The sequence below is a fragment of the Sphingomonas sp. 10B4 genome (assembly GCF_035019905.1).
GTDB classification, from domain to species: Bacteria; Pseudomonadota; Alphaproteobacteria; order Sphingomonadales; family Sphingomonadaceae; genus Sphingomonas; species Sphingomonas glacialis.
In genome coordinates, this window is record NZ_JASJVC010000002.1 from 56,985 (window position 1) to 113,855 (window position 56,871).

A 56,871-nucleotide genomic window follows, 5' to 3' on the forward strand; every position below is an offset into this window, starting at 1 on the left:
AAAGGCCGGGGAGCGATCCCCGGCCTTTTTTTGTGTCTAAGCCCCTCCCCTGAAGGGGAGGGGCTTTGCGCGCTCAGCCGATCTTCGACGCCACCAGCGCCTTCAAATCGACCTGCGCACGCGCGCCGTAATGCGAGATGATCTCGGCGGCGCAGACCGCGCCCATCTTGAGCGAGTCGGCGATGCTCTTGCCCTGTGCCTGGCCGCGCAGGAACCCCGCGGCGAACAGGTCGCCCGCGCCGGTCGTATCGACGACGCGCTCGATCGGCTCGGCAGCGACGCTGACTGTCTCCCCGCCCGACACGGCGATCGCACCCTTCTCGCTGCGCGTGACCACCAGCATCGGCACCTGCGTCGCCGCCTCGGCCACCGCCGCGTCGAAATCTTCGGTCGCCATCAGCGCGGTGATCTCGGCCTCGTTGGCGAACATGATGTCGATCAGGCCATCGGCCATCAGCTGGCGGAAATCGCCGCCGTGGCGCGAGATGCAGAACACGTCGCTGAGCGTGAAGGCGACCTTGCGGCCGGCCGCCCGCGCGACGTCGATCGCGGCGCGCATCGCCTGGCGTGGTTCCTCGGGATCCCACAGATAGCCCTCGAGATAGAGGATCGCAGCGTTGGCGATCAGGTCACGGTCGAGTGCTGCCTCGGGCAGGAACTGCGACGCGCCGAGGAAGGTGTTCATCGTGCGCTGGCCGTCGGGGGTAACGAAGATCAGGCAGCGTGCCGTCGTCGGGTCGCCGTCGCGCGCAGCCGTCGTAAAGTCGATCCCCACCGCGCGGATGTCGTGCGCGAAGATGTCGCCAAGCTCGTCCTTCGCCACCTGGCCGATGAAACCGCACTTGCCGCCCATCGCCGCGATGCCGGCGACGGTGTTCGCCGCCGAGCCGCCGCTCGCCTCGATCCCCGGGCCCATCTTGGCATAGAGCGCATCGGCTTCCTCGGGCGAGAACATCAGCTGCATCGAGCCCTTGGTCATCGCGGCTTCGGCGAGGAAGGCATCGGTCGACTGCGACAGCACATCGACGATGGCATTGCCGATCGCGACGACGTCATAAGTGGGCTCGGTCACGGGAATCTCCGATTTCTGAAAAAATAGCGTTGCCGCGCCGTACCGGGGGGGTGCGGCGCGCGCAACTCTCCGTCGCCGCGAGCAAGCGCGGGGTGACGGGCCCGTGGGAGGCGGCTAGGACCGGCATCATGTTGCGTGCGCTCCTCCTCTCGCTCGGCCAGCTCGGCGATCGCAAGATCGTCGCGGTGTTCCTCAAGTCGCTCGCGCTGACCGTGGTGCTGATCGCCGCGCTCGGCGTCGCGCTGTGGTATGGCGCGACGGAAGCGGCGGCGGAGCGGGGGTGGGATCCGGCGGCCGGCGGCGTGCTGGGCGCGGTCGCGCTGCTCGCCGCGTTCGGGATCAGCTGGCTGCTGTTCCGCGCGATCGCGATCGCGGTGATGATGGCGTTCGCCGACGACGTGGTCGTCGCGGTCGAGGCGCGGCACTACCCGCAAGCGCTCGAGACCGCGCGCAGCGTCTCGCCCCTGCGCGGTGCCGGGCTCGGCCTGCGTTCGGCGGCGCGCGCGATCCTGGTCAATCTTGCGCTCGCGCCAGTCTATATCGCCTTGCTCGTCACCGGCGTCGGCACGTGGCTGCTGTTCTTCCTGGTCAATGGCTGGCTGCTCGGGCGCGATCTCGGCGAGCTCGTCGCGGCGCGCCACGTGCCGCCTGCGCTGATGCGAGACTGGCGCAAGACGGGCGCGGTCGACCGCTTCGCGCTGGGGGTTGCGGGGACCGCCCTGTTCATGGTTCCGATTGCGAACCTCTTCGTGCCGATCCTCGGCGCGGCGATGGCGACGCATCTGTTCCATTCGGGGCGAACGACATGAAGCTTTTTGGTGCACTTCTGGTGGGACTGGCGCTGTCGGGCTGCGCCGCGAGCACAGCGACGACACCCGCCGCGCGGCCCGCGATGGTGCCGATCCCAACGGGCACGGCAGGGCTCGGCGGCGTGATCGGCGCGACGGCGGCGCACCTCACCGGGTTGTTCGGCGCACCTGTCGCCGATGTCCGCGAGGGGACAGCGCGCAAGCTGCAGTTCAACAACGCGACCTGCGTGCTCGACGCCTATCTCTACCCGAGCGGCAAGTCCGAGCCGGTCGTCACCTATCTCGATGCGCGCCAGACCGACGGCTCGCCGATCGACCGCGCGAGCTGTGTCGGAGCGCTGCAGGTCGGGCGGCGAAAATAGGCTAGGCGCGCGCTAGCTCCGCGAACGCCCACTCTGCCGCCTCCGCCACGACGGGGTTCGGATCGTCGCGCAGTCCAGCGACCTGCGCGCGCAATCCCGCATCTCCGCTATTGCCCGCCGCGATCAGACAGTTGCGCACCATCCGGTCGCGCCCGATGCGCTTGATCGGCGAGCCGGCGAACACCTGGCGAAACCCCGCATCGTCGAGCGCGAGCAGGTCGGCGAGTTCGGGCGCGACCAGTTCCGCGCGCGGCAGGAAGGCGCGGTTGGCGCTCGCGGCGGCCGCGAACTTGTTCCACGGGCAGACCGCGAGACAATCGTCGCAGCCGTAGATGCGGTTGCCGATACCCTTGCGGAATTCGAGCGGGATCGGCCCGGCATGTTCGATCGTCAGGTACGAAATGCAGCGTCGCGCATCGAGCCGGTAGGGCGCGGGGAAGGCATCGGTCGGGCACGCGCGCTGGCAGGCGTCGCACGATCCGCAGTGATCGGCGACCGGTGGCGGAAGCGCCCCGAACGCGGCAATGTCGAGCGTCGTGTAGATCGCGCCGAGGAACAGCCAGCTGCCCTCGCTACGGCTCACCAGATTGGTATGCTTGCCCTGCCACCCCAGCCCAGCCGCCTCGGCGAGCGGCTTTTCCATGACAGGCGCGGTATCGACGAACACCTTGAGGTCGATCCCCGGTTCTTCCGCCACCAGCCAGCGCGCGAGGGCCTTCAACGCGCGCTTCACCACGTCGTGATAATCGCCGCCCTGCGCATAGGTCGAGATCCGCCCCACCCCGCCCTCACCCGCCAATGCGAGCGGATCGGTCGCCGGGGCATAGCTCATCCCGAGCGCGATCACGCTCTTCACCTCGGGCCACAGCCCGGCGGGCGATTCGCGGTGGTGCGCGCGCTCCTCCATCCAGATCATCCCGCCGTGGAGACCCTCGCGCAGCCATTGCTGCAACCGCTCGGCGGTTCTGGGCGCAGCGTCCGCCGCGGCGACCCCGCACGCGACGAAACCGAATTCGCGCGCTTTTGCCGCAAGGCGCTGTTCGAGGGGCAAAGCGTCAACCATTGTCGCCCACATAGCGTGTTCGCGCCGCGCTTGTCGAAGCCCGGCGCGCTATACTACACAGCTAACACAGCGCTCCGTATCGGGGCCACGCGGCGGGGGTCTTCTTGGACAATCATCTGGCGGTCAGCGCCTCCGGCCTGATCAAGAATTTCGGCGGGCGGCGCGTCGTCGACGGCGTCGATATCGCGGTGCCCAAGGGCGCGATCTACGGCGTGCTCGGCCCCAATGGTGCTGGCAAGACGACGACGCTGCGGATGCTGCTCGGCATTATCGAGCCCGATGGCGGGACGCGCACGCTGCTCGGCCACGATCGCCCGCGCGATGCGAGCGACCGCGTCGGCTATCTCCCCGAAGAACGCGGGCTCTACCCGGCGATGCGCGCCAAGGAGGCAGTCGCCTTCATGGGTGCTTTACGCGGGCTCGATCTCAGGACCGGACGCAAGCGCGCGGTCGAACTGCTCGAGGCGGCGGGGCTCGGCCATGCGGTCGACACCAAGATCCGCAAGCTGTCGAAGGGCATGGCGCAGCTCGTCCAATTGCTCGGCTCGGTCGTCCACCAGCCCGATTTGCTCGTGCTCGACGAACCCTTTTCGGGGCTCGATCCGGTCAATCAGGAACGCTTGGAAGCGCTGATCCTCGCCGAGCGCGACCGCGGCGCGACGGTGCTCTTCTCGACGCACGTGATGGCGCACGCCGAACGGCTGTGCGACCGGCTCGCGATCATCGCCGGCGGCAAGCGTCGCTTCGAGGGCACCGTCGCCGACGCGCGCGGGATGCTCCCGATGCGCGCGCACTATGTGCCGGAGCGCGACGATCCGACGATCGCACAGCATTTGCCCGCCGACGCGCGCCATGACGAACATGGCTGGTCGTTCGAAGTCCCCGATGGCGGGGTCGAACAAGCGCTCAGCCGGTTGATCGGTGCGGGCCACGGGATCGCCGGCCTGTCGATCGAACGTCCCGGCTTGCACGACGCGTTCGTGCGGATCGTCGGCGCTGCAGGACACACCGCCAAGGCTGCGACGGAGCACACCGCATGAGCGCGCACCCGATAAGCAACACGCGCCGCACGATCCGCCAGGCGATGACGATCGCACGGCGCGATTTCGTCGCGACGGTGTTCACGCCGACCTTCCTGCTGTTTCTCCTCTCGCCGCTGTTCACGATCGGCTTCGGTCTCGTCGGCGGGATGGGCGCGTCGACCGTGGCGAGCGGATCGAGCGAGAAGACGCGGATCGTCGCGATCGTCGAGCCTGCGCGGCAGGACGCGATGCGATCGGCCGATGCGCGGCTGCGCGATGCCTTCGCGCGCGGCGACCGCCCGCCCCTGCTGGCGATCGAGGCGCCCGGTACCGATCCAGAGGAGCAGGCGCACGCCGCGTTCAAGAGCCGCAAGGGCATCGATGCGTCTGCGACGCTGTTCGGCGACCTGACCCACCCGACGATCCTGTATGACGGCCAGGGCCGCGCCGATGCGCGCTATCTCGCCTCGCTCGCCGAGGCGACGTTGCGCACCGACCCGGCGCAGACCAAGCCGCTCAGCACCGCGACGCTCAGTTCGATCGCGCGCGCCGCACCGACCGAGAGCGGGCACAAGCAAGCCGCCTTCATCGCCGTGTTCGGCATCTTCTTCCTCGCCCTGCTGCTCGCCGGCCAGGTCGTCGGCACGATGATGGAGGAGCGCAGCAACAAGGTCGTCGAAGTGCTCGCCGCAGCGGTGCCGCTCGAGGCGGTGTTCTTCGGCAAGTTGCTCGGGATGTTCGGCTCGGCGATCCTCTTCGTCGGCTTCTGGACGACGCTCGTCACCAAGATCGGCGGCATCCTGCCTGCGCGCTATGCCACCGCGATCGGCGAGATCGGCCCGGCGGTGGGTGCGCCGATGTTCTTCCTGCTGTTCTTCGCCTATTTTGCGATGGCGTATCTGCTGCTCGGCGCGGTCTTCCTCGGCGTCGGCGCGCAAGCCTCGACCGCGCGCGAACTGCAGATGATGTCGTTGCCGATCACGATCATCCAGGTCGCGATGTTCGGGCTTGCGTTGAAGGCCAGCGCCGCCCCCGATTCGATGCTAGCCAAGGTGGTCGAAATCTTCCCGCTCAGCTCCCCCTACGCGATGGCGGCGCATGCCGCGAACCAGCCCGAGCTGTGGCCGCATGTCGCAGCCCTCGCCTGGCAAGCGCTATGGGTCGCGATCGCGATCACCGTCGGCGCGCGGGCTTTCCGGCGCGGCGTGCTGCAATCGGGGAGCGGCCGGCTGTTCGGTCGGCGCAAGACTGTTGACATGAGTGTCAGTTAGACGTTCACTCCCCCAAAAGGAGAGGGACTATGGCGACTTTGGCGCAGGACGTGATCGATCGGTTCGACGTCAGTCGACCCGAACTCTACCGGGACGATGTCTGGCAGGCGCCGTTCCGCGAGCTGCGCGCGACCGCGCCAGTCCACCGCGTCGAGCATTCGGACTTCGGCCCCTATTGGTCGGTGTCGACCTACAAGCCGATCGTCACGGTCGAATCGCTGCCCGATCTCTACTCGTCGCAGGCCGGCGGCATAACGCTCGCCGATTTCATCGAGAACAACCCGACCGACGTGCGCATGCCGATGTTCATCGCGATGGACCGGCCCAAGCATACCGGCCAGCGCCGCACCGTCGCGCCCGCCTTCACGCCGTCCGAGATGGTGCGGATGAGCGACAATATCCGCATGCGCACTGCCGAAGTGCTCGATTCGCTCAGCTGGAACACGCCGTTCGACTGGGTCGACACCGTCTCGGTCGAACTCACCACGCAAATGCTCGCGATCCTGTTCGATTTTCCGTGGGAGGATCGCCGCAAGCTGACCTTCTGGTCGGACTGGGCGGGCGATATCGAGCTCGTCAAGAATGAGGAGCTCCGGATCGAGCGGCTCAAGCACATGTACGAGTGCGGCGGCTACTTCCAGAACCTCTGGAACGCCAAGATCGGCAAGCCGCCGACGCCCGACCTGATCTCGATGATGATCCATTCCGACGCGATGGCGGAAATGGACCAGATGGAATTCCTGGGGAACCTGATCCTGCTGATCGTCGGCGGCAACGACACCACGCGCAACACGATGAGCGCGGTCGCGTATGGGCTCGACCTGTTCCCCGACCAGCGCGCCAAGCTCGAAGCCGATCCCTCGCTCATCGCGAACACGGTGCAGGAAGTGATTCGCTGGCAGACGCCGCTCGCGCACATGCGCCGCACCGCGACGGTCGATTCCGAGCTCGAGGGGCAGCAGATCAAGGCGGGCGACAAGCTTGCGCTCTGGTATATATCGGCCAATCGCGACGAGAGCGTATTCGAGGATCCCGACACGATCATCGTCGACCGCCCCAACGCACGACGCCATCTGGCGTTCGGTCACGGTATCCATCGCTGCGTCGGAGCGCGGCTCGCCGAGATGCAGATCGCGATCCTGCTCGAGGAAATGGCGAAGCGGCGGATGCGGGTGAATGTGCTCGGCGAACCCGAGCGAGTCGCGGCGTGCTTCGTCCACGGGTATCGCAAGCTGCCGGTGGAAATCAGCCGCTACTGACCCTACCCTGCCGTCACCCCGGCCTCGTTCCGGGGTGATGGCTTAGGGAGGGAGGATTGCCCACCTCAGTTCGGCTTGGCAATCGCCTCGGCACGCACCGGCTCGGCATCCCCGGAGCAATCGCCATTCTGCCGCGCAACGACTGCGGGCGGTGCCTTGCGGCCCATCGTCCAGTTCGCTTGCATGCGGACCTTGGGATTGGGCGCACACCAGATCTCGCCGGTCTCGTTGATCGCGGTGACCCAGATGAGGTTATGCTCCTGGCCGTAATCGATCACGGCAAAGGCAAAGCCTGGCCCCTTGTCGAGCAAGTGAACCGGAAGCGGCGGATCGAGCTGTTGCATCGTCATACGGCTTGAAGCGCGCGAAACCGTTTGGGGTTCCCCATATCCGCGCGTCACGCGATGCGTCCGGGGACCGCAAAATCGCGTAACTATCCCGCAGTCCGAGCGTATAAGGACTGTGACGCCAAGAGGATCCGACCGATGCACGACCGCCGCCATTTCCTCACCCTCGCCGGCACCGGTGCCGCCGCCTTCGCGCTGTTCGGCTGCAAGGGCGCGAGCGCTGGCCCGCCCGAGAAGTTCGAACTGACGCTGAGCGATGCGCAGTGGAAGGCCAAGCTCTCGCCCGCCGCGTATACCGTGCTGCGGCATGAAGGCACCGAAGCGCCGTATAGCAGCCCGCTCAACAAGGAGCATCGCGCCGGGATCTTCTCGTGCGCAGGATGCGCGCTGCCGGCTTTTTCGTCGAAGACCAAGTTCGAGAGCGGCACGGGCTGGCCGAGCTTCTGGGCACCGCTCGCCAATGCGGTCAAGTCGCGCACCGACAGTTCGCTCGGCATGGCGCGGACCGAAGTGCATTGCCGCCGCTGCGGCGGGCATCTCGGCCATGTGTTCGATGATGGCCCGAAGCCGACGGGCCTGCGCTATTGCATGAATGGCGTGGCGATGACCTTCACGCCGGGCAAGGCCTGACCCCCGCTCCCCGGCTACGGCCGGGGGGTCGATCAGCCGTGACGCTCGTTCGACAGCGACGCCATGATCATCGGCGCGGCGCGGTCCTGCGTGTCGTCGCCGGTCGACTTGGCCGAATAGATGAAGCCCTTGGTCGGATAGGCCGAGGTGCCGAGGCCACCCTGCGGGCCGTACCACACCTTGACTTCGCTCCAGTCGCCATTGGCCGAGACGTCGATCGCGCGGACGTCATGCTCGACGCCGCCGCGGCGCGACCAATTGGCGTGGGTCAGCAGGACTTCGCGGTCGTTCACGACTTCGCTGACCATCGCGACATGGCCCATGCGCATCCGGCTGGTCGCGGAGAAAGCGAGCACAGCGCCGACCTTGGGGGCATGGCCACGCGCGTAACGACCAGCGGCCTGGCCCCACCAGGTGTTCGCGTTGCCGTGCAGGTCGATCCCCGACACTTCGCGGGCGAACGGCGCACACTGCCAGAACTGCGCCATTGCAGGGGTCGCCGTCAGCAGGGCGCACGATACCACCAGCGCAAAACGCGCTGCCAAAGCCTTGAATGTCATGTGACCCCCCAAAGGTCGTTTGAACTTGCTGAGTGTCTCAAAGCAGGTCGCCGCGCCGCTGGAAACCCTGTCTCCCCGATGAACGGAACCTTTTCCGACGAAGCGAGTTGACCGCACGATGACTGCCCGTTTCGGCATCCGCCGACGGTCCGGAGCAGCGGTGCGCGCTCGCCAAGTCACGCGATCCCGGCTAAGAATCACGCCATGAAACCAACCACTGCCCGCCCGCGCCTCGTGCTTGCCTTGCTGATGGTTGGCGCCGCGCTGACTGGATGCTCGCGCGAGGCTGCGCCCGATGATGACGCTGCGCTCTACCAGTCGAACGCCGCGACGCTCACGCCGGGCGTCCAACCGGTGCGTGTCGGCGAAGGCGGACCGGCATTTCGCGCCTGCGCCGGTGTCGGACAGGTGGTGAACCTGTCCCCTGCCGGAGAGCGCTATCTTGCGGTACGCACCGCCCCTTTCGCCGAAGCCGACGAAGTCGTCCGGCTCGGCGACGGCGCAAAGATGTATCTGTGCTCGCGCTCGCTCGATCAGCGCTGGCAAGGCGTAGTGATACCGCCCGCCGACTCGCCGACCAGCGATTGCGGCGTCACCGCCTCGCTCGCGGGTCCGCGCGCTTATGCCGGGCCGTGCCAATCGGGCTGGGTGTTGAGCGGCTTCGTCCAGCCATCGGCGGGCTGACGCCCACCGATCGTTTGGTAGCCTAGTATGGCGCTTCACAGCTACGAAACGCGCGACACGCCGCGCTTTTGAATTTCGGGTTTGCGAGCCGCGCCGGGATCGGGCATCGCGTCCCTGCACAGAAACGGCAGATGGCGGACCCATGGCACTCGACCCCGAAACCTTCGACGCATTGATCGACACGGTACGCCGCTTCGTCGCCGAACGGCTCCGCCCGCTCGAAGCCGCGGTCGAGGAAGCCGATGCGATCCCCGCCGATGTCGTGCAGGACATGCGCGAGATGGGGCTGTTCGGCCTGTCGATCGACGAGGAATATGGCGGGCTCGGGCTGACGATGCTCGAAGAGGCCAAGGTCGCGATCGAGCTCGGTCGCACCACGCCTGCCTTCCGCTCGACCTTCGGCACCAATGTCGGGATCGGCTCGCAGGGGCTCGTGATGGCGGGCAATGCCGAGCAGAAAGCCGCATGGCTGCCGCGCATCGCGAGCGGCGAGATCATCACCAGCTTCGCGCTGACCGAGCCCGATGTCGGATCGGATTCGGGCGCGGTGAAGACGCGCGCGACCTTCGACGGCCAGTCGTACCGGCTGAACGGCACCAAGCGCTACATCACCAATGCCGACAAGGCCGATTTGTTCACAGTGATGGCGCGGACCAGCGACACACCCGGCGCGCGTGGCGTCTCGGCCTTCCTCGTGCCGCGCGATCTGGCGGGCGTCTCGATCGGCCATCCTGAGAAGAAGATGGGGCAGAAGGGCGCGAAGGTCGCCGACGTAGTGTTCGACGATGTCGTCGTCCCCGCCGAGAACCGGCTCGGCGCCGAGGGCGAGGGCTTCAAGATCGCGATGCGCGTGCTCGACCGCGGGCGGTTGCATATCTCGGCGGTGTGCGTTGGCGTCGCCGAGCGGCTGATCGCCGATTGCGTTGCCTATGCCACGACGCGCACGCAGTTCGGCAAGCCGATCGCCGAGCATCAGTTGATTCAGGGGATGCTCGCCGATTCGAAGACCGAGGCGCTGGTTGCGCGCGCGATGGTGCTCGAGACTGCGGCTGCCAAGGACGCCGGCAAGGACGTCGTGATGGAATCGGCCGCCGCCAAATATTATGCGAGCGAGATGGTCGGCCGCGTCGCCGATCGCGCGGTGCAGATCTTCGGCGGGGCGGGCTACATCGCCGATTACGGGATCGAGCGGCTGTACCGCGACGTCCGGTTGTTCCGCATCTACGAGGGCACCAGCCAGATCCAGCAAATCATCATCGCGCGCGAAACGATCAAACGCGGCGGGTGAGCTCGTCGCAAGCCGCCGCCGTGTAAGGCGCACAACCAAATCCCCCTTCCCGCCTGCGGGAGGGGTTAGGGGAGGGCAGTACCGGCAAGCGCCGCGCTTGAGGCACGCCCCTCCCCCAGCCCCTCCCGCAAGCGGGAGGGGAGCAAGAAAAAATCAGGAGAGAAGATGATGGACACCAATACCCTGTTCCGCCTCGACGGACGCGTCGCGCTCGTCACCGGGGGCTCGCGCGGCATCGGCAAGATGATCGCGGCTGGCTTCATCGCGCAAGGCGCGACCGTCTACATCTCGGCGCGCAAGGCCGATGCCTGTTTCGAGACCGCCAAGGAGCTCGGCGAGAAGTGCATCGCGCTGCCGCAGGACGTGTCGACCGTCGCGGGCTGCAAGGCGCTCGCCGCGCAATTGGCCGAGCACACCGACAAGCTCGACATCCTCGTCAACAATGCCGGCGCCGCCTGGGGCGAGCCGTTCGAGGCGTTCCCGGAAAAAGGCTGGGACAAGGTGATGGACCTCAACGTCAAATCACCCTTCTTCCTGACGCAGGCGCTGTTCGAACCGCTCAAGGCCGCCGCGAGCGCAGGGCAACCCGCCAAGGTCATCAACATCACCTCGATCGACGGCCAGCGGCTCAACCCGTGGGAGACGTACAGCTATCAGGCGTCGAAGGCGGCGCTGATCTATCTCACCAAGCGGATGGCGGCGCGGCTCGTCACCGATCATATCAACGTCACCTCGATCGCGCCGGGCGCGTTTGCCAGCGAGATGAACAAGGCCGCGCGCGACCACGGCTCGGCGATCGCGCAGAGCATTCCGGCCAAGCGCATCGGCGTCGACGAAGACATGGCGGGCGCGGCGATCTACCTCGCGTCGCGCGCCGGGGACTATGTGATCGGTGATACGATCACGGTCGACGGCGGGCTGGTGCATGCCGCATTGGGCACGTCGATCGACGCGTAAGGCGTCGTGACCCCGGCCTTGTGCCGGGGTCCACCGTGCAGCGCGGCCAGCCTTTGACATGGATCGGCACGCTCGCGGCCTGGTGGACCCCGGCACGAGGCCGGGGTGACGATTGACCTACGTCGTCTCCTGCGGATGATGCGGCGTGAGGATCAGCACGCCCTCCTCGACCCGCCACGATTTGAGCCGCGACAGGAAGTTCATCCCCACGACGTTCATGTCGCCGAACGCGGGCGACACCACCACCGGCAGATCACGCGCGACGACGTTGCCGATCCGCAGCACGGGGACCGTCGCGGTCTGCGCGGCGACATTGCCGTTCGCGGTCTGCATCACCACCGGCATGAGCGAATCGTTCGGCTCGATCCCGGCGGCGGCGGCGGTATCGGCCGAGATCGCGGTCACCGTCGCGCCGCTGTCGACCAGCATCCGCCGCTCGATCGCGCCGAGCTTCACCCGCACCCAGAAATGTCCGTCGCTCGCCATCGGCACGCGCATTTCCTTGCCGACAACTTGCTGCCCGCCGATCTGGAAGCGCTGCGCCATCCGCGCGAACATCGGATCGAACTGCGCGCGCTCGGCGAACAGCAGCGCGACCACGACGACCGCGCCGACGGTCATGGCGAACGACAGTACGCGCCCGAACAGCGGCACGCGCCGCGCGAGGAAGAGTATCGCCACGACGCCGGCAATCAGCAGGTACAGCGGCGCGTGCGGGCCAAGACGGGAGAGATCGATCACGATCGCAATATAATATGCGGGCCTGCGTTTATGAAGGCTGACCGCTGCATATGTCCGCCCGCGTCACTCCATCGCAGACAGCAGCCGATCGACCGTCGTCGTCGCAAAGGCGGTGAAATTGTCGGCGACGCCATAGGGCAACAGAATATCACGCCCGAGCGCGAGCGCGCCGCAGCTGTACACCACATTGGGCACATAACCGTCGCGCTCGTCGGGGCTCGGGCGAAGGATCGGCTCGGGCGTGCGCGCGAGCAGCTTCGAGGGATCGGCCTTGTCGAGCAGACACGCCCCGACGCAGTAATTGCGCACCGTGCCTACGCCGTGCGTGAACACCAGCCAGCCTTCGTCGACCTCGATCGGCGAGCCGCAATTGCCCATCTGGACGTATTCCCAGGGGTATCGCGGGCTGACGATCTTGCCGCCGCCTTCCCAGTGCAGGATGTCGTCGGAGCGATGCAGCCAGATGCTCTCGCTGTCCTGTCGCCCGAGCATGACATATTGACCGCCCACGCGCCGCGGGAACAGCGCCATGCCCTTGGCTCCCGCCGCATCGCCGGTCAGCGCGCGCATGATAAAGGTTTCGGATCCATCGCCCGACAGCAATTCGGGCCGCGCGGTCGAGCCGCTGAACGCGGTGTAGGTCCCGTGATAGGTCGTCGTGCCATCGTCTTCGGTGAAGCGCACCAGCCGCAGATCTTCGATCCCCTGATGCTGGCTCGGCAGCACGGGAAACAGCACGGTTTCCGAAATGTCGCGGCTGCGATCGACGCGGAGCGTCACCACGGCGCCCGCGGCGACGCTGTCGCCCTCAATGATCGGCGGTACCGCGACCAGGCTCGGCGGGTCGATCGCGATCCGCCCGCCAGGGACCCAGCTGCCCGACCGGAACGCCACCGACGAGACATGGCCCTCGCCGATCCCGCGCAGCGACACGATGAACCGCACGCCCCCCTCCGGCGCCGTCGACTGGTCGTGCGCGAGGACCGCGCTCGGGTTGAACAAGGCGGCGGCTTCATACGAATATTCTTCGCTGAAATAGGCACCGATCAAGCGCTGCTGCGCGGTGTTCGCGGTCGGCCGCTCGGCCAGCGTCGCGGCGATTTCCTCGTAGCGCCTAACCAGCATCGCATCGACATCGCGGTGCCGCTCGTCGAGCGAATCGATGGTGATGGCCAGCTCGGCGGCGAGCCCCGCAGCGTCGAGCGTCATCACGCGGTCGACGATCGCCTGCGTGCGGCTTTGCCCCTCGACCTGGAATGCCTTGGGATATTCGAGGCTGAACGGCCGCACCACCGTTCGCGACGGATCGGGGCGGAGGATGACATCGGCATGGTCGAGAATCGGGTATGCGTCCGGCATGGCAACTCCCTTGGAGGAAACGGCAGACTATCCCACCAGAACCGCGCCAACGTGCGAGGATCACCGTTGATCCAGGTCAGCGGAGAATCAAAATACTACTCTGTGCAGCGGTACTTAGCCCGGATTCAAATCTTGTGATGCATCCGCGTGCCGTGCCACCATCGCGTCGCTCGTGAAATGCCGGGCGTTGGGGGCAGCCGGATGATCATCTACCGAATCGTTGCAGCGGGTATCGGTCTCGTCGCACTGTCCGCCCCATTGTATGCGCAACTGGTCGAGCCGGCACCGCTCGTCGCCGAGCAGCCCGCTTTGACGGTGCTCAATCAGCTCGGCGCAGCGCCGAACGATGCCGCGCGCCTCATCCTCTTCGATCGCGCGCTGGCGCTTCTCTCACAGCCGACCCCGCTTCGCGGGCACGTGCTGTGCGGCCGCGCCGCGGTGCTCGGTCAATTGCACCGTGACGACGAAGCCCGCCTCGGTTTCGACCAGTGCCGCCAATTGCTGCCCGACGAACCCAATGTGCTGCTGCCGATCGCCTTCGACGAATCGCACCGCCAGCGCCCGGTCGAGGCCGCGCAGCTGATCATCCGCGCCGCTAAGCTCAAGGCGTCCGCGCTGGACCAGATCGATGCCGATTCAATGGCCACGGTGTTGCGCCAATTGGCCTATGCCGGGAAGGGCGATCTCGCCGACACGATGATCGATGCGTTGGTCGGCGCGGGCTATCCGCGCGACAATCCGGGCGTGTTTTCGCACTATACCCAGACCGCCATCCTGTACCGTTTGCGAACCGGCGATGCAGCGACCGCGATGCAACTGCTGCCCTCGGTGCTGAGCCCGCACGCTGGCGTCGCGATGCTCGTCGATCGCCGCTATGCGTCGATCTGGCCCGCGATCGGGCAGTGGGCGGGTAACGATCTGTCGGTCCAGCGCGGCGCGTTGCTGGCGGCGGCGCGCGCGACCTTCGAAACCAGCGAAACCCCGGAAACCCGGCTCGCCTACGCGCAAGCGCTGGTCGACACGGGCCACCGCGGCGAGGCGATCACGCTGATCGAGCAATGGCTGCAGACCGACGCGGCGAACAAAGATAAGTGGGTGCGCAGCATGGCGGTGCTCAAACAGGGCCGCTGGCTGGCGGAAGCGGGGGATCGCGCCGAAGGCATCCGACGGATGCGCGCCGCGGTCGATGCCCCGGCGCAACCCGAATCGGGGATCGAGAACATCGTCCCCAATCTGGTCATGCAATTGCTGCTGGCGCAGGACTTTGGCGGCGCAATCGCGATGCTCGACCGCCATCCGCCGAGCGCAGACACGCTCGAAAGCCCGGTCGCGGCAGGCTATTTCGTCGCCCTGCGCGCGTGCGCGTTGCAGGGGCTCGGCAAGCACGAGCAGGCCGTGGCGCAACTCGCGCGGCTCCGCAGCGTCTATCCCACCGCCAAGACCGCAGGCGACTATGCCGTCGCCTGCGTCGCGCCGATTGACGAGCAAGCCGCCCGTTGGATCGCCACCGTCCGTGATCCGGACACGCGGAACGATGCACTCGTCGCACTCGAAACCGCGCGCTATCGTGCGAAGCAGGGGCTGCCCGCGCTGACACTCACCGAGCAGATGCTGCGCCGGATCGAGTCGCGCGCCGACGTCCGTCGCAGCTTCACCGAATTCGGGCGCCCGCTGCCCGACAGCTACGCGCCCGCGCTCGACGATTTCAACGTGCGCCCCGCCGCCACGCCGCGCGGCCCATCTCCGACGCCAGTCGCCTGACGCCGCGCCTCAGCGCGCGATGCCGCCCGCGGCGAGCACCGCCAACGTCACCAGCTCGCTCGCCGTGCTCGTCATCGGTGCGATCTGCACCGACTTTTCCATGCCGACGAGCATCGGCCCGATCACCGCGTCGCCACCGAGCTCGCGCAGCAGCTTGGCCGAAATGTTGGCCGATTGCAGCCCCGGCAGGATCAGCACGTTGGCCGGCCCCGACAGCCGCGCGAACGGATAATTGGCGAGCTGCCGGGGGTTGAGCGCGACGTCGGGCGCCATTTCGCCTTCATATTCGAAGCTGACCTTGCGCGCGTCGAGCACCTTCACCGCGGCGCGGATGTCGTCGAGCCAATTGCCCTCGGGATTGCCGAAGGTCGAATAGCTGAGGAAGGCGACGCGCGGCTCGTGGCCCATCCGCTTGGCGACCAGCGCGGTGCCCTCGGCGATGTCGGCGAGTTCCTCGGCATTGGGGCGTTCGTTGACCGTGGTGTCGGCCATGAACACCGTGTGGCTCTGCCCGACCATCAGGTGGATGCCGAACGGCGTGCGGCCCGCCTCGGGATCGATCACGCGGCGGACTTCGCGCATCGTGTGCGCATAGGTGCGCGTGATGCCGGTGATCATCGCGTCGGCTTCGCCGAGCTGGAGCATCACCGCGCCGAAGATGTTGCGATCCTGGTTGATCATCCGCTCGCAATCGCGACGCAGATAGCCGCGGCGCTGGAGCCGGCCATAAAGGAAGTCGACCATCCGCGGCACCAGCGGCGACTTGCGGCTGTTGTGGAGCTCATAGCTGTCGGGATCGGTGACGCCCAATGCGCGCAGCCGCTCGGGAACGTCGTCGCGCCCGACGAGCACCGGCGTGCCATAGCCGCCATCCTTGAACGCGATCGCGGCGCGCAGCACGACTTCTTCCTCGCCCTCAGCGAACAGCACGCGCTTCGGGTGCGCCTTGGCGCCTTCGTAGGCGAGCGTCAGCACCGAGGTGGTCGGGTTGAGCCGCGCCTTCAGCTTCTCGCGATACGCGTCGAGGTCGAGGATCGGCTTGGTCGCCACGCCCGAATCCATCGCCGCTTTGGCGACCGCGACGGGGACGATCTCCATCAGCCGCGGATCGAACGGCGCGGGGATGATGTAATCGGGGCCGAAGGTGTGGCGCACGCCGTACGCGACCGCGACTTCCTCGGGCACTTGCTGGCGCGCGAGCGCCGCCAGCGCATGCGCCGCGGCGAGCTTCATCTCGTCGTTGATCGTCGTCGCGCGCACGTCGAGCGCGCCGCGGAAGATGAACGGGAAGCAGAGCACGTTGTTGATCTGGTTCGGATAATCCGATCGCCCGGTCGCGATGATCGCATCGGGGCGCGCCGCCTTGGCTTCCGGCGGGGTGATCTCGGGATCGGGATTGGCCATTGCGAAGATGATCGGCTTGGGCGCCATCTTCATCAGGTCGGCGGCGGGCAGCGCACCCGCGGCGGACACGCCGATGAACACGTCGGCACCGTCGAGCGCCTCGGCGCGGGTGCGCTTTTCGGTGACGACGGCGTGCGCCGACTGCCACTGGTTCACGTCGTCGCGACCCTGATAGATGATGCCGCCCAAATCGACCATCGTTAGATGATCGCTCGGCAAGCCCATCGCCTTGATCAGCTCGGCACAGGCGATCGCCGCCGCGCCCGCGCCGTTCATCACCACCTTGGTGGTCTTGATGTCGCGGCCCGTCAGGAACAGCGCGTTGATCAGGCCCGCCGCACAGATGATCGCGGTGCCGTGCTGGTCGTCATGGAACACCGGGATGTTCATTTTGGCGCGCAGCGTCTGCTCGATGATGAAGCATTCGGGCGACTTGATGTCCTCGAGGTTGATCCCGCCAAAGCTCGGCTCCATCAATTCGATCGCGTCGATCAGCCGATCGGGGTCCTCGGTCTTCAATTCGATGTCGATCGCATCGACATCGGCGAAGCGTTTGAACAGCACGGCCTTGCCTTCCATCACCGGCTTCGACGCGAGCGCGCCGAGATTGCCGAGACCGAGGATCGCAGTGCCGTTCGAGATGACCGCAACGAGGTTGCCCTTGGCGGTGTAATCGTAAGCGAGGCTCGGGTCGGCGGCGATCGCCAGCACCGGCACCGCGACGCCCGGCGAATAGGCCAGAGCGAGGTCGCGCTGAGTCGCCATCGGCTTCGACGCGATGATCTCGAGCTTGCCCGGACGCCCCTCCGAATGGAACAGCAGCGCTTCGCGCTCTGAAAACTGGACATTCTGCGGATTGGTGTCTGTGGACATGCTCGGCCTTTCGGAATCGCCTGTGTCTGTAGGCAATGCCTTCCCCCACGTCACCCCGCAGATGCATGCTTCACGATTTGACACGATCGTTCGGCATGACGCGCCGCCAATTCGTTGCTAGTTGCCGGGCGATGGCGAGCACCCCCCCTACCCCGATGATGGCGCAATATCTGGCGCTCAAGGCCGACGCGCGCGATTGCCTGCTGTTCTACCGGATGGGCGATTTCTTCGAGATGTTCTTCGACGATGCGAAGATCGCCGCCGCGGTACTCGACATCGCGCTCACCGCGCGCGGCGAGCATGACGGGGTGCCGATCCCGATGTGCGGCGTGCCGGTCCATGCCGCCGACGCCTATCTCGCGCGGCTGATCAAGGCCGGGCACCGCGTCGCGATCGCCGAGCAGACCGAGAGCCCGGCTGACGCCAAGAAGCGCAGCGGCAAGACGCTCGTCGCGCGCGCGATCGTCCGCGTGGTGACGGCGGGGACGTTGACCGAGGAGGCGCTGCTCGATGCGCGCACGGCGAACTGGTGCGTCGCCATCGGCGAGGCGGCGGGCGGCGTCGCGGTCGCCGCCGCCGACATCTCGACCGGGCGTTTCGAGCTGATCGAGTGCGATGCGGCGAGCCTTGGTGCCGAACTCGCACGGCTCGCGCCGGCCGAGACGATCGCGTCCGAAGCGACGGCGTTTGGCGAAGCGGCGACGATGCTGCGCCCCCGCGCCGATTTCGACAGCGGACGGGGGGAGACGCGGCTCAAGGCGCTGTACGACGTCGCCACGCTCGACGGCTTCGGCCAGTTCGGGCGCGCGGCGCTCGCTGCGGCAGGCGGTCTCGTCGCCTATCTCGACCATACCGCCAAGGGCGCGATCCCCTTCCTGCGCCCCCCACGCCTCGCCCAGACCGCGCAGCAGATGGCGATCGACGCGGCGACGCGCGAAAGCCTCGAACTCACGCAGACCACCAACGGCGCGCGCGCGGGCAGCCTGCTCGACGCGGTCGACCGCACGGTGACGGCGGCGGGCGCGCGACTGCTGGCGGCCGATATCGGCGCGCCGCTGATGGACCGCGGCCGGATCGAGGCGCGGCTCGATCTGGTGTCGTTGCTCGCCGAGGATGCGGGGTTGCGCGAGGCCTTGCGCGGGACGCTGCGCAGCATGGCCGACATTGGCCGCGCGCTCGGGCGGCTCGCGGCAGGACGCGGGAGCCCACGCGATCTCGGGCAATTGCGCGACGGGCTCGACGGCGCGTGGCGGCTCGGCGAGCGGCTCGGCAAGATCGAGCAGTCGCCCGCACTACTCGGCGAACTCGCGCCCGCGCTGCGCGGTCACGGCGCGCTGATCGACCTGCTGACGCGCGCGCTCGTCGCGAGCCCGCCGATCGACGCCTCGGACGGCGGCTATATCGCGCCGGGCTATGACGCCGCGCTCGATGACCTGCGCGATGCGGGCGCGGGCGGCAGGCGTGCGATCGCCGCGCTCGAGGCAGAATTCCGTAACCGTACCGGCGTCACCGCGCTGAAAATCCGCCATAACGGCGTGCTCGGCTATCATATCGAAGTGCCCGCGCGTTTCGGCGATGCGCTGATGAAGCCCGACAGCGGCTTCACCCACCGCCAGACGATGGCCGGCGCGATCCGCTTCAACGCGCCCGAACTTCACGAGGTCGCGCTGAAGGTGACACAGGCCGGCGCACACGCGCTCGCGGCCGAGGCGGCCCATCTCGAGGATCTGATCGCCGCCGCTCTCGCCAAGCGCGAAGCGGTCGCCGCCACCGCCGATGCGCTCGCGCGGCTCGACGTTTCGGCGGGTCTTGCCGAACGCGCGACCGAAGGCGGCTGGGCGCGCCCTGCCCTTGTCGATCACGCCTGTTTCGACATCGTCGGCGGGCGCCACCCGGTGGTCGAGGACGCGCTCGCCAAACGCGGCGAGCGCTTCGTCGCCAATGACTGCCGCCTGTCCGAAGACTCGCGGCTGTGGCTTGTCACCGGCCCCAACATGGGCGGCAAATCGACCTTCCTGCGCCAGAATGCGGCGATCGCGGTGCTTGCCCAGGCGGGCAGCTACGTCCCCGCCACCGCCGCGACTCTCGGCCTGGTCGACCGGCTGTTCAGCCGCGTCGGCGCGTCGGACAATCTCGCGCGCGGGCGATCGACCTTCATGGTCGAGATGGTCGAGACCGCCGCGATCCTCGCGCAGGCGACGCCGCGCAGCTTCGTCATCCTCGACGAAGTCGGGCGCGGCACATCGACCTATGACGGGCTGGCGATCGCCTGGGCGGTGGTCGAGGCGATCCATGAGGACAATCGCTGCCGCTGCCTGTTCGCGACGCATTACCACGAGCTGACGCGGCTCGCCGAGCGCTGCGACGCGCTGACGCTCCACCACGTCCGCGCGCGCGAGTGGAAGGGCGAACTCGTCCTGCTGCACGAAGTGTCCGAAGGCCCCGCCGATCGCAGCTACGGCCTCGCCGTCGCGCGGCTCGCCGGCCTCCCGCCTGCGACGATCGCGCGCGCGAAAGCGGTGCTGAGCAAGCTCGAGGCCGGGCGCGCCAAAACCGGCGGGCTCGCGGCAGGACTCGACGACTTGCCGCTGTTCGCCGCCGCGCTCGAAGTCGCCGAGGAGCAATGCGACGCGATCCGCGCCGAAGTCGAGACGCTCGACGTCGATGCGCTGACGCCGCGCGAAGCGCTCGAGACGCTCTACCGGCTCAAGGCGCTCGCGCGCGAATGACGCGGCACGGTGCGCCGGCGAGGCCGGGCACTGCGGCGACCTGACATCGTCATGGCAAATGCCGGGCGGGGCTGGCGAACAAATCACCGACAGCACATCCGCGCGCGTTGCCATCGTCATCCACAACGTCGACGGAACCAATACTAACAAATATAGGTTGTGCAGTCAGGTTCGTAACAGGAGGATTGAAATGGCTGAGTATCGCGACACGACCGAAAAGGTTTACGTGGAAAAGAAGAGCAACACCGGCATGGTGATTGGCACGATCATCGTCCTGGCGCTCGTCGTCGTGGGCGTGTTGTTCGCGACCGGCTTCTGGAGCGCGGACGTCAAGGGTGGCGAAATGCCGAAGATCAACGTCAGCGCCAAGGAAGGCGCTCTTCCCGATGTCGACGTGAAGTCGAAGGAAGTCGTTGTCGGCACCAAGAAGACCACGGTCGACGTGCCGACCGTTGGCGTCAAGGACGGCGACAAGTAAGCGCCCCCGCACGCTAACAGCGTATTACGGAGCGCCCCGTCAGCAATGGCGGGGCGTTTTTGCATCGGGTTGCCCGCGTGGACGCGCGCAGCCAAACCCCCTATCTGCACGCCATGGCCTCACGCTTCGAATCCGTCCCCCAGCGCCGTGCGATCATCGATCGGCGCGGTCTCGCCGATGCGCTTGCAGCGCTCGAGGGCGACAAGGCCGCGCTGCGCACGCAGGGCACCGCCTTGCTCAAGGCCGCACTCGACGCCGGCCGCGAAGAGATTGCCCGGCGGCTGATCGAACATCCCTCGCGCGGGCTCGAAATCGCCGCGAGCCAGGCGTTCCTGACCGACCAATTGCTGCGGCTGCTCTACGATTTCACGACCGAGCGGCTCTACCCGAACAGCAACCCGACCGCCGCCGAGCGCATCACGATCATCGCGGTCGGCGGCTATGGGCGAGGCGAGATGGCACCCTATTCGGACGTCGACGTCGGGTTTCTGACCCCGTGGAAGCAGACCGGCTGGACCGAGCAGGTCATCGAGACGATGCTCTACGCGCTGTGGGACCTGGGCATGAAAGTCGGCCATAGCAGCCGCTCGCTCGACGAGATGGTGCGCCAGGCCAAGAGCGACGTGACGATCCGCACCGCCTTGCTCGAGGCCCGCTATGTGTGGGGCGACCAGGAGGTCTATGACGAGGCGGCACGGCGCTTCAAGGCCGAGGTCCAGGCCGACAGCGCGCGCCAGTTCATCGCCGACAAACTTGCCGAGCGCGACGTGCGCCACCGCAAGATGGGCGACACGCGCTATGTCGTCGAGCCCAACGTCAAGGAAGCCAAAGGCGGCCTGCGCGATCTCCACGCGCTCTTCTGGATCGGCAAGTTCGCTTATAACGTCAGCGAACCCGCGCAACTGGTCGAAGCGGGGCTGCTCAGCCGCGCCGAATATCGCCAGTTCCACCGCGCCGAGAATTTCCTGTGGGCGGTGCGCTGCCACCTTCACGACATATCGGGCCGCGCCGAGGACCGCCTGACCTTCGACCTGCAGCGCGAGATTGCCGAACGGATGCGCTTTGCCGACCGACCGGGCAAATCCAAGGTCGAGCGCTTCATGCAATTCTATTTCCTGCAGGCGCGGACCGCAGGCGACCTGACCGGCGTGTTCCTCGCGCATCTCGACGAGAAGTTCGCCGCGCGCGGGCGCCGTTTCGGGTTGCCGACGCTGCGCCGGTCCCCCCGCAAGCTCAACGGCTTCATCGTCAACCGCGGGCGCCTGGCGATCCCGAGCGACGACTTCCTTGCGGAGAAACCGACGCGGCTGCTCGAACTGTTCGCGCTCGCCGACAAACATGGCCTCGAAATTCACCCACTGACGATGCGCGCCGCCGCGCGCGACGCCAAGCTCGCCGACGACATCCGCCAGGACCCGACCGCCAACGCGCTGTTCCTCGACGTGCTGACCTCGCCGCGCGATCCGGAAATCGTACTGCGCTGGATGAACGAAGCCGGCGTGTTCGGCCGCTTCGTTCCCGATTTCGCGCGCGTCGTCGCGCAGATGCAGTTCGACATGTACCATCACTACACTGTCGACGAGCACACGATCCGCGCGATCGGGTTGCTGGCGAAGATCGAACATGGCGACCTCGAGGTCGACCATCCGCTCGCGACGGTCTTGCTCCACCAGATCGTGTCGCGCCGCGCGCTGTATGTCGCGGTGCTGCTCCACGATATCGCCAAGGGCCGCGGCGGCGACCATTCGATCCTCGGTGCCGAGGTGGCGCACAAGCTGTGCCCGCGCTTCGGCCTGTCGCCCGCCGAGACCGAGACCGTCGCCTGGCTGGTGCGCTTCCACCTGCTGATGTCGGCGACCGCGTTCAAGCGCGATTTGTCGGACTTCAAGACGATCCTCGACTTCACCGAGATCGTGCAAAGCCCCGAGCGGCTTCGGCTGCTGCTGCTGCTGACCGTCGTCGATATTCGCGCGGTCGGGCCGGGCGTGTGGAACGGCTGGAAGCGGCAGTTGCTCGCGACGCTCTACGACTCGGCCGAGGAAGTGCTGCGGCTCGGCCACAAACAGAAGGGCCGTAGCGAGCGCGTCGCGGTCAAGCAGGCGGCGTTGCGCGATCTGCTCGGCTGGAGCACCGAGCATTTCGACGCGCTCGTTCGCCGCTTGCCCGAGCCCTATTGGGTGGCCGAACCCGAGGACGTGATCGCCCGCAATGCGCGCTTGGTGGAGGAAGCCGGAGACGCGCAGCTGTCGATCGCGGCGCAAGTCTATCCCGAGCGCGGCGCGACGCTCGTGACGATCTACGCGGCCGATCATCCCGGGCTGTTCTACCGCATTGCCGGCGCAATCAGCGTGGCGGGCGGCAACATCATCGACGCGCGGATTCACACCACGCGCGACGGCATGGCACTCGACAATTTCCTCGTCCAGGATCCGTTCGGCCGTCCGTTCGACGAAGCAGGCCAGCTCGCGCGATTGAAACAGGCGATCGAGGACGCGCTCGCCAATCGCGGCAAGATGATTGATCGGCTGATGGCGAAGCCGCTTCCCCGTCCGCGCGCAGAAGCCTTCGCGATCGCACCCAACGTGCTGATCGACAACAAGGCGTCGAACCGCTTCACCGTCATCGAGGTCAACGCGCGTGACCGGCCGGCGCTGCTCCACCAGCTCGCCTACACGCTCTTCCAGTCGCGCGTGACGATTCATTCGGCGCATGTCGCAACCTATGGCGAGCGCGCGGTCGACACTTTCTATCTGACCGATCTGACCGGCGACAAGATCGCTGCGGCGGCGCGGCTCAAGACGATCGAGCGGCGCTTGCTCGCCGCCGCTGCCGGGGAGCGGATGGCCGACGCGGCATGAGTCGCGATGCGCGGACGGCTTGTCGCCGCGGCGGGCGGCGTGGCATGGGCAAAGCGTGACGTTCCAACCGCAGATCCTGGTCGACGCCGATGCCTGCCCGGTGAAGGACGAGATCTACCGCGTCGCGTACCGCGTCGACGTGCCGGTGATCGTGGTGAGCAACATGCACCTGCGCATCCCGGTCCATCCGCTGATCTCGCGCGTCGTCGTCGATTCGGGGTTCGATGCCGCCGACGACTGGATCGCCGAGCATGCGCATGCCGCGACGATCGTCGTGACCGCCGATATCCTGCTCGCCGATCGCTGTCTCAAGGCCGGGGCGGTTGTGATCGGGCCGACCGGCAAGGCCTTCACGAGCAGCTCGATCGGCAGTGCGATCGCGGTGCGCGCGATCATGGCGGATCTGCGCGCCGGCGGCGAACAGACCGGCGGCCCGGCGCCGTTCCGCAAGGAGGATCGCTCGCGCTTCCTCTCGGCGCTCGATCTGGCGATCACCCGAGTGCTGCGCGCGCGCTGACCCCGCTGCGCTGCGCCATTGGCGATCGCCCCGATCTGCCGTAAACCCCTGGGGGATAATCGATTCCCGCGACGCATCTTGCCCACGCATGCACGAAAGGAACGATCGATGCCGGTACTCGGAATTGGCGGCCTGTTTTTCCGCAGCAAGGATCCGGACGCACTGTCCGAATGGTATCGCCACCACCTCGGGGTCGGCGCGGGGTGTGTCTCGGTCGAGGGTGCGACCCCCGACGAATGGGCGTGGCAAGCGCAAGGCGGCCCCCTGGTGTTCGCGCCGTTTGCCGACGACACCGATTATTTCACGCGCGACAAGCCGTACATGCTGAATTTCCGCGTCCGCGATCTTGAAGGGCTGACGATCGCGCTCGGCCTGGCGGGGATCGAAGTCGTCACCAACGAGGATTGGAACGATCCGGCAGTCGGGCGCTTCGTGCGCATTCACGACCCCGAGGGCAATCCGATCGAGCTGTGGGAGCCGACCGTGCCGCCCGAGCACCCGGCCCACTGAGCCAAGCGAACCCGCCGGCTCCGCTACAAAAACGACGGCCCGCCCCTCGCAAACGAGGAGCGGGCCGCCCGTATTCCAGCAGAATACGCGTCAGAAGCGCGAGCGCAGCGTCACGCCGTAGGTGCGCGGCTCGGCGAGGAAGGCCGAGTAGAGCGCATTGCCCGTTCCGCCGAAGCTTGCGACGTTGGCCGACGAGCCAGCGCCCTGGAACGGCGTGTTGAACGCGACCTGGATGTACTGCTTGTTGAACACGTTCTGTGCCCAGAACTCGATCGCCCACAGCTGATCCTTGCCGCGGATGCCGAGACGCGCATTGACCAGCGCAAAGCCGTCCTGCTTCTTCTCGGGCGCCAGATCCGACCCGGTGTTATAGTCGGAGGTCATGCGGCTATCGACATAGACCAAGCCAGACATGCCGTTCGAGCCGAGATCGGGCGTCCACGCCGCCGACGTCGTCACGACGTGACGCGGGGCGTTCGACAGCTGGCTGCCGGGGAGCAGGAACAACGCCGGATCGAGCGGTGCACCCGCCGAGTTGCCGACCAGATTGCGCGCAATCTTGGTGTCGGCGAAGGTGTAGCCTGCCGTCACCTGGAACTGGCGGATCGGCGTCATCGTCGCTTCGAGCTCGACGCCCTGCGAGATCACGCCGGGTTTGTCCGCCTTGCCCGTGCACTGGCCGGTCGCGGCCAGATTGTCGGTGTCGCCGCCGTTGAGGCTGGTCGAGCAGCCGATCAGGTTCTGCACGACGAAGACCGAGCCGTTGAAGGTGTTGAGCTGGAAGTTCTTGAACTCCGACCGGAACGCCGCGACGTTGAGGCTGAAGCCGCGCGTCTTGAACTTGGCGCCGAGTTCGTAGCTGTTGACGGTTTCCGCCGCAAACCGCAGCGCCGCCGCATCGGCATTGCTGCGCGGGCTGAACACGCCCGATGCACCGCCGAGTGGCGAGCGATCAAGGTTATAGCCGCCCGACTTGTAGCCCTTGGCGTACGACGCATAGGTCAGCAGGCTGGGGATCGGCTTCCACGACAGCACCGCCGTGCCCGTCACCTTACCCTCGCCGAAATTGTTCTGCAGGTTGAGTGCGTTGAGCGACGAGGACGAGTTGCCGGTGCAGCTCAGCGTCAGGATGCCGCCGATAAAGCCCTTGGCCGATGCCGGGACAGCGGCGCTGCTCAGCAGCGGTCCCAGATTGGCCTGCTGCACGGGGCAGACAGTGTTGGTGTTGTTGAAATTTGCGCTGAAGGTCTTGGCCTCGTGCGTGTAGCGCGCGCCGAGCGTCAGCGAGACAGTGTCGGTGATGTGGAAGATGTTGTGCGTGAAGAACGCGTAATTCTCGCTCTTCTGGCGATAGACCGACCCGTTGTCGCCGACATTGTTGACGCCGCCGCCGAGGCCCGGGCCACCCGTCAGGCGATCGAGCCCGCCAAGCACTGCGGGTGCCAGCGTACCGAACGCGCCAGTGACCGTCGCGCGGCCGATGGGCGAAAGGCAACCAGGCGCCCCGTTGTCCTGCAACGCGGCATTCTGGCTGATGTTGGTGACCAGGCGGCACGCGGCGAACGCGCCGTAATTCGCGCCGAACACCGCGTTGTCGACAACGCGGAGCGTCTCCTTCGAGTAGAAGCCGCCGACGAGCCAGTCGAGCTTGTCGCCGAAGGCCGACCCCTGGAGGCGCGCTTCCTGCGTGAAGGTGTGGAACTGGCGGTAGGCGTTGCCGTCGGCCGCGCGGTGCGTCAAATCGATATTGGTGTAGTCGACGTCACCGGCATTGCCCGATTTGTATTCGCGGTATGCGGTGATCGAGGTCAGCGTCGCGCCGCCGAGATTCCAGTCGGCCTGGAGCGAGCCGCCATAGTCGACCGTCGTGTTGCGATACGTCTGGCCCGGCGTGATCGCGACTTCGCGGTTGAAGGTGCCCGGCGTGTTGCCGGCCAGCGGATAGGTCGCACCGGCACGGCGCAGGATGTCGACGATCGGATTGGCCGGGCTCACCGAAACGGCGCGGTCGTCATTGACCGAGCTGCCATTGGCCTGGACCGCATTCGCGGTCGGATCGAAGGTCTGCTTCTGGCTGTAATAGGTCGCGCCGCAGCAGCTTTCCTTGCGGTGCGAATAATCGCCGATCAGGCGGAAGCTGAGGTCGGCGGTCGGCTTGAACAGCAATTGCCCACGGACGAAATAGCGGTCGCGATTGTTGACGCGCGACTCTGTACCGTTCGCCGGATTGACCGTGCGGTAGAAGCCATCGCGATTGACGTAGACGCCGTCGAGACGGAACGCGAGCTGGTCGGTGATCGGCCCGGTGATCCCGCCGGCAAGGCGCTTCTGGTCGTAATTGCCGTAGGTGCCCTCGGCATAGCCGCCGAAGGTGAATTTCGGCGATGCGGTGATGATGTTGATGAGGCCGGCCGATGCGTTGCGGCCGAACAGCGTGCCCTGTGGCCCGCGCAGCACTTCGACGCGGTCGATCTCGCCGAGTTCGTTGAGGCCAACGCCGGTGCGGCTGCGATAGACGCCGTCGATGAACACCGCGACCGAGCTTTCGAGACCGGGATTGTCGCCGACGGTGCCGACGCCGCGGATACGCGCCGAGGCATTCGATTCGCTGCCGGTCGAGGAAATCAGCAGCGACGGCGCCAGCTGGTTGAGCGCGCGAATGTCGGAACCGCCAGAATTCTGCAGCGATTCCTGCCCGACGGCCGAGACCGCGATCGGCACGTTCGACAGACGCTCGGAGCGGCGCGTCGCGGTGACGATGATGTCGCCGGCATTGTTGTCCTGGGTGGCGGCGGGAGCGGTTGCGGAGGTTCCGACCTGTGCGTCTTGTTGCGTGGTGGCGGGGGCAGTCTGGGCGAAAGCAGGTGCCGAGATCGCGACAGCAGCGACCGACAATAAGTACGCGGTTTTGCGCATTTCAGAACTCTCCAACGTTTTTTAGTTTTTTGAGTATTGTCGCCCCGAATAGCTACGCAAGGCTGAGCGTAAAGCAAAAAGCCCTGCGGAAACACGATTTAGAAGATAGGTGATGTAGTATGGCCACACCGGCCCAGCCGCGCGCGCGATGGCGGCCCCGAAATGACGCTACGTAATGCTGGGAATGCCCCGGGCCGGCGCGCAAACGCGTCGGCCAGCCCGGAAAAGGTTGTATTTCAGGACTTATTTGGGCGCGAGCACCATCAGCATCTGACGGCCTTCCATGCGCGGATAGGCCTCGACCTTGGCGGTCTCGGCGACATCGGCCTGGACGCGCTGGAGGAGGACCATGCCGAGCTGGCCGTGGCTCAATTCACGACCGCGGAAACGCAGCGTAATCTTGACCTTGTCGCCCTCGTCGATGAACTCGAGCACCTTCTTCATCTTGGTGTCATAGTCATGGTCATCGATGTTCGGACGCATCTTGATCTCCTTGATCTCCTGCGTCTTCTGCGATTTCCGCGCGAGGTTGGCCTTCTTCTGCGCCTCGTACTTGAACTTGCCGACATCGAGGAACTTGGCGACGGGCGGATCGGCGTTGGGCGACACTTCGACCAGGTCGAGACCGACCTCGCGCGCCTGCTCCATCGCCTCGCGGGTGTACATGACACCGAGGTTCTCACCGTCCTGGTCGATCACGCGAACCTTGGGCGATACAATGAATTCGTTGAAGCGAGGGCCATTCATCGGCGGCGCCTGGCGGGTCATCGGGGGTCGGATAGGTGTAGCTCCTGCGATTGTTTCAGGGACGATATAGGACTTTTTCGGGCAAAACGAAAGGTGGCGTCGCGCATCTTCGTCGCGCGCCCCCCGGCGAAGGCCGGGGAGCGCAACCCGGTTACAGATCCGGGGCCTTGGCCGCCTCGGTCAGCATCGCGATCGCGTCGTCGAGCGTCAGGAACTGTTGGCGGTCGCTGCCCAATTGCCGCAGCGCGACCTTGCCTTCCTCGGCCTCGCGCTTGCCCACCACCAGAAGGTTCGGGACCTTCGCCAGCGAATGCTCGCGCACCTTGTAGTTGATCTTCTCGTTGCGCAGATCGGTTTCGACGCGAATCCCCGCCGCCTTGAGTTTCTCGGCGACCTCACGCGCGTAATCGTCGGCGTCGGAGACGATCGTCGCGACCACCGCCTGCACCGGCGACAGCCACAGCGGGAAGCGCCCGGCGTGATGCTCGATCAGGATGCCGATGAAGCGCTCGAACGTGCCGAGGATCGCGCGGTGGAGCATGATCGGGCGATGCCGCTCGCCGTCCGCGCCGACGTACGACGCGTCGAGTCGTTCGGGCAGCACGCGGTCGGACTGGATCGTGCCGACCTGCCACGTCCGCCCGATCGCGTCGGTCAGGTGGAATTCGAGCTTGGGCGCATAGAAGGCCCCCTCGCCCGGCAGTTCCTCGAACTTCGCCTTGATCGACTCGCTGAGGCTGGACCCGAGCACCGCCGTGCGCAGTTCGTCCTCGGCCTTGTCCCACATCTCTTCGCTGCCGAAGCGCTTGTCGGGACGCAGCGCGAGCTTGACCGCATAATCCTCGAACCCGAGGTCGCGGTACACGCTGTCGAGCAGCTCGCAGAATTGCTGCACCTCGGCGACGAGCTGGTCCTCGCGCACGAAAATATGCGCGTCGTCCTGCGTGAACTGGCGAACGCGCATGATACCGTGGAGCGCGCCGTGTGGCTCGTTGCGGTGGCAGCAGCCGAACTCGGCCATGCGGATCGGCAGGTCGCGATACGATTTGATCCCCTGGCGGAAGATCAGCACGTGCGCCGGGCAGTTCATCGGCTTCAGCGCCATCAGGTCGGCGGTGCCGCTGAAGATCGCGGCGTCATCCTCGGTATTGGGGATCTCGTCGGGCACCACGAACATGTTCTCGCGATACTTGCCCCAATGGCCCGACTGCTCCCACTGGCGCGCGTCCATCAGCTGCGGCGTCTTGACCTCGGCATAGCCCGCCGCATCGAGCCGGCGGCGCATATAAGCTTCCAGCTGCCGCCACAGGATGAAGCCCTTGGGGTGCCAGAACACCGAGCCCTGCGCCTCGGACTGGAGGTGGAACAGATCCATTTCCTGCCCGATCTTGCGATGGTCGCGCTTGCCGGCCTCCTCGAGCATCGTGAGATGCGCGTCGAGCTGCTTCTTGTTGAGCCAGCCGGTGCCATAGACGCGGCTGAGCATCGCGTTCTTCTGGTCGCCGCGCCAGTACGCACCCGAGACGCGCGTCAGCTTGAACGCGTTGGGGTCGAGCTTACCGGTCGAGGCGAGATGCGGGCCGCGGCACATGTCGAGCCAGGCGTCGGGGCCGTTGCCCGCCTTGTAGACCGTCAGTTCCTCGCCCTCGGGCAGTTCGGCGGCCCATTCGGCCTTGAAGGTCTCGCCCTCGGCCTGCCAACGCGCGATCAGATCGGCGCGGCTCCACACTTCGCGGATCAGCGGCTCGTTCTTGGCGATGATGCGGCGCATCTCGGCCTCGATCGCGGGCAGATCCTCGTCGGTGAACGGGCGATCCTTCGGCGCGAAATCATAGTAGAAGCCGTCGTCGGTCGATGGACCGAAGGTGATCTGCGTGCCGGGGAACAGGCTTTGCACCGCTTCGGCGAGGACGTGCGCGAAATCGTGGCGCGCGAGTTCGAGCGCATCGGCCTCGTCCTTCGAGGTCACCAGCGCCAGCTGTGTGTCGCCCTCGAACGGGCGCATGATGTCGCGCAGCTCGCCGTCGATCCGCGCGGCGATGGCGGCCTTGGCGAGGCCGGGACCGATCGCGGCGGCCACATCGGCCGGGGTAGTCCCCGGGGCTACCTCGCGGACGGAACCGTCGGGCAGCGTGATGCGGAACATGGCGGACATTATCGCGGTCTTTCGTGGGACAATAGGAACCGGCGGTGACACCGGGAGCGCCGATATAGCCACGTGCAAGCGCGCCGTCATCCCCGGGACTGGTATGGCGGCACGGACACCCCATCTCGGGAATGGGAAACGGGGGAACGATGATGCTGACGGGTCTGCTGGTGTTCGCGATCGTGGTGCTCAAGCGCTTCCCGGAGACCGCAGCCGCGCGCTGGATGATGCGGATGGTCGGCGAGACCCTCACCGCGCTCGGCCGGGTTGAGCGCAAGCATGTGATCTTCCTTGCGCTGATGACGCTCGTTCTCGTCGCGGGGACCGAACTGCTCGCGCTCGCCGGGCCGTTCGACATCGCGCTGGTGCTGCTGTGGGATATCTCGGCGTATGTCGACATCGTGCTGACAACGATGGTCGTCGCCACCGCGACGCGCGGGATGACCGGCTGGCACGCGCTTGTTGCGCGGATCGCTTCGCGCCGGAGCCCGCGCGCGCGGCGGCAGCGGAGCGCGCGCAAGGCAGCGCCGTCGGCGAATGATGATGAAAGGCCGGGGTGACGGAGATTAGATGGGCGCGCGAAAGACCCTAGCGCAGCAGCACCAACTCTTCCGCCATCGACGGATGCAACGCGACGGTCTGGTCGAAATCGTCCTTGGTCAGCCCGGCCTTCACCGCGACCGCTGCCGCCTGCAGGATCTCGGGCGAATCGGGCCCGATCATGTGGAGCCCGAGCACCTGCCCCGTCTCGGCATTGCACACCATCTTGTACAGCGCGCGCTCGTTGCGGCCCGCCAGCACGTTCTTCATCGGGCGGAAGTCGGACATATAGACCTTCACCGATCCGAACTTGTTTTTGGCCTGCGCCTCGGTGAGGCCAACGCCCGCCATCGGGGGATGGCTGAACACCGCCGAGGGGATGTTCTCGTAATCGACGCGGTGCGGCTTGTTGCCGAACAGCGTGTCGGCAAACGCCTGCCCCTCGCGAATCGCGACCGGGGTGAGCTGGACGCGGTTGGTAACATCGCCGACCGCATAGATGCTGTCGCAGGTCGACTTATTGTCCGGATCGACCACGATCGCGCCCTTGTCGTCGAGCTCGACGCCGGCACTCTCGAGCCCCAGCCCTTCGGTATTGGGCGAACGCCCCGTCGCGAACATCACGCAATCGACGTCGATCGGCTCGTGGCCCGTCATCGACACGCGCAGGCAGCCGTCGGGCTGCTTCTCGATCCCGCGGAACGCGGCGTTGAAGCGGAAATCGAGCCCCTTCATCATCGAGATCTGGAGCAAGCGGTCGCGGATCGATTCGTCATAGCCGCGCAGGATCACGTCGGTGCGGTTGATCAGCGTGACCTTCGAACCGAATTCGTTGAAGATCCCGGCAAATTCATTGGCGATATAACCAGCCCCCGCGATCAGGATTCGCTTGGGCACCGCGTCGAGGTGGAACACTTCGTTCGAGGTGATGCCGAGCTCGTGCCCCGGGCATTCGGGAACGATCGGCGTCGCGCCGACCGCGATCAGAATGGTGCCCGCGGTGACTTCGCGACCGTCGCCGAGCTTGACCGAATGCGGCCCCGTCACCGTCGCGCGATCGAGGATGATCTCGACGCCGTTATTGGTCAGCGTGTCGGTATAGGCGCCGTTGATCCGGTCGACCTCCTCCATCACGTTGTCGCGCAGCCGGGCCCAGTCGAACCCGAGATTTTCCGGCACGTCCCAGCCGAAGCGCTTGGCGTCCTTCAGGTCCTCGGCGAAATGCGCGCCATAGACGAGCAGCTTCTTGGGCACGCAGCCGCGGATGACGCAGGTGCCGCCGACGCGATATTCCTCGGCCACCGCGACCTTTGCGCCGTGGGCCGCCGCAACGCGCGACGCGCGCGTACCGCCCGAACCCGCACCGATGACGAAAAGATCGTAGTCATACTCAGCCATGTCGTGTCCTTTTGCGGCCGCTTACCGCGCGGCTTGTAAATCTGCATTCCGTCGCCCGCCGGATAGTCTCGCGCGCTAGCGTTGCCCGGCGCGCCGCATCGGCATCGCATCGATCGTCGCGACCAACGTGGCGCGATCGATCGGCTCGGCACGGCGCAGCGCGGCATTGCCGTCCTTGCCGACCAGGACGATGCCGAACGCCGCCTTGGGCAGCCGCCAGCGCGTCCTGAGCGCCGCCGCGCTATCCGTCGCACCGCGCACGCTATCGCCGGTCACCTCGACGACCGTGACGTCACGATCGCCGAGCTCCTGCGGCATCGTGTCGAGCGAGGCCCGCTGCGCGATGCGTCGCGCATCGGCTTCGTTCGGCGCGGCGACGATCAGTACGCGGCGCTCGTACCGCATATCGGCGACCGTAGCCGCCGCGATCGCCGCCGCGAGCAGCATCACCCGAACGCGCGCTTGATCAGGTCGGTGGTCGACACGTCGAACTCCTGGTCGCCCGCGTCGGCGGCCTTTGCCATTTCCTTGCCGAGTTCGACGCCGAATTGATCGAACGAGTTGATCCCGAGCAGCACGCCGCTGACGAACACGCGCTGTTCGTAGAAGGCGATCAGCGCGCCGAGCGTGCGGGCGTCGAGATCGTCGATCAGGATCGTCGAGCTCGGTCGGTCGCCCGAATAGCTGCGCGCCAGATCGTCGTTGGGACGGCCCTTCATCAACGCCGCACCCTGCGCAAAGGCGTTGAGCAGCAACTGGCGGTGATGATCCTCCGACAGCGTATCGCCAGCCTCGATCACTGCGACGAATTCGACTGGCACGAGGTGCGTGCCCTGGTGGAGCAGCTGGAACACCGCATGCTGCGCGTCAGTGCCGACCCCGCCCCAGGTGATCGCCGCGCTCGGCCGGTCGAGCTTCTGCCCGTCGATCGTCGTGCCCTTGCCGTTCGATTCCATCTCGAGTTGCTGGAGATACGACGGCAGCAGCCGCAACCGCTCGTCATAAGCGAAGGTCGCGCGCGTCTCGGCGTGGCGGACTTGCGTGTAGTAGAGATCGGCGAAGGCCGCGAGCGCGGGCGCATTCTGGCTGAGCGTGGTGTGCTGGAAATGCCGGTCCATCTCGGCCGCGCCCTCGAGCAGCTCGGCAAAATTGTCCCAACCGAGCGCGATCGCGGCGGGGAAGCCGATCGACGACCAGAGCGAATAGCGCCCGCCGACCGAATCGGCGAAGGGCAGCACGCGCGTCTCGTCGACACCCCATTCGACCGCCTTGTCGGGATCGGCCGTCAGCGCGATGACGCGGCCATAGGCGTCCTCGACACCCGCCTCACCCATCCACTGCAGCACCGAATCGGCGTTGGTCAGCGTTTCCTTGGTGGTGAAGGTCTTCGACGCGATCACCAGCAGCGTGGCGGTCGGATCGAACTTCTTGAACACTTCTTCAAGCGCGGCGCCGTCGATGTTCGAGACGATCGCGACCTCGTATGCGGTATCCTCGCGCCCCAGCGCATCGATCAGCAGGTCGGGGCCGAGCGCCGAGCCACCGATGCCGACGTGGAGGACGTGACGGATGTCACCGAGCGCACCCGCCGCGATCGCGTCGATCAGCGCGCGCATCCGCGCGTGGAGCGCGGCGGCCTTGGCGTTATCGTCCTCGCTCCCCTCGCCGCGCTCGGCGACGTGGGTGACCGAGCGGTTCTCGGTGACGTTGATGACCTTGCCCGAAAACAGCGCCTCGCGCTTGCCGTGCAGATCCTGCGCCTTGGCGAGCGCCTCGAACGCGGTGACCGCCTCGGCCGTCAGATGCGTCTTCGACCAGTCGAAATGGATCCCGGCGACGTCGACGCTGAAGGTCTCGAGCCGATTGGCATCCTCCGCAAACAGCGTCTCGAGCTTGGGCGAGGGCAAAGCCTCGATCGCGGTCCAGTCGGCTGACATGCAGGTACCTCATCGGTCGTGGGGAGGGAAACGATTCCCGCGCTAGATCGCCCTATCGAGGCGGCATTACAACCACCAGCTTGACGATGTTCGCGCACGGCACCAAACCGCGCGATATGGCCGATCCCACCCCGCTTCGCGACGTGTCGCCGCGCAAATCCGAAACGCGCGAAACGCTCGTCTTCTTCCTCAAGCTCGCGATCGTCGTGTTCGTGTTCCGCAGCTTCGTGTTCGCGCCGTTCAGCATCCCGTCGCAGTCGATGCTGCCGCGGCTCTATATCGGCGACTATCTGTTCGTCTCGAAGTGGAATTACGGCTATTCGCGCTGGTCGCTGCCATGGGGCGTGCCGCTGATCCCGGGGCGGATCCTCGGCCGCGATCCGGCGCGCGGCGACGTCGTCGTGTTCCGCGGCCCTCCGGGCGACGACCATGACGTGATCAAGCGCGTGATCGGCCTGCCCGGCGACAGCGTGCAGATGCGGGGCGGCCAGGTGATCCTCAACGGCCGTGCCGTGCCCAAGGTCAAGATCGCCGACTTCACGATCCCGCTCTCGCCCAATTACCCCGGCGGCAGCGAATGCCCCGCCGAGTTCGAGGACATGAGCGCGGGCAAGCCGATCTGCCGCTACCAGCAATTCCGCGAGACGCTGCCGAACGGCAAGAGCTACGCCGTGCTCGACCGCGGCGAGCAAATCAACGCCGACGAGACGGGTGTCTACAATGTCCCCGCGGGCCACGTCTTCGTGATGGGCGACAATCGCGACGACAGCGGCGACAGCCGGTTCGCGCCGCCCGAAGGCATGGGGATGGTCCCGATGGAGCGGATCGAGGGCAAGGCGGTGTTCTCCTTCTTCTCGACCGACGGCAGCGCCAATTGGGTCCTGCCCTGGACGTGGTTCTCGGCGGCACGCTGGAGCCGGATCGGGGAAGGCTTTTGAGCGCTGACCTCAGTACCTGGATCGCCGCGAGCCTCGGCCACACCCCGCGCGACATCGCGCCGTTCGAGCGCGCGCTGACGCATGGCAGCCAGGCCAAGGCGAATTACGAGCGGCTCGAATTCCTCGGCGACCGCGTGCTCGGGCTGGTGATGGCCGAGTGGCTGTTCGAGCTGTTCCCGAACGAGCCCGAAGGCGCGCTGTCGAAGCGCTTCAATGCGCTGGTGACGGGCGCGGTGTGCGCCGATGTCGCGCGCGGCCTCGGCGTCGCGGCGCAATTGAAGCTCGGCAAGCAAGCGCGCGACGATGGCGCGTCGGACAGCGACAATGTGCTCGGCGACGTGATGGAGGCGCTGATCGGGGCGCTCTACCGCGAGGCCGGGCTCGACGGCGCCCGCCGCGCGATCCGCACCGCCTGGGCCGATCGCGCCAGCCGCGAACTGACCGTGCCGCAGCATCCCAAATCGGCGCTGCAGGAATGGGCCGCGGCGAACAACCGCAAGGCGCCAGCGTACGAGGTGGTCGAGCGCTCGGGCCCGCACCACGCGCCGCGCTTCCGCGTGAAAGCGGTGATCGGGACTTTCGCCGAGGCGGAGGCCGAGGGGAGTTCGAAGCAGGAGGCAGAAACGGCTGCGGCGACGGCGTTGCTGGAGAAGGTGCGGCAGGGGTCACGCGGGTAAGGCCCTTCGACAGGCTCAGGGCGAACGGGTATGTGGGGCTCGCTTTATATAGAGCGGGTCACTTCGCTCGGACTTGAGGATCGGGTTTTGAGTGGGACACCCCCTTCCCCGTTTGCCCTGAGCCTGTCGAAGGGCCCTCGCAACGGGGGAGCGTTATGGCGTTCTGGACCTACATGCTGCGCTGCGCCGATGGCCGCTACTACATCGGCCATACCGACAATCTCGAATACCGCATCGGCCAGCATCAGTCCGGCCTGACTGGCGGCTTCACCCACACCCGCCGCCCGGTCACGCTCGTCTGGACTCAGGATTTCCCCTCCCGTCTCGAAGCGCTCGAAGCCGAACGCCGCGTCAAAGGATGGACGCGCGCCAAGAAGGAAGCCCTAATCGCTGGCGATTGGGCGCGGCTTTCTTTACTGGCGCGCAATCGCCAAGATCGAACGAGCCCTTCGACAGGCTCAGGGCGAACGGAGGTGGGGGCGTGGTCCTTCGTTTCCCCCGTCGCCCTGAGCCTGTCGAAGGGCCTGTACCGCCCAAGGACCGCTAATGACCGACACCCCCACCCAGAAATGCGGCCTCGTCGCGATCCTCGGCGCACCGAACGCCGGCAAGTCGACGCTCGTCAACGCGCTGGTCGGCCAGAAGGTCGCGATCGTCAGCCCTAAGGCGCAGACCACGCGTGTCCGGCTAATGGGCGTCGCGATCGAGGGCGACACCCAGCTGCTGCTCGTCGACACCCCCGGCATCTTCGAACCCAAGCGCCGGCTCGACCGCGCGATGGTCCAGGCCGCGTGGGGCGGTGCCGACGGCGCCGACGTGCTGGCCCTCGTGGTCGATGCCAAGGGCGGGCTGGGTTCGAAGGTCACCACCATCGCCGAGGCGATCGCGCATCGCCCCGAGCCCAAATATCTCATCCTCAACAAGGTCGATCTCGCCGACAAGGGCAAGCTTTTGCTCCACGCCGAGAAGCTCACCGCGATGGTGCAGTTCGACGAAATCTTCTTCGTCAGCGCATCGACCGGTGACGGCTTGCCCGAATTGAAGGCACATCTTGCGAACCGGATGCCCGAGGGCCCGTGGCATTTCCCCGAGGACCAGGTGTCCGACGCGAGCGAGCGCAGCCTCGCCTCCGAAGTGACGCGCGAGCAGCTGTACCTGCAGCTCCACGCCGAATTGCCCTATGCGTCGACGATCGAGACCGAGCAGTATCTCGAGCGCGAAGACGGGTCGGTCGAGATTCACCAGCAGATCCTGGTCGAACGCCCGACGCAGCGCGCGATCGTGCTCGGCAAGGGCGGCGCGCGGATCAAGGAGATCGGCGCGCGAGCGCGCACCGAGCTCGCCGGCATCATGGGCCGCCCGGTGCATCTCTATCTGCACGTCAAGGTTCGTCCCGGCTGGGACGACGAACGCGACGTCTATCGCGACATGGGGCTCGACTGGGTCGATTGATCCTCGCGCCCATGAAAACCCCGCGCCGCAAGCTGCGACGCGGGGTTTTGCACGCGAACGTCAGGGCTTAGCGGTAGCGCCAGCCGCCATGGTGGCGATAGCGGTTCTGCCAGTAGCGGCGACCGTCCCAATAGCCGCGGTCGTAGCGGCGACCGACGATCAGGCGCGGACTACCGCGATAGACGGGACCGCCGACTAAGGCAGGCCCGCCACGCATCACGCGGCAATGGCCAGCGGGGCCGCGAAACGCGCCACGACCGCAGCCGTCGCGCGCGTCCGCAGCGGTAGTGGTGCCGAGCGTTGCAGCCCCGGTGAGGAGGATGGCGGCAAGAAGCTTTTTCATGAGACCCTCTCGATATAGCGTTAGAGCAAAGCCCGTCGGGCTGACCTCACAAACGAGAGGGGCGGCAACCCGTTCCAAAATGGCCATGCCGGGCCTGCTCGCTCATCCCGCCAGCATCGCATCGACCCAGTGCGGCACCAGGCTTCCCGCCGCGCCGAGCCGCGTTTCGTGGAAGAACGCGCTTCCCGCCGATCGCTCGAGATTGAGCTCGAGCGTCCGCGCGCCGGCATGCCGCGCGCCCTGAACGAAGCCCGCCGCGGGATAGACCGCGCCCGACGTCCCGATCGACACGAACAGGTCCGCCGTCCCGAGCGCGCGCTCAATCGTGTCCATCGCATACGGCATCTCGCCGAAGAAGACGATGTCGGGGCGGAGCGCCGCCGCCCCGCACGCCGGGCACACCGACCCCGGCGGCATTGCGTCCAGCCAGCGCATGTGCGCACCACAGACAGCACACAGCGCCGATTGCAATTCGCCGTGCATGTGGAGCAGCCGCTTGGCCCCGGCGCGCTCATGCAGATCGTCGACGTTCTGCGTCACGATCAGCAGATCCCCACCCCACGCGGCATCGAGCCGTGCCAGCGCGTGGTGCGCGGCGTTGGGCTCGACGCGCGCCAATGCCGCTCGCCGTGCATCGTAGAAGCGGTGGACGAGCTCGGGATCGTGCGCGAGCGCTTCGGGCGTGCAGACATCCTCGACGCGGTGCCCCTCCCATAGCCCGCCGGGCCCACGAAAGGTCGCGATGCCGCTTTCGGCCGAAATACCGGCACCGGTGAGAACGACGATGCTGCGACTGTCCTGCATCATCGAGGTTTAGCCGATCGGGCCAGAAGCTGCTATTCTTGCTGCAACAAAAACCGCGCTCGCAGCAGCCGTCCTTGCAATCCGCGGCGAAGCACGAGGCTGGGGCAATTCGCGCATGGCATGTCGCCCGGCCATTGGCTAAGGCCGCCGCGAACCTATCGGAAGGGAATGTGCGTGACCGCGATCGGGATCATTGGCAGCGCTGGGCGCATGGGGCATGCCTTGGCGGCGATCGTCCCCGATCTGGGCGCGACGCTCGCCGGCGGGATCGATGCGGGCGGCGACCCCGCGGCGCTGGCGCACGATTCGGACGTGCTGGTCGATTTCTCCTCGCCCTCGGCGCTCGAACGTACGCTCGCCGCCGCGCGCCGCACCAGAACCCCGATCCTGATCGGCACGACCGGCCTCGCTGCCACGCACCACGCGATGATCGACGCCGCCGCTGCCGACATCGCAGTGCTGCAAACGGGCAACGTCTCGCTCGGCGTGACGCTGCTCGCCAAGCTCGTGCGCGACGCCGCCGCGCGGCTCGGGCCCGAATGGGACATCGAAATCTCCGAATTCCACCATCGCCACAAGGTCGATGCGCCCTCGGGCACCGCCTTGCTGCTCGGCGAAGCGGCGGCGGCCGGCCGCGGCATCCCGCTCGCCGAAGCGCGCGTCGCGGACCGTGCCGGGCTGACCGGCGCGCGCTCCGAGGGGACGATCGGCTTTTCCAGCTTGCGCGGCGGCTCGGTCGCGGGGGACCATCAAGTGATCTTCGCCGGCGAAGGCGAGCGGATCGAGCTCGGCCACCGCGCCGAGAACCGCGCGATCTTCGCGCGCGGCGCGATCACCGCGGCACTGTGGCTCGTCGACAAGCCGGCCGGGCGCTACGGGATGGACGAGGTGCTCGGCGTGTGAAGCGCGCCGACGTCGTCGAATTCTACGCGCGGCTCGCCGCCGACAACCCGCATCCCGAGACCGAGCTCGAGGCGGGCAATCCGTTCCAGCTCGTCGTCGCGGTCGCGCTGTCGGCACAAGCGACCGATGTGGGGGTCAACAAGGCGACGCGGCGACTGTTCGAGACGGTGACGACGCCGCAGCAGATGCTCGATCTCGGCGAGGATGCGCTGAAGCAGCACATCAAGACGATCGGCCTGTTCAACACCAAGGCCAAGAATGTCATCGCGCTCTCGCAGCGGCTGGTCGACGTCTATGGCGGCGAAGTGCCGAACGACCGCGACGCGCTCGAGACGCTCCCCGGCGTGGGGCGCAAGACCGCCAATGTGGTGCTCAACGTCGCGTTCGGCGCCGAGACTTTCGCGGTCGACACGCACATCTTCCGCGTCGGCAACCGCACCGGCCTTGCGCGCGGGAAAACCCCACTCGCGGTCGAGCTGAAACTCGACAAGGCGACCCCGCAACCGTTCCGGCTCCACGCGCATCACTGGCTCATCCTGCACGGTCGCTATGTCTGCAAGGCGCGGCGGCCCGAATGCTGGCGCTGCATCGTCGCCGATCTCTGTGCGTTCAAGCCCAAGACGCCGCCGCCCAAGGCTGCGCTGCCGAAGGAGCCCTGACATGCGCCTGCTGTTCGCCGCCCTCACCCTCGCCGCCTTCGCCGCCCCGAGCGTCGCACGCGACCGCACCCCCGCCGCGACGCCTGCGGGTGTGCCGCAAAGCTGTATCCCCCTCGCATCGATCCGCGAAACGCACGTACGCGACGACCGCACGATCGATTTCATCACGATCGGCAAGGTCGCCTATCGCAACACCCTGCCCTTCGCCTGCCCGAGCCTCGGGTTCGAAGAGCGCTTCAGCTACGCGACGAGTCTCAGCCAGTTGTGCTCGACCGATACGATCACGGTGCTGTATTCGGGTGCCGCCTTGTCGCCCGGCGCGACATGTGGCCTCGGCCAATTCCAGCCCGTGACGCTCGCGCGCAACTAGGGCTGGCGTCACCGCGCGGGCTTTGCTAGTCGGAGCTCCAGGCACCCGTAGCTCAGCTGGATAGAGCGCTGCCCTCCGAAGGCAGAGGCCACTGGTTCGAATCCAGTCGGGTGCACCAAACTTACCAATAGGTTAGCGGGATACGCTGCCGTCGTACGGAGGCCGTACGCAAAACACTGTTGGACAATTGCGCCTCAATCCGCGCGCGCCACGACGAATCGTAGGGCGCAGCCGGTTGCAATTCCGTCGGGGTCCACTCTCACTCGCCTACGCGGCAAAGCCCTTGGTCGGACCGTCACCATAAGCGAATGCAGATGCAGATGCAGATGCAGATGCAGATGCAGATGCAGATGCGGGGAAAGTTGACGGAACGATAGCAATCGGTACCGCATTGCCCCGACTGCTTCCTCATGACATGCTGCGACCCGAGATCGCTGCGGGAGAGTATGTTGAGCAACCATCGCAAGCCGGTGCAAGCGCGGTCACGCAAGACCTACGAACTGTTGCTCTCCGCCGCCGAGACGCTGCTCGAGGAGGTCGGCGTGGAGCGAATTTCGACCAATCTGATCGTCCAGCGCGCGAACCTGACCGCGCCCGCGTTCTACCGCTATTTCGATGACAAATATTCCGTGATCGAGGCGCTGGCCGAACGGCTGATGCAACGACAGAACACGGCGCTGACCGCGTGGGTCGCGCGCTATCGCGACAAAGGCTATGACGTGCTGGTCGATCGTGCCGAGGAACTGGTGCGCGAGATGGACACCATTACCCGGCAGCAGCCTGGCGCGATCTGGATCATGCGAGCGCTCCGCGCAGTCCCGCGGCTCGCGCATGTCCGGCTCGCCTCGCACCATTTCGTTACCGACCTGCTGACCGACGTTTACGCCCCCTACTTGCCCGGCGTTCCGCGCGAACGGATCCGCCGCCGGACCCGACTTGCCGTCGAGATCGCCTATTCGGTCGACGAGATGCTCAAGGAGGATCGCAACGATGAAGCGGAGGTGTTCGAAGACCTGAGCTATATTTTCCGCTCGCTCTATTATCATCCCGACCTCGCGGTGCCGCCGCCTGCACGCGATGCGAGCGCGGAGACAATTCCCGCACTGTCATAAAAACGATATCAAGGACTATCATACGCGGCCTCGACACGAATCAGTTGGGGCGCAGACATGATCCATTCCATCGCTCGTTCTGCGGTGTTCGCCACCTTGTTGGCCGGCACCGCGATCACCACGCCGGCGTTGGCGCAACAGGCCGCCGACCCTAAAGCAGCAGAGCCCGACAAGACTCGCGTAGCCGATGGCGACGACATCGTCGTGACCGGCCGCGCCGGCACGTCGCGCCAGCGCAAGGTCGAAACGAGCTATGCGATCTCGACGATTTCGGACCAGGACCTTCGCGTCCGAGCGCCGATCGGCGTCGCCGAGGCGCTGAAACAGGTTCCCGGCTTCTACAGCGCGCCGACGTCGGGCGAAGTCTCGGGCGGGGTGCGTGTGCGCGGTATTCCAAGCGACGGGTATCAGACCGTCGCGCTGCTCGAGGACGGCATCCCGATCCAGGGTGATCCCGGTCTCGGTTGGCTCAACGGCGACCAGTCGCTGCGGATCGACCAGAGTGTCGAGCGGATCGAGGTGGTGCGCGGCGGGCCGTCGGCGATCTTCTATTCGAATGCGCCGGGCGCCGCGATCAACTTCATCACGCGCAAGGGCGGCGACACGCTCGAGGGGCTCGTTCGCTACGAGGCGGCAAGCTACAATTCGCACCGTGTCGACGGCTGGATCGGCGGACCGATCGGCGCGAGCGGGTGGCATGTCTTCGCTGGCGGCTATTACCGCGTCTCGGACGGCCCGCACAATTCGGGCTTCACCCAGGATCGCGGCGGCCAGTTCCGCGTCAACGTGTCGAAGGCGTTCGAGCGCGGCGACATTACCTTCGGCGTCAAGCGGATCGATGAGCGCGTCGGCTATTGGGGCGGCGGCATCTATCAGGCCAACGCCAATGGCACGCCGAGCAACGTCGTCGGGCTCGACAACAAGGTCGACAATATCGTCGGCCCCGACACGCGCTATTTCAACTTCCTGACGCCGAACGGCGCGGTCAAGTTCGACGATGGCGTCGGCAGCAGCGTCAAGCTGACGCAGTTCAGCTTCCAGGCGCATTACGACATCAGCGACGCCTTCAAGGTCGAGGAGAATGTCCGCTATCGCACGAGCTGGACGCAGCGCAACAGCATCACCCCGTACACCGTCGCCGCATCGGCGAGCGCGCTGCTGACCAGCACCTTCGGCAAGCCCGCGGCGGGGACGGGCTACGCCTTGCTGTATCGCGACAGCGGGGCAGCGTTCAACCTCGTCAACCAGAACGGCAACGGGCTCGCGCTGATCGATCTGGCGCGCACGCACACCGTGCCGCTCGACGAGTTCATCACCGACACCCGGCTGGTGGGCAAGGTCGATCTGCTCGGCACGCACAATCTCGCGTTCGGCGTCTATTATGCGCGCGAGCAGGAAGATTATAACGCGCTCAGTGCCGCGGTGCTCACCGACGTGAAGGCGCATGCCGAAGTGCTCGATGCCTATCTCGTCGATGCAAAGGGCAACAAGCTATTCAAGATCAGCGACAATGGCGTCTTTCAATATGGCGCCGAATTTGCCAATGCGAGCGGCAGTTCTGACAATATCGCGGCCTATGCCAGCGACGAGTGGCAACTGACCCCGAAGTTCCGCCTCGAGGGCGGCGTGCGCTACGAGCAGATCAAGACGCGCGGGCAGGTCGAAGGCACCAAGAAGGTCAATCTCGGCCAGAGCCCGACGAGCGCCGATGACTCGGTCGGCGTCGGCACCGGGGTGTTCACGCCCTTCTCGCGCAAATACGATCATGTCGGCTGGACCGCCGCCGCCAATTATCAGGCGCGCCCGTTCTTCGGCGTGTTCGCGCGCTACACCGACACGTTCCGGCTGCCTGCGGTGTCGAGCTTCATCACCAACGCCAATGCAGCGCCCGTCGTGCAGACGCTCAACATGCTCGAAGGCGGGATCAAATATTCGCGCGGCAAGGTCGATCTCTACGTCACCGGCTTCCGTACGGTGTATAACAGCTACGCGATCAGCGACTATCAACGGCTTGCCAACGGCCTGTTGTCGCCGGTCACCGTCTATGGCGACACCAAGACCACCGGCACCGAAATCGAGGGGACGTGGCGGCCGACCAACTGGTTCGATCTCCACGCATCGTGGACCTGGCAGGACAATCGCTTCAGCAAGTTCGTCTACACCAACAGCGCCGGCGTGTTGACCGATTATTCGCACCACAAGGTCAACGGCGTGCCCGACAACACCTTCCGCATCACGCCTGGCGTGACGCTGTTCGACCGCAAGGTCCGGCTCCAGTCGGACGTCAACCATGTCGGCGCGCTCTATACCGATGTCGCCAACCAGATCCGGTTGCCGAGCTATTGGTCGGTCGATTTCGCCGCGCAGTTCCAGCTCACCCCCAAGCTGCAATTCGGGCTGATCGTGGCGAACGTCACCAACGCCTTCGGCCTGGTCAACGGCAATCCGCGCGCGGGCACGATCGACAGCAGCCAGGCCGGTCAGTCGGTCTATATCGGCAGCTCGCTCTACCAGCGGAACTATCGCGGGTCGCTCACCTACCGCTTCTGATGCGTCTGCGCGGCGTGAGCGATCACGTCGCGCGTCGCTTTGCTTCGAAAGGATCCTGCCGTGCGTATTGGTCTCCCTCTGCTGGCGCTTGTTCTGGCGCAGACTCCGCTGCTCGCCGCGCCGGGCGACGCGCCGCGCATCCCGCCTGTCGCCAGCCTGAGCGACGGGCAATGGCTCAAGGGCGATCTGCATCTGCATTCGCGCCACAGCAAGGATTCGACCAACAATCCCGAGGCGAAGATCATCAAGTTCGCCGAGGATACGGGCTTCGACTATCTCGGCATCACCGATCACGACAATCACGTCGCGGGCGACGTCGCGCACAACACGTGGAGCGACCCCGAATTCACCTCCAAATCGGTGATCCTGCTCTACGGCGCCGAATGGACCACCGAGCGCGGCCACGGCAACGTCTTCTCGGCCAAGCCCTACGACCATCGGCGCCTGTTCGACGTGCGCGACGCGCGCGATGCGAAGATCCTCGCGGTCAAGCAATCGCTCGGCATCCACCTCTCGGGCAATCATCCTGCGGGCAAGGACCATTGGGGCTTCAGCTTCGACTTGCTCGATTCGCTCGAAGTGTGGAATTCGGCGATCTGGCCCAACAACGCCGCGGCGATTCTGATCTGGGACGACATGCTCAAATCGGGCCGCAAGCTGACCGGACGCGGCGGCAGCGACTCGCATCACGGTACGCCCGACACGCCCGAACAGAAGACATCGCACACCGCCGAGCGCAGCGCCAACTACGTCGGCACGCCGACCACCTGGGTATTCGCCAGGACGCGCGACGCCAAGGGCGTGGTCGATGCGCTGACCAACGGCCGCGTGTCGATCAGCGCCAACCCGTACGACCCGCGCGTCGAGCTTCGTGCCGATCGCGACGGCGACGGGCGGATCGACATGATGATGGGCGACAATGCGCGCCCGACCGGCAAGCCCGTCACGTTCCAAGTGCGGCTCGTCGGCGGTGGCGTGAAGGGTGCGGTCTATCACGTCCGCGTGATCAAGAATGGCGAGCCGCTCGGTGCCTATGACACCGATCCCGCAAGCAACGCCGTCAGCTTCACCGATACGCCCGCCGCCACGGGGCGCAGCTATTACCGCGTCGAGGTCGAAGGCCCGCAAACACCCTATCCGCAAGTGCCGGTATCGACCGTGCTGAGCGGCAAGATGATCGCGCTGTCGAACCCGATCTATTTCAATTTCGATCCTGACTTTTGAACCTGCCTATCAGGCGGCGTTACCGATCGGCGATTGTGGATCCGTGCTCGGCGGCGCGAGGCCTTCGAGCACGGTCGGGATCAGTTCGGAGACCGTCGGATGGATCGGCACCGCCCAGCGCAGCACGTCGATCGGCTGATCGGCGTTCATCATGTCGAGGATGCCGTGGATCGCCTCGTCGCCGCCCGTCCCGAGGATCGCCGCGCCAAGGATACGCTTCGTCTCGGCGTCGGCGACGATCTTGATCATCCCCTTGGTCTCGCCTTTTTCGACCGCGCGGCCGACGCGCGTCATCGGGCGGGTGGCCACCAGGATCGGCCGGCCTGTCTCCGCCGCCTGCGTTTGCGTCATGCCGACGCGCCCGAGCGGCGGATCGATATAGAGCGCATAACCCGGGATCCGGTCGCTGACCTTACGGTCCTCGCCGTCGAGCAGATTGGCGGCGACGATCTCGAAATCGTTATACGCCGTATGCGTGAAGGCACCGCGCCCGTTGCAATCGCCGAGCGCCCAGATGCCGCGGACATTCGTCTGCAAACCGTCATCGACAGTGATATAGCCGTGCGCGTCGGTCTTCACGCCTGCCGCATCGAGCCCGAGATCGTCGGTATTGGGCCGCCGCCCGACCGCGAGCAGGACATGACTCCCGACCACGACGGGCGCGCCGTCATGGCAATCGACCGAGACCGCCACCCCGTCGTCGTGCGGCGTAAAGCCGATGCAGGTCGCCCCCGCGCGCACGGCAATCCCTTCGTCCTCGAGGATCTGGCGGACCGCATCGGAAATCTCCGGATCCTCGCGCGCGATCACGCGATCGCCGCGCTCGACAACGGTTACAGCCGCGCCGAAGCGGCGGTACATCTGCGCGAATTCGAGGCCGATATAGCTGCCACCGACGATCACGAGATGCTCGGGCACATGCGCCAGCGCGACCATGTCGGTATTGTCGAGATGCGGCACATCGCCGACCCCCGGCATGTCAGGCACCGCGGCGCGGCCGCCGACGTTGAGGAAGATGCGCGGCGCCGAGAGCGCCTCGCCATCGACGTCCACGGTCGTCGGCCCGGTCAGGCGCGCATGGCCGCGGAGAAACGTTAGCCGCTCCATCTTTTCGAGCCAGCGCTCGTTGCCGCCACGCGCGTCGAGCGTCACCTTGTGCGCACGCGCCGCCACCGCGGGCATGTCGATCGTCACTGGCCCGACCTGCACCCCGAAATCGGCGGCACGGCGCGCGAGATGCGCGGCATAGGCGCTCGCCACGAGCGTCTTGGTCGGCATGCAGCCGGTGTTGACGCACGTTCCGCCGACGAGCTTTCGCTCGATCAGCGCGACGGTCATGCCCGCCGCGGTGAGCCGCCCAGCGAGCGGCGGCCCGGCCTGCCCGGCGCCGACGATGATCGCATCGAACGCGCGGGTCACAGCGCGAAGACCACGGCAACGGCCAGCGCGAGCGCGATGACGTCTTCGACCAGCGCGGCCGGAAGATCTCGCCCGAATGCCAGCGCCAGGCGCGCGCGCAGCGCGGCCCCGCCGAGCGTGCCGACCACCGCACCAAGCAGCCCAAGCCCGAGCCCGACCAGCGGCATCGCGCTCGCCACGCCGATCGCCGCGCCCGACACGCCGCCGCTCACCAGCCGCGCCCCGAACGGTCCCGCCAGTTTCCGGCTCGGCGTGGTCGGCAAGACATCGCCGACGAACTCACCGAGCGCGAGCAGCGACGCAATCCACGGCGTGAAGCGCCAGCCGAAAAAGGCGAGCCAGCTGCCGTCGAGCGCCAGCCCGCGCGCGGCGGCGGCCCAGGCGATCGCCGCGGGCGCGAGCATCGTACGCGACCCCGCGACGATACCGATCAGGAACGCGAGCACGATCATAAAACGAGTCCTGCGCGAGAGAAGGCCTGTCCCTCCCATGCGCGCCGCGCGCGGTCAAACGAGTCCTAGCTTTCCTCGATGCGGCGCTCGCCCTCGGGGAGCAGCGAGAGTTCGCGCGAGTCGATTTCCTCCTGCAGGCGATAATAGCTCTCGTCACCGATCGCGTCGTCGCCCCGCAGCGCCTCGAGCCGTTCGCGCTCGGCGGCGATCCCCGTGAGGCCGACCTTGCGATAGGGCTTCTCCGCCGAAGTGCCGAACAGCGCATAGGCATAGCGGAACTGCTCGGGATCGCGCCCCGGCGCACCGTCGAGCGCCGCGGCGCCCGCCGCCGCCAGATCGCGCCGCGCGTCGGCGAGTTCGCGGTCGGCATCGTCGACCGAGTCGAGCCCGAGCCAGCGGATCAGCGGCGCAAGCGTCATTCCCTGGACGATCAGCGTCGCGAGCACGACCGCAAAGGCGGTGAGCACCACGATATCGCGCTGCGGGAAGTTCGCCGGCAGCGCAAAGGCAGTCGCGAGCGTGATCAGCCCGCGCATCCCGCACCACGAGACGAACACACCCTGCGCCAGCGTCGGCGGGGTGAGATCGCCGCGCACAGCCGCAAAGCGCCGCGCGAGCAGGTTCCACGCCATCACGACGACGATCCGCGCGCCGATCACCGCGAGGATCACGACGCCGGCGACCGCGAGCGAATCCCACAAATGCGCTGCCGTCATCCGCCCCACGATCAGCCGCGCCTGCATCCCCATCAGCAGGAATGCGAGCACGTTGAACAGGAACACCACGGTCGCCCACACCGCAAAGCTGTGGACGCGCATCCGTGGCGACCCGCTGCCGCCCGACCGCGCGATCGTCATCGCGCAGCCGACCACCGCGAGCACGGGCGAGAGGTGCAGATGCTCGGCGACGATCCATACCGCGAAGGCGTTGATGAATTGCAGGATGTTGCCGCCGAGCGTCCCCGCGACGAACTTGCCGAGCCACTGGAACACGAACGCGCTGGCGATGCCGAACACGATCCCGCCCGGTGCCGCGAACGCGAGCTGCAGCGCGACCCCCGAGCCGAAGCCGCCATTCGCCTGCACCGCGAGCGCCGCGCCGAACAGCAGCAGCGCGGTCGCATCGTTGAACAGGCTCTCGCCCTTCAACACCGCGATCGTGCGCTTGGGGAGCGAGACCGTGCCGAGCACCGCGGTCGCCGCCGCCGCATCGGGCGGCGCGACGATCGCGCCGAGCGCCACCGCCGCGGCGAGCGGCAGGCCGACGAACGCGACGCCGATCCACGCGACGGTCGCGGTGGTAGCGAGGATCGCCCCGACCGCGAGGATCGACAGCGGGCGCCACAAGCGCTTGGCGGCATGGAGCGGAAAATCGAACGCCGCGTCGAGCAGCACCGGCGCGATGAACAGCGCAAGCACGGTGCCGGGGTCGATCGCGATCGTCGGCGCACCCGGGACGAAGGCGATGACCACGCCGCCGAGCGCGAGAATCGCGGGATACGGCAAGTTCAGCCGCCGCGCTGCCTGGAGCGAGACGATCGCTGCGAACAGCAACGCCAACAGGCTTTCGAAAAAGGTCATGGCCCGAGCGTATCAAGCCGCGAGCGCCGTGTCAGGCCCGGCGCAACCGACGCGGCATGCAGCCCGCGCCGCTTAATGAAGCAGGCCGGCAGCGCGCAGCGCGCGCGCGATGATCGCCTGCACCGCGTTTGCCGAATCCGCGGGCTGCGGCGTTCCGCGTCCGGCGGGTCTTTTGGGCGTGCGATCGTTCGGCCGCGTCGCCTGCGCCTCGCGCGTCAATCCCCAGGCATCGGCGATCATCCGGCTGCTCGAAAGCCCGACATCGAGCATATAGGGACCGGCTTGCCCCAGCCGCTCGGGCCCCGATGGATCGATCGGCACGCCGTGGCCCATGCCCGCGACATTCCACTGCTCGACCGCGGCGCGCCCCGATGCATCGCGCCACACGCGCTTTTGCCAGGTCGCGCCGGTCTTCGTCTCGCTCGGTGCGTCGGGCAGGCCGTGCACCGTCCGCCATTGATCGGCAAGTTGGTCGGCATTGGCGGGGACGACGGTACGATCGGCATCGCCGTGCCAGATCGACACGGCGGGAAGCCGGTGCGCCACGCCAGGCGCAGCACCGCGCACCACATCTGCCGCAACGGCTGCACTGTCGGCACCGTGGCCGCGCATCCGGTCGAGCGCCTGCAACATGCTCGTCGCGCCGCCATAGGGCAGTCCGCCGATGATCGCGCCCGCCGCGAACAGATCGGGATAGGTGGCGAGCATCACCGCCGTCATCGCGCCACCCGCCGAAAGACCCGTCACGAAGATCCGGCTGCGATCGAGGCGGTGCGTCGCGACCATCGTCTCGATCATCTGCGCGATCGATTCGGCTTCACCCCCCGTACGCGCGATGTCGCTGCGTTCGAACCAGTTGAAACACAGGTTCATGTTATTGGCGCGGCGCTGTTCGGGATACAGCAGCGCAAAGCCCGCGCGATCGGCCAGCGTCGACCAGCCACTGCCCTGGTCATAGCCAGCGGCATTCTGCGTGCAGCCGTGCAACACGACGACCAGCGGCGCATTCGGGCGCAAATCGGGGGGGAGATAGCAATGCGCCTCGAGCGCGCCGGGATTGCTTCCGAAATTCTCGAGCAGCGCGAGGCGGCTCGGCACTTCGGGGGGCTGGGTCGCGTAGGGATGCGCCGCCATGCGCGCGATAGTGTCTGAAATGCGCCGCATGATCGGCCTCTTGGGTAACGCCTGCAGGTGCGGGCCGGCCCCAAGAGATAGGGATTATGCTGCACTGCACAATAACAAAGGTTTGGAAATACTGCACAGGGGTTGTGCCGCCCAAACCGCAACCATCGGTTATTCGGTCGGATCAGGACATCCGCGCAAATTGATGGCGTCGTATTGGGCGAGCAGCCGGCCGACTTCGGCGACGGTGGTCTCGAGCTCGTGCCGATGGCGTTCGGTCACGTCTTCGGTGGGAATGCCATTGCGGCCGTCATGAACCGAGAAGCCGTTTTCGATCAGCCAGAGCGCATCGCTTGCGCGCGAGCGTTGGCGGCGCAGATGCATCGCCCATTGCTCGATAAGGCCCGAGGGCACGAGGCGATCGATTTCACTCAAAATCTGTCGTTCGATTGTCTTCATCCCCACGCAGCGTGTCGCCACCGTGCCCGAACGGCACGATGGCGACCTGGCATTACTTGCCGCGCAGCGTGTTCATCACGGCGAGGCCGAGCACGCCGACCAGAGCTGCCGTAGCATACGGCCGGTCACGCGCGAAGGTGCGGACCTTGTCGACCAGCGGGCCGGGGTTCGAGACGGCGTCCATTGCCGCGCCGGCGACCTGCTTGGCATTGCCGACGACCTGATCGGCAACGCCCGAACCCTGCAACGAGGTGTCGCCCGTCAGCTTGCCTGCGGCTTCCTTGATTGTGCCACCGAGATCCTGAGCTTCACCCTTGAACGACGTGCTGTTCATAACTGACCTTTCGATGCGCTCTGCCGGTCTTGGCGCGCGTGCGGCGATAACGAGCGTTTGGCATAGAAGGTCCATCCACCGCCGCACTGCGCTGGAAAAGCCGCGCATCGTTCCTATTTCTCCGTATCGACAACGGGATACGGACATGGCGAACGGTTGGGCGCAGGACGGCGCGGTACAGGATCAGATCGACGATACAGTGGCGGACGCCGTTTTGGCGGCGCGCGCGCGGCTTCTGGCGGGCGAAGCGGCGCGCTATTGCGAGCAATGCGGCGATGATATTCCCGAAGCGCGCCGCGAGGCGCTGCCCGGTGCACGCACCTGCATCGCGTGCCAGGCCGAACGCGATGCAAAGATCCGCAGCGGCGGGATCAACCGGCGGGGCAGCAAGGACAGCCAATTGCGCTGATCCCGCGTATCCCCAGGTCGCTTCCGCCATCGCCGCGAACATCCCCCTGCGAAACGGCGTTTGCAGTCGCGCGCGACATTGCCGATAGGGCCACACCGCGATCGGCGACGGTAAGGGGTGAGATGACGATGAACGGCTTGAAGGCGCTGGCCATGCTGCTGGCGCTCTGCGCGGTTGCCCCAGCGGCAGCGCAGCCGCGGCAGCGCACGATCCTGTTTATCGGCAACAGCTTCACGCAAGGGGCCCATTCGCCGGTGCGCAACTGGCATGCCGGCAGCGTCGTCGATCTCAATCGCGACGGTTATGGCGGCGTGCCGGCCTTGTTCAAGGAATTTACCGAGGAGGCCGGGCTCAATTACGCGGTCAGCCTCGAGACGCAGGGCGGCCAGTCGCTGGCGTTCCATTTCGATGAACGCCGCGCCTTGTTCGAGCGCGCCTGGGATGTCGTCGTGCTGCAGGAATTCAGCACGCTCGACCGCGAACGGCCGGGTGATGCAAGCAGCTATCTGCGCAGCGTGCCGCGTCTGGTGGCGCTGTTCCACGGCTATAATCCGGCGGTGCAGATCGAATTGATGGCGACGTGGAGCCGAGCCGACGAGACCTATCGCCCAAAGGGTCACTGGTACGGCCGCCCCGTCACCGCGATGGCGCTCGATCTGCGCGCCGCCGCCAATCGCGTGCGGGCGGCGACCCGCGGCGTGGCGGGCGTGTTACCGGTCGGCGAGGCGTGGAACCGCGCGATTCAGACCGGCGTGGCCGACGCCAACCCCTATGACGGCGTGGCGTTCGGCAAGCTCGATCTGTGGAGCTACGACCAGTATCATGCGAGCGTCTATGGCTATTATCTCGAGGCACTGGTCGTGTTCGGCCGGATCACCGGGGTCGACCCGCTGACGCTCGGCAAGGATGAAAGCGCCGCCGACGAGCTTGGCCTGTCCCCCGCGCAGGCGACCGCGCTGCAACGCGTCGCGCACGACCAGCTCGCCGCCGAGGCGCGTCCGCGACGCTAGCCGAAGCGGCTAGGGCCGGACTTCGCCCTGATCCTCGCCGTTCCAGTAATGCACCCGTTGGGCGTGGACCTTGATCAGCACGAGGCCCGGCGTGTCGACACCCTGTTCGAACCAGCGCTCGAGATCGGGGTTCCAATGCTCGGCGAACACCGCCTTGTCGCGGATCAGCTCGGCCTCGCCCGCCGCAGCGATGAACAGCGGCGGCTTGCCGAGCAGCCCCGAATTGCCGTGCAGCGTCAGCCCGACCTTGGGATTGGCCGCGATTTCGGCAACGGTCTGCGTGTCGTCGAGCGCGAAGAAGTAGCTGTCGCCGTCATAGTCGACATCGGCATTGTTGCTCATCGGTCGCGCGGCGAGACCACCATCGGGCGCAACCGTCGTCAGCATCGTGAAGTCGATCTTGCGCATCGCTGCGGCAAGATCCTTGAGGGTCATCGTCACTGGCGGCTCTCCTGCTGGTTTGACACGATAACCGGCCGTAGCGACGCGGGTTCCGCGATCGTCTCGAGCAAAACGGGCCGGGCGCCGGGCGCGAGCAGCGGACGTCGACAATCGACCCACCGTCACCCCCGTGAAACCCGGAAACTATCCCGATCGCGCAAAAGGCGCCTGACGCTCATTGCGCGGTAAGCCGCAGGATCCGCGCGCGTTTCGGGCGCGGGCGGAGCGAGTCCTGCGCTTTCCAATAGAGCGCGATCGCACCGATACGCAGCAGATCCGGCGCGCCCGACCCCGGTTGGCCCGTGACCGAAACGCTCCGCGCCCGCCGCACGCGCATTCCTGGCGGCACGCGCCGCCAGCGCGAGGCGAGGTCATCCGCTGCGCCGCGGCCGTCCGACCGGATCATGTCGCGGCGACAGCGGAGGCAGTGGCTGAACGCGAAGCGTTGATTGCGTTGCAGATTGAGCGCCGGCACATGGCCGAGCAGCAGACACAATATCGCCATGAGTGACCTCCTTGGTGACCTGATGGGTTTGTAACAACGCTGCGAGCGTGACGAGATCCGACGGCCCATGCGCGAGCACGCTTTCGAGATCCCAAAGCTCGAAGCACGCGCCGCTCGCTACCAGCAGAGCCGCAGTCCCGATCCCGCCGCGCTCGCGCATCGTCGCGGGAAGCTGCAACATCCCGTCGGGCGCGAGGGGCGCCGTATCGACAAAGCCATAGGTCCGGCGCAGCTGATGGTGATCGTGAAATGCGCGCGGGGATTTGGCGAACCGCTCGGCAATTTCGAACTGGCGTTGCAGGACGTAGACTCGATCGAACGCGATGAGGCAGGGCGATTCCTCGTGCAGGCCAATGAACAGGAATTCGTCGATGCAGCGCGATCGCGAAGTTTCGAAGAAGCGGTGCGGCAACATCAATTCTCCGCCGGGCGTAACCTCGCACAGCGCGCTGCCAATGTACATTTCTTGCATCGCATGATCCCTTGCCTAAGCAAGAGAATGGTTAACGCCGAAGGCCGATACTTTGAAATATCGTAAGATTACCAATCTGATTTCCCCAATGAGAGATAAATGCTTTGTTTGTTAAGATCCTACCGCCCTGGAAATGACGACTTCGACGCACATTGTATTTTTACCATATCAACACCGGCGACCGAGCCAGAGCATGGGGAAGCGCAGGACCCGCCCAAAATGGCCTGATGTCTTGGTGAATAGAAAACATCTTCGACACCCCAACCCGCCCCCCGGCGGCCCTCCCGATCAGGCGCCGGAGCACAGTGCGTTCTCGTGATGCGACGCTGTCGGTCGGAAATTTTTCATTCGCCTTCGCGCATTCGGCCGACACGACACGATCAAATGTCGACTCGATTTTGCGGGTCTTTGCGCATATGGCCACGCCGCAGCGCTCCCGGAGAAGAGCGCCGACGTCACGGATGCGGTCGATCAACGAGACCGTTGCCATAAAGTCACACACCCAAACCATCGCGCTTCGACCGAGGAACTCTGACGTTCCCGCCGGGTTTAACCGCCACTTGTCAGCATTTCAGAGGCTCATCCATGTACAAACTTCTCACCGCGTCGCTCGCAGCGACCCTCCTTTCGGCCGTTCCCGCGCTCGCGCAGGACGCCGCCGCACCGATGGCAACGCAGGACACCACGGCAGCAACCCCCGCCGAGGCAGCAGCCAAGAGCACCTCGGGCAGCTTCCGCGGCTTCCGCGTCGAAGGCAATTTCGGTGGCGATCGCTTCCAGTCGCAGGGCGTGCACCGCGACAAGTTCGGCTACGGCGCGTCGGTCGGCTTTGACGGCCAGCTCGGCGAGCGTTTCGTCGTCGGTCCGGAAGCGACCTACTGGCGTTCGAACAACTGGAGCGAGAACTGCACCGGTGCCGCCGGCGGCGCACTGTGCACCAAGTCGTTCGAGGAACTGGGCGTTGGCGTCCGCGCGGGCATCCAGGCGACCCCGCAGTTCCTCATCTTCGGTAAGGGCGGCTATGTGAACAACCAGCAGCGCAAGCGCTTCACCTCGCCCGTCGCCGGTCGCAGCTTCTACGATCGTTACTCGACCGACGGCTATCAGCTCGGTGGTGGCGTCGAATACGGCATGGGCAGCCGCTTCTCGGGGCCGCTCTCGGGCCTCTACGTCTCGGCGCAGTACGTCTATTCGCAGTATTCGGACCACACGTCGCGTCAGCGCATCATGGGCGGCGTCGGCCTCCGCTTCAAATAAGGTCGAGTTGGGCAGCGGCGATCACGCCGTCGCCCGGATCGGATCACGTCGACGGGCGCTCTCGCAAGAGAGCGCCCGTTTTCGTTTGCTCAGCGACGCGAGCGGAATCAGCCGGTGATGCGGAGCGCGCGCCGGCCAGTGACGTCGTGCCGCTCCTCGATGCGCGCACCGGGAATCGCCACGCCCCGCTCCTCGCCGTGTGGAAGCACGATCGTCAGCGGATACGCATCGGCGGCAGCGATGGTGAGCGTGATCGCGTCGGCGGTACACTCCCCGGTAATGCGCCAAACGCGCGGTTCTTCGCGTGTTTCGTATTCCTCGAAGGCGCTGACGGTAAAATCGCCCTCCCCCGCTGGCGGGAACAGCCACAACCCGCGATCGCGTGGCGCGGGCGCGAAGCCGCCCTGCGCAAGATCGACGAACATCGCCGAACCGGCGCGCGCGAACAGCGGCGGATTGCCCGCCAACGGCGCGTCGACCTCGATCACGGTGCCGCCGGCATGGCGCGTCCCGCTCCACACGTCGTACCAATCGTCGCGCCCCGGAAGCCGCACGGTGCGCATCGCGGCACCGTGCTCGACGACGATCGCCGCGAGCACGTCGCGCCCGAGCATATGGTCGTCACCGTCGATCCAGGCCGCCGCATCGCCGGGATGATCGAGCCATACCGGCCGGACGATCGGCTCGAAATCATGGCTGTAGCGCAGCAGGAGATCGCCGAAGAACGGCAGCAACGTCTGCCGCAACGCCATCAAACGCTGGATCGCGGGGAGCGCCTCGGCATGCATCCACGGTTCGTTGACGCTGCGGTCGTCGTTCCAGCTGTGGATGCTGAATCGCGGCATCAGCACGCCGGCTTGTACCCAACGCACCAGCAGTTCGGCATCGGGCGGCGGTCCGGCAAAGCCACCGACATCGTGGCCACTGTTCGAGATCCCCGAAAGCGCGAGCCCTAGGCCCATTTTGAGATTGTAGCGCAGCGTCTTCCAGTCGGTGCGATTGTCGCCCGACCAAGTCTGTGCGTAGCGCTGCAGGCCGGTCATCCCCGACCGCGTCACGACATAGGGCCGCCTGCCCGGCGCATGCGCGATCTGCGCGGCACGCGACGCGCGCATCATCAGCAACGCCTGCAGCGGCAGCGCTTCGGCCGCCGCGCGCGGGGTGCCGAAACCGTGGATCCGCGCGCGCGCGTCCCACACTTCATATTCGTTATTGTCGTTCCATGTCGCTTCGATGCCGGTGTCGAGCAGTGCTGTCGTCACCTGCGTCTTCCACCACGCCGCGGTCGCCGGGTTGGTGAAGTCGAGATAGACGCCGGGCGCATCCCAGAATTGCGCCTGAGTCTCCACGCCATCAGCGTCCGCGACCAGCAAACCGCCTTCGCGCACCTCGTCGATCAGCGGATGATCGAGCAGCATCGCCGGCTTGATGTTGGGGACGAGCCGCACGCCCGCATCGGCATAGCTTTTGACGAAGGCGGCGGGATCGGGAAACTTGTCGCGGTTCCAGTGGAAGACGTAACGCTTGTCGCCGATCGAGGTGTAGCCCGACGACAGATGAAACGACGTGCAGCCGATGTCATGCTCGGCGAGCTTGGCGGTGAAGCTCTGCATCTGCACCGCGGCATCGGGCGCATCGGTATAGGTCATCGTCGAGCCCGAATAGCCGAGCGACCAGGCTGGCATCAGCGCAGGGCGCCCAGTCAGCCAGGTAAAGCGTTTGGTCACCGCGAGCGGGTCGGGGCCGGCGACCATCCACAAATCGACATCACCGTGATCGGCGACGACGTGGCGGTACGGCCCGTGATAGTTATCGAGTTCGCGACCAAAATCGTAGGTGACGCGCGCGAGCGTGTCGTGGAATTCGCCGTGGCAGCGGCCGGCGGCATCGGCGACCAGCACGTAGGGAATCGCCTTGTAGAGCGGGTCGCTCAGTTCGGCGTCATAGCCCATCGGATCGAGACTGGTGAGGCGAAAGCGGCGGCCGGTGCGGTCCATCGCGCCCGCGCGTTCGCCCAGCGCATAATGGCGATCGCCCGCGCGGCGCTCGAGAAAGTGGTGCGCGCGGCCGTCCCACCAGCCGAAATCATACGCCTGGGTCGGGCGGTCGGCGGCGATCGGCTGCCAGGCCGCGCCGTCATG

The 56,871-nt window shown here is 66.4% G+C and carries 54 protein-coding genes and 1 tRNA gene (1 of these 55 cut by a window edge); 31 read left to right on the forward strand and 24 right to left on the reverse strand.

What is annotated here, in order from left to right; genetic code table 11:
* Positions 1–73: 73 nt before the first annotated feature.
* Entirely contained in the window at positions 74–1,072 is a 999-nt protein-coding gene (locus QN347_RS00980) for an adenosine kinase (RefSeq protein WP_322160680.1), read from the reverse strand.
* A 128-nt stretch (positions 1,073–1,200) separates the two neighbouring features.
* On the opposite strand from QN347_RS00980, the gene QN347_RS00985 reads away from it, so the two are divergent.
* Together QN347_RS00985 and QN347_RS00990 are read left to right on the forward strand one after the other, a co-directional pair.
* Complete coding sequence (locus tag QN347_RS00985; protein ID WP_133190305.1) at positions 1,201–1,881, forward strand: EI24 domain-containing protein; 681 nt, start codon at positions 1,201–1,203, stop codon at positions 1,879–1,881.
* Positions 1,878–2,243 carry a hypothetical protein gene (locus QN347_RS00990; protein WP_322160683.1) on the forward strand — a complete coding sequence of 122 codons (366 nt, stop codon included), beginning with the start codon at positions 1,878–1,880 and terminating at the stop codon, positions 2,241–2,243. Before QN347_RS00985 ends, QN347_RS00990 begins: the two co-directional genes overlap by 4 nt.
* 1 nt (position 2,244) lies before the next feature.
* On the opposite strand, the gene queG is transcribed toward QN347_RS00990, so the two are convergent.
* On the reverse strand, positions 2,245–3,306 hold the full coding sequence (queG, locus tag QN347_RS00995) for a tRNA epoxyqueuosine(34) reductase QueG (protein ID WP_322160685.1): 1,062 nt from the start codon (positions 3,304–3,306) through the stop codon (positions 2,245–2,247).
* Positions 3,307–3,410: 104 nt separating this feature from the next.
* Here queG and QN347_RS01000 point away from each other — a divergent pair, with 104 nt between their 5' ends.
* The 3 genes from QN347_RS01000 to QN347_RS01010 are packed head-to-tail and all read left to right on the forward strand — an operon-like array spanning position 3,411 to position 6,858.
* The gene (locus QN347_RS01000; RefSeq protein ID WP_322160686.1) at positions 3,411–4,346 is read left to right on the forward strand and encodes an ABC transporter ATP-binding protein; all 936 of its coding nucleotides are present in this window, start codon (positions 3,411–3,413) and stop codon (positions 4,344–4,346) included.
* Complete coding sequence (locus QN347_RS01005) at positions 4,343–5,599, forward strand: ABC transporter permease (RefSeq protein WP_322160688.1); 1,257 nt, start codon at positions 4,343–4,345, stop codon at positions 5,597–5,599. Before QN347_RS01000 ends, QN347_RS01005 begins: the two co-directional genes overlap by 4 nt.
* 29 nt (positions 5,600–5,628) lie before the next feature.
* Complete coding sequence (locus QN347_RS01010; RefSeq protein WP_322160689.1) at positions 5,629–6,858, forward strand: cytochrome P450; 1,230 nt, start codon at positions 5,629–5,631, stop codon at positions 6,856–6,858.
* Between the two features lie 65 nt (positions 6,859–6,923).
* Here QN347_RS01010 and QN347_RS01015 read toward each other — a convergent pair whose 3' ends face one another.
* Complete coding sequence (locus QN347_RS01015; protein WP_322160690.1) at positions 6,924–7,208, reverse strand: hypothetical protein; 285 nt, start codon at positions 7,206–7,208, stop codon at positions 6,924–6,926.
* A gap of 135 nt (positions 7,209–7,343) precedes the next feature.
* Between QN347_RS01015 and msrB the strand changes: the two genes are divergently transcribed.
* Positions 7,344–7,835: a peptide-methionine (R)-S-oxide reductase MsrB gene (gene msrB / locus QN347_RS01020; protein WP_189677130.1), complete on the forward strand. Its 492-nt coding sequence runs from the start codon at positions 7,344–7,346 to the stop codon at positions 7,833–7,835.
* 32 nt (positions 7,836–7,867) lie between these two features.
* Here msrB and QN347_RS01025 read toward each other — a convergent pair whose 3' ends face one another.
* Complete coding sequence (locus tag QN347_RS01025) at positions 7,868–8,395, reverse strand: CHAP domain-containing protein (protein ID WP_322160692.1); 528 nt, start codon at positions 8,393–8,395, stop codon at positions 7,868–7,870.
* A gap of 204 nt (positions 8,396–8,599) precedes the next feature.
* On the opposite strand from QN347_RS01025, the gene QN347_RS01030 reads away from it, so the two are divergent.
* The 3 genes from QN347_RS01030 (at position 8,600) to QN347_RS01040 (ending at position 11,324) form a co-directional block, all read left to right on the forward strand.
* Positions 8,600–9,079, forward strand: coding sequence for a hypothetical protein (locus tag QN347_RS01030; RefSeq protein WP_322160694.1), 480 nt, complete (start codon positions 8,600–8,602; stop codon positions 9,077–9,079).
* Positions 9,080–9,221: 142 nt separating this feature from the next.
* On the forward strand, positions 9,222–10,367 hold the full coding sequence (locus QN347_RS01035) for an acyl-CoA dehydrogenase family protein (RefSeq protein WP_133190323.1): 1,146 nt from the start codon (positions 9,222–9,224) through the stop codon (positions 10,365–10,367).
* A 168-nt stretch (positions 10,368–10,535) separates the two neighbouring features.
* Positions 10,536–11,324, forward strand: a complete 789-nt coding sequence (locus tag QN347_RS01040) for an SDR family NAD(P)-dependent oxidoreductase (protein ID WP_322160696.1) — start codon at positions 10,536–10,538, stop codon at positions 11,322–11,324.
* A gap of 117 nt (positions 11,325–11,441) precedes the next feature.
* Here the strand turns inward: QN347_RS01040 and QN347_RS01045 are convergent, their stop codons facing one another.
* Together QN347_RS01045 and QN347_RS01050 are read right to left on the reverse strand one after the other, a co-directional pair.
* Positions 11,442–12,065, reverse strand: a complete 624-nt coding sequence (locus QN347_RS01045; RefSeq protein WP_322160698.1) for a retropepsin-like aspartic protease family protein — start codon at positions 12,063–12,065, stop codon at positions 11,442–11,444.
* A gap of 63 nt (positions 12,066–12,128) precedes the next feature.
* On the reverse strand, positions 12,129–13,424 hold the full coding sequence (locus tag QN347_RS01050) for a glycoside hydrolase family 130 protein (RefSeq protein WP_322160700.1): 1,296 nt from the start codon (positions 13,422–13,424) through the stop codon (positions 12,129–12,131).
* 177 nt (positions 13,425–13,601) lie between these two features.
* Between QN347_RS01050 and QN347_RS01055 the strand changes: the two genes are divergently transcribed.
* Positions 13,602–15,185, forward strand: coding sequence for a hypothetical protein (locus QN347_RS01055; RefSeq protein ID WP_323493948.1), 1,584 nt, complete (start codon positions 13,602–13,604; stop codon positions 15,183–15,185).
* 9 nt (positions 15,186–15,194) lie between these two features.
* On the opposite strand, the gene QN347_RS01060 is transcribed toward QN347_RS01055, so the two are convergent.
* The gene (locus tag QN347_RS01060; protein ID WP_133190331.1) at positions 15,195–17,462 is read right to left on the reverse strand and encodes an NADP-dependent malic enzyme; all 2,268 of its coding nucleotides are present in this window, start codon (positions 17,460–17,462) and stop codon (positions 15,195–15,197) included.
* A gap of 155 nt (positions 17,463–17,617) precedes the next feature.
* Between QN347_RS01060 and mutS the strand changes: the two genes are divergently transcribed.
* From mutS to QN347_RS01085, 5 genes are all read left to right on the forward strand, one after another.
* A complete protein-coding gene (gene mutS / locus QN347_RS01065; protein WP_322164114.1) occupies positions 17,618–20,191 on the forward strand; it encodes a DNA mismatch repair protein MutS in 2,574 nt (857 codons plus the stop codon).
* 190 nt (positions 20,192–20,381) lie between these two features.
* Positions 20,382–20,669, forward strand: coding sequence for a hypothetical protein (locus QN347_RS01070; RefSeq protein ID WP_189677124.1), 288 nt, complete (start codon positions 20,382–20,384; stop codon positions 20,667–20,669).
* Between the two features lie 113 nt (positions 20,670–20,782).
* Entirely contained in the window at positions 20,783–23,527 is a 2,745-nt protein-coding gene (locus QN347_RS01075) for a [protein-PII] uridylyltransferase (protein ID WP_189677202.1), read from the forward strand.
* 55 nt (positions 23,528–23,582) lie between these two features.
* Positions 23,583–24,044, forward strand: a complete 462-nt coding sequence (locus QN347_RS01080) for a YaiI/YqxD family protein (RefSeq protein WP_322160704.1) — start codon at positions 23,583–23,585, stop codon at positions 24,042–24,044.
* Between the two features lie 108 nt (positions 24,045–24,152).
* A complete protein-coding gene (locus QN347_RS01085) occupies positions 24,153–24,554 on the forward strand; it encodes a VOC family protein (RefSeq protein WP_322160706.1) in 402 nt (133 codons plus the stop codon).
* Positions 24,555–24,644: 90 nt separating this feature from the next.
* Here QN347_RS01085 and QN347_RS01090 read toward each other — a convergent pair whose 3' ends face one another.
* The 3 genes from QN347_RS01090 to thrS all read right to left on the reverse strand — a co-directional run bounded on the left by QN347_RS01090 (position 24,645) and on the right by thrS (position 30,372).
* On the reverse strand, positions 24,645–27,470 hold the full coding sequence (locus tag QN347_RS01090; protein WP_322160708.1) for a TonB-dependent receptor: 2,826 nt from the start codon (positions 27,468–27,470) through the stop codon (positions 24,645–24,647).
* Between the two features lie 243 nt (positions 27,471–27,713).
* Positions 27,714–28,238: a translation initiation factor IF-3 gene (gene infC / locus QN347_RS01095; RefSeq protein ID WP_037492586.1), complete on the reverse strand. Its 525-nt coding sequence runs from the start codon at positions 28,236–28,238 to the stop codon at positions 27,714–27,716.
* A gap of 130 nt (positions 28,239–28,368) precedes the next feature.
* Positions 28,369–30,372, reverse strand: coding sequence for a threonine--tRNA ligase (thrS, locus tag QN347_RS01100; RefSeq protein ID WP_322160710.1), 2,004 nt, complete (start codon positions 30,370–30,372; stop codon positions 28,369–28,371).
* Between the two features lie 140 nt (positions 30,373–30,512).
* Here thrS and QN347_RS01105 point away from each other — a divergent pair, with 140 nt between their 5' ends.
* Positions 30,513–30,923 (forward strand): hypothetical protein, encoded by a 411-nt coding sequence (locus tag QN347_RS01105; protein WP_323493949.1) that lies wholly within the window; start codon positions 30,513–30,515, stop codon positions 30,921–30,923.
* Positions 30,924–30,951: 28 nt separating this feature from the next.
* Here the strand turns inward: QN347_RS01105 and gorA are convergent, their stop codons facing one another.
* The 3 genes from gorA to pgi form a co-directional block, all read right to left on the reverse strand.
* Complete coding sequence (gene gorA / locus QN347_RS01110) at positions 30,952–32,301, reverse strand: glutathione-disulfide reductase (protein WP_322160713.1); 1,350 nt, start codon at positions 32,299–32,301, stop codon at positions 30,952–30,954.
* 75 nt (positions 32,302–32,376) lie between these two features.
* On the reverse strand, positions 32,377–32,748 hold the full coding sequence (locus QN347_RS01115) for a DUF4174 domain-containing protein (protein ID WP_322160714.1): 372 nt from the start codon (positions 32,746–32,748) through the stop codon (positions 32,377–32,379).
* Positions 32,748–34,238 carry a glucose-6-phosphate isomerase gene (gene pgi / locus QN347_RS01120; protein ID WP_322160716.1) on the reverse strand — a complete coding sequence of 497 codons (1,491 nt, stop codon included), beginning with the start codon at positions 34,236–34,238 and terminating at the stop codon, positions 32,748–32,750. Before pgi ends, QN347_RS01115 begins: the two co-directional genes overlap by 1 nt.
* 116 nt (positions 34,239–34,354) lie before the next feature.
* On the opposite strand from pgi, the gene lepB reads away from it, so the two are divergent.
* From lepB to era, 4 genes are all read left to right on the forward strand, one after another.
* Complete coding sequence (lepB, locus tag QN347_RS01125) at positions 34,355–35,176, forward strand: signal peptidase I (protein ID WP_322160718.1); 822 nt, start codon at positions 34,355–34,357, stop codon at positions 35,174–35,176.
* A complete protein-coding gene (gene rnc / locus QN347_RS01130; RefSeq protein WP_322160720.1) occupies positions 35,173–35,853 on the forward strand; it encodes a ribonuclease III in 681 nt (226 codons plus the stop codon). Before lepB ends, rnc begins: the two co-directional genes overlap by 4 nt.
* A gap of 155 nt (positions 35,854–36,008) precedes the next feature.
* Positions 36,009–36,518 carry a GIY-YIG nuclease family protein gene (locus tag QN347_RS01135; RefSeq protein ID WP_322160722.1) on the forward strand — a complete coding sequence of 170 codons (510 nt, stop codon included), beginning with the start codon at positions 36,009–36,011 and terminating at the stop codon, positions 36,516–36,518.
* Positions 36,400–37,305, forward strand: a complete 906-nt coding sequence (era, locus tag QN347_RS01140; protein ID WP_322160724.1) for a GTPase Era — start codon at positions 36,400–36,402, stop codon at positions 37,303–37,305. The genes QN347_RS01135 and era overlap by 119 nt, the downstream gene beginning before the upstream one ends.
* A gap of 67 nt (positions 37,306–37,372) precedes the next feature.
* Here era and QN347_RS01145 read toward each other — a convergent pair whose 3' ends face one another.
* Together QN347_RS01145 and QN347_RS01150 are read right to left on the reverse strand one after the other, a co-directional pair.
* Positions 37,373–37,648: a GCG_CRPN prefix-to-repeats domain-containing protein gene (locus QN347_RS01145; protein WP_322160725.1), complete on the reverse strand. Its 276-nt coding sequence runs from the start codon at positions 37,646–37,648 to the stop codon at positions 37,373–37,375.
* Between the two features lie 102 nt (positions 37,649–37,750).
* A complete protein-coding gene (locus QN347_RS01150) occupies positions 37,751–38,452 on the reverse strand; it encodes an NAD-dependent deacylase (protein WP_322160727.1) in 702 nt (233 codons plus the stop codon).
* Positions 38,453–38,626: 174 nt separating this feature from the next.
* Here QN347_RS01150 and dapB point away from each other — a divergent pair, with 174 nt between their 5' ends.
* From dapB to QN347_RS01185, 7 genes are all read left to right on the forward strand, one after another.
* On the forward strand, positions 38,627–39,355 hold the full coding sequence (gene dapB, locus QN347_RS01155) for a 4-hydroxy-tetrahydrodipicolinate reductase (RefSeq protein ID WP_322160729.1): 729 nt from the start codon (positions 38,627–38,629) through the stop codon (positions 39,353–39,355).
* Positions 39,352–40,014, forward strand: coding sequence for an endonuclease III (gene nth / locus QN347_RS01160; RefSeq protein ID WP_322160731.1), 663 nt, complete (start codon positions 39,352–39,354; stop codon positions 40,012–40,014). Before dapB ends, nth begins: the two co-directional genes overlap by 4 nt.
* A 1-nt stretch (position 40,015) precedes the next feature.
* A complete protein-coding gene (locus tag QN347_RS01165; protein ID WP_322160733.1) occupies positions 40,016–40,384 on the forward strand; it encodes a hypothetical protein in 369 nt (122 codons plus the stop codon).
* A gap of 41 nt (positions 40,385–40,425) precedes the next feature.
* Positions 40,426–40,502, forward strand: a tRNA-Arg gene (locus QN347_RS01170).
* A gap of 331 nt (positions 40,503–40,833) precedes the next feature.
* Positions 40,834–41,496 carry a TetR/AcrR family transcriptional regulator gene (locus QN347_RS01175; RefSeq protein WP_322160735.1) on the forward strand — a complete coding sequence of 221 codons (663 nt, stop codon included), beginning with the start codon at positions 40,834–40,836 and terminating at the stop codon, positions 41,494–41,496.
* Positions 41,497–41,553: 57 nt separating this feature from the next.
* Positions 41,554–44,046 (forward strand): TonB-dependent receptor, encoded by a 2,493-nt coding sequence (locus tag QN347_RS01180; protein WP_322160737.1) that lies wholly within the window; start codon positions 41,554–41,556, stop codon positions 44,044–44,046.
* Between the two features lie 60 nt (positions 44,047–44,106).
* Positions 44,107–45,270 (forward strand): CehA/McbA family metallohydrolase, encoded by a 1,164-nt coding sequence (locus QN347_RS01185; RefSeq protein WP_189677108.1) that lies wholly within the window; start codon positions 44,107–44,109, stop codon positions 45,268–45,270.
* Between the two features lie 9 nt (positions 45,271–45,279).
* Here QN347_RS01185 and QN347_RS01190 read toward each other — a convergent pair whose 3' ends face one another.
* The 6 genes from QN347_RS01190 to QN347_RS01215 all read right to left on the reverse strand — a co-directional run bounded on the left by QN347_RS01190 (position 45,280) and on the right by QN347_RS01215 (position 50,636).
* A complete protein-coding gene (locus tag QN347_RS01190; RefSeq protein WP_322160740.1) occupies positions 45,280–46,689 on the reverse strand; it encodes an FAD-containing oxidoreductase in 1,410 nt (469 codons plus the stop codon).
* Entirely contained in the window at positions 46,686–47,141 is a 456-nt protein-coding gene (locus tag QN347_RS01195) for a DUF4126 domain-containing protein (RefSeq protein WP_322160742.1), read from the reverse strand. Before QN347_RS01195 ends, QN347_RS01190 begins: the two co-directional genes overlap by 4 nt.
* Positions 47,142–47,206: 65 nt before the next feature.
* Entirely contained in the window at positions 47,207–48,721 is a 1,515-nt protein-coding gene (locus tag QN347_RS01200; RefSeq protein ID WP_322160743.1) for a cation:proton antiporter, read from the reverse strand.
* A 72-nt stretch (positions 48,722–48,793) separates the two neighbouring features.
* Positions 48,794–49,885: a PHB depolymerase family esterase gene (locus tag QN347_RS01205; RefSeq protein ID WP_322160745.1), complete on the reverse strand. Its 1,092-nt coding sequence runs from the start codon at positions 49,883–49,885 to the stop codon at positions 48,794–48,796.
* A 129-nt stretch (positions 49,886–50,014) separates the two neighbouring features.
* On the reverse strand, positions 50,015–50,323 hold the full coding sequence (locus QN347_RS01210; RefSeq protein WP_323493950.1) for a hypothetical protein: 309 nt from the start codon (positions 50,321–50,323) through the stop codon (positions 50,015–50,017).
* 31 nt (positions 50,324–50,354) lie between these two features.
* Positions 50,355–50,636, reverse strand: a complete 282-nt coding sequence (locus QN347_RS01215) for a CsbD family protein (protein ID WP_133191764.1) — start codon at positions 50,634–50,636, stop codon at positions 50,355–50,357.
* Between the two features lie 145 nt (positions 50,637–50,781).
* On the opposite strand from QN347_RS01215, the gene QN347_RS01220 reads away from it, so the two are divergent.
* Complete coding sequence (locus QN347_RS01220) at positions 50,782–51,045, forward strand: DksA/TraR family C4-type zinc finger protein (RefSeq protein ID WP_322164115.1); 264 nt, start codon at positions 50,782–50,784, stop codon at positions 51,043–51,045.
* Between the two features lie 122 nt (positions 51,046–51,167).
* Positions 51,168–52,055, forward strand: coding sequence for a DUF4886 domain-containing protein (locus tag QN347_RS01225; protein WP_322160748.1), 888 nt, complete (start codon positions 51,168–51,170; stop codon positions 52,053–52,055).
* A gap of 9 nt (positions 52,056–52,064) precedes the next feature.
* On the opposite strand, the gene QN347_RS01230 is transcribed toward QN347_RS01225, so the two are convergent.
* Together QN347_RS01230 and QN347_RS01235 are read right to left on the reverse strand one after the other, a co-directional pair.
* A complete protein-coding gene (locus QN347_RS01230) occupies positions 52,065–52,490 on the reverse strand; it encodes a pyridoxamine 5'-phosphate oxidase family protein (RefSeq protein WP_322164116.1) in 426 nt (141 codons plus the stop codon).
* 181 nt (positions 52,491–52,671) lie between these two features.
* Entirely contained in the window at positions 52,672–53,001 is a 330-nt protein-coding gene (locus QN347_RS01235; protein ID WP_165954562.1) for a hypothetical protein, read from the reverse strand.
* A 67-nt stretch (positions 53,002–53,068) separates the two neighbouring features.
* Between QN347_RS01235 and QN347_RS01240 the strand changes: the two genes are divergently transcribed.
* Together QN347_RS01240 and QN347_RS01245 are read left to right on the forward strand one after the other, a co-directional pair.
* Positions 53,069–53,539, forward strand: coding sequence for a hypothetical protein (locus QN347_RS01240; protein ID WP_322160750.1), 471 nt, complete (start codon positions 53,069–53,071; stop codon positions 53,537–53,539).
* A gap of 519 nt (positions 53,540–54,058) precedes the next feature.
* A complete protein-coding gene (locus QN347_RS01245) occupies positions 54,059–54,730 on the forward strand; it encodes an outer membrane protein (protein WP_133191760.1) in 672 nt (223 codons plus the stop codon).
* Between the two features lie 107 nt (positions 54,731–54,837).
* On the opposite strand, the gene QN347_RS01250 is transcribed toward QN347_RS01245, so the two are convergent.
* Positions 54,838–56,871 carry the 3' portion of a TIM-barrel domain-containing protein gene (locus tag QN347_RS01250; RefSeq protein ID WP_322160752.1) on the reverse strand. 348 nt of this gene lie beyond the right edge of the window, so the window shows 2,034 of its 2,382 coding nt (coding positions 349–2,382); the start codon falls outside the window, past its right edge; the stop codon is at positions 54,838–54,840.

Coding starts and splice junctions, on each gene's coding strand:
- QN347_RS00985 (WP_133190305.1), top strand. CDS start 1,201: ATGTTGCGTGCGCTCCTCCTCTCGCTCGGCCAGCTCGGCGATCGCAAG.
- QN347_RS00990 (WP_322160683.1), top strand. CDS start 1,878: ATGAAGCTTTTTGGTGCACTTCTGGTGGGACTGGCGCTGTCGGGCTGC.
- queG (WP_322160685.1), bottom strand. CDS start 3,306: ATGGTTGACGCTTTGCCCCTCGAACAGCGCCTTGCGGCAAAAGCGCGC.
- QN347_RS01005 (WP_322160688.1), top strand. CDS start 4,343: ATGAGCGCGCACCCGATAAGCAACACGCGCCGCACGATCCGCCAGGCG.
- QN347_RS01010 (WP_322160689.1), top strand. CDS start 5,629: ATGGCGACTTTGGCGCAGGACGTGATCGATCGGTTCGACGTCAGTCGA.
- QN347_RS01015 (WP_322160690.1), bottom strand. CDS start 7,208: ATGACGATGCAACAGCTCGATCCGCCGCTTCCGGTTCACTTGCTCGAC.
- msrB (WP_189677130.1), top strand. CDS start 7,344: ATGCACGACCGCCGCCATTTCCTCACCCTCGCCGGCACCGGTGCCGCC.
- QN347_RS01025 (WP_322160692.1), bottom strand. CDS start 8,395: ATGACATTCAAGGCTTTGGCAGCGCGTTTTGCGCTGGTGGTATCGTGC.
- QN347_RS01030 (WP_322160694.1), top strand. CDS start 8,600: ATGAAACCAACCACTGCCCGCCCGCGCCTCGTGCTTGCCTTGCTGATG.
- QN347_RS01035 (WP_133190323.1), top strand. CDS start 9,222: ATGGCACTCGACCCCGAAACCTTCGACGCATTGATCGACACGGTACGC.
- QN347_RS01040 (WP_322160696.1), top strand. CDS start 10,536: ATGGACACCAATACCCTGTTCCGCCTCGACGGACGCGTCGCGCTCGTC.
- QN347_RS01050 (WP_322160700.1), bottom strand. CDS start 13,424: ATGCCGGACGCATACCCGATTCTCGACCATGCCGATGTCATCCTCCGC.
- QN347_RS01055 (WP_323493948.1), top strand. CDS start 13,602: ATGCCGGGCGTTGGGGGCAGCCGGATGATCATCTACCGAATCGTTGCA.
- QN347_RS01060 (WP_133190331.1), bottom strand. CDS start 17,462: ATGTCCACAGACACCAATCCGCAGAATGTCCAGTTTTCAGAGCGCGAA.
- mutS (WP_322164114.1), top strand. CDS start 17,618: ATGATGGCGCAATATCTGGCGCTCAAGGCCGACGCGCGCGATTGCCTG.
- QN347_RS01070 (WP_189677124.1), top strand. CDS start 20,382: ATGGCTGAGTATCGCGACACGACCGAAAAGGTTTACGTGGAAAAGAAG.
- QN347_RS01075 (WP_189677202.1), top strand. CDS start 20,783: ATGGCCTCACGCTTCGAATCCGTCCCCCAGCGCCGTGCGATCATCGAT.
- QN347_RS01085 (WP_322160706.1), top strand. CDS start 24,153: ATGCCGGTACTCGGAATTGGCGGCCTGTTTTTCCGCAGCAAGGATCCG.
- QN347_RS01090 (WP_322160708.1), bottom strand. CDS start 27,470: ATGCGCAAAACCGCGTACTTATTGTCGGTCGCTGCTGTCGCGATCTCG.
- infC (WP_037492586.1), bottom strand. CDS start 28,238: ATGACCCGCCAGGCGCCGCCGATGAATGGCCCTCGCTTCAACGAATTC.
- thrS (WP_322160710.1), bottom strand. CDS start 30,372: ATGTCCGCCATGTTCCGCATCACGCTGCCCGACGGTTCCGTCCGCGAG.
- QN347_RS01105 (WP_323493949.1), top strand. CDS start 30,513: ATGATGCTGACGGGTCTGCTGGTGTTCGCGATCGTGGTGCTCAAGCGC.
- gorA (WP_322160713.1), bottom strand. CDS start 32,301: ATGGCTGAGTATGACTACGATCTTTTCGTCATCGGTGCGGGTTCGGGC.
- QN347_RS01115 (WP_322160714.1), bottom strand. CDS start 32,748: ATGCTGCTCGCGGCGGCGATCGCGGCGGCTACGGTCGCCGATATGCGG.
- pgi (WP_322160716.1), bottom strand. CDS start 34,238: ATGTCAGCCGACTGGACCGCGATCGAGGCTTTGCCCTCGCCCAAGCTC.
- lepB (WP_322160718.1), top strand. CDS start 34,355: ATGGCCGATCCCACCCCGCTTCGCGACGTGTCGCCGCGCAAATCCGAA.
- QN347_RS01135 (WP_322160722.1), top strand. CDS start 36,009: ATGGCGTTCTGGACCTACATGCTGCGCTGCGCCGATGGCCGCTACTAC.
- era (WP_322160724.1), top strand. CDS start 36,400: ATGACCGACACCCCCACCCAGAAATGCGGCCTCGTCGCGATCCTCGGC.
- QN347_RS01145 (WP_322160725.1), bottom strand. CDS start 37,648: ATGAAAAAGCTTCTTGCCGCCATCCTCCTCACCGGGGCTGCAACGCTC.
- QN347_RS01150 (WP_322160727.1), bottom strand. CDS start 38,452: ATGCAGGACAGTCGCAGCATCGTCGTTCTCACCGGTGCCGGTATTTCG.
- QN347_RS01165 (WP_322160733.1), top strand. CDS start 40,016: ATGCGCCTGCTGTTCGCCGCCCTCACCCTCGCCGCCTTCGCCGCCCCG.
- QN347_RS01180 (WP_322160737.1), top strand. CDS start 41,554: ATGATCCATTCCATCGCTCGTTCTGCGGTGTTCGCCACCTTGTTGGCC.
- QN347_RS01195 (WP_322160742.1), bottom strand. CDS start 47,141: ATGATCGTGCTCGCGTTCCTGATCGGTATCGTCGCGGGGTCGCGTACG.
- QN347_RS01200 (WP_322160743.1), bottom strand. CDS start 48,721: ATGACCTTTTTCGAAAGCCTGTTGGCGTTGCTGTTCGCAGCGATCGTC.
- QN347_RS01205 (WP_322160745.1), bottom strand. CDS start 49,885: ATGCGGCGCATTTCAGACACTATCGCGCGCATGGCGGCGCATCCCTAC.
- QN347_RS01215 (WP_133191764.1), bottom strand. CDS start 50,636: ATGAACAGCACGTCGTTCAAGGGTGAAGCTCAGGATCTCGGTGGCACA.
- QN347_RS01220 (WP_322164115.1), top strand. CDS start 50,782: ATGGCGAACGGTTGGGCGCAGGACGGCGCGGTACAGGATCAGATCGAC.
- QN347_RS01225 (WP_322160748.1), top strand. CDS start 51,168: ATGACGATGAACGGCTTGAAGGCGCTGGCCATGCTGCTGGCGCTCTGC.
- QN347_RS01230 (WP_322164116.1), bottom strand. CDS start 52,490: ATGACCCTCAAGGATCTTGCCGCAGCGATGCGCAAGATCGACTTCACG.
- QN347_RS01235 (WP_165954562.1), bottom strand. CDS start 53,001: ATGGCGATATTGTGTCTGCTGCTCGGCCATGTGCCGGCGCTCAATCTG.
- QN347_RS01240 (WP_322160750.1), top strand. CDS start 53,069: ATGCGCGAGCACGCTTTCGAGATCCCAAAGCTCGAAGCACGCGCCGCT.
- QN347_RS01245 (WP_133191760.1), top strand. CDS start 54,059: ATGTACAAACTTCTCACCGCGTCGCTCGCAGCGACCCTCCTTTCGGCC.